This window comes from Xenorhabdus mauleonii, from assembly GCF_900113945.1.
GTDB classification, from domain to species: Bacteria; Pseudomonadota; Gammaproteobacteria; order Enterobacterales; family Enterobacteriaceae; genus Xenorhabdus; species Xenorhabdus mauleonii.
In genome coordinates this window covers 1-57671 of the sequence record NZ_FORG01000025.1, presented here as the reverse complement: position 1 = coordinate 57671, position 57671 = coordinate 1, and the positions used below count along the sequence as shown (strand labels likewise).

The 57671-nt window shown below is 45.1% G+C and carries 50 protein-coding genes and 1 tRNA gene (1 of these 51 running past the window's edge); 31 read left to right on the top strand and 20 right to left on the bottom strand.

Going from position 1 to position 57671, the window contains the following annotated elements; genetic code table 11:
• The 4 genes from BM100_RS18205 to BM100_RS18190 form a co-directional block, all read right to left on the bottom strand.
• Positions 1-355, bottom strand: the 5' end (the start) of a protein-coding gene (locus BM100_RS18205; RefSeq protein ID WP_092513553.1) for a solute:sodium symporter family transporter. 1340 nt of this gene lie to the left of the window's left edge; the window shows 355 of its 1695 coding nt (coding positions 1-355); it begins with the start codon at positions 353-355; its stop codon lies off the left edge, out of view.
• Positions 356-768: 413 nt separating this feature from the next.
• Positions 769-1755, bottom strand: coding sequence for an inositol 2-dehydrogenase (iolG, locus tag BM100_RS18200; protein WP_092513551.1), 987 nt, complete (start codon positions 1753-1755; stop codon positions 769-771).
• 345 nt (positions 1756-2100) lie between these two features.
• The gene (iolD, locus tag BM100_RS18195) at positions 2101-4035 is read right to left on the bottom strand and encodes a 3D-(3,5/4)-trihydroxycyclohexane-1,2-dione acylhydrolase (decyclizing) (RefSeq protein WP_211284518.1); all 1935 of its coding nucleotides are present in this window, start codon (positions 4033-4035) and stop codon (positions 2101-2103) included.
• A gap of 23 nt (positions 4036-4058) precedes the next feature.
• Entirely contained in the window at positions 4059-5570 is a 1512-nt protein-coding gene (locus tag BM100_RS18190; RefSeq protein ID WP_092513549.1) for a CoA-acylating methylmalonate-semialdehyde dehydrogenase, read from the bottom strand.
• A 253-nt stretch (positions 5571-5823) separates the two neighbouring features.
• Here BM100_RS18190 and BM100_RS18185 point away from each other — a divergent pair, with 253 nt between their 5' ends.
• Complete coding sequence (locus tag BM100_RS18185) at positions 5824-6651, top strand: MurR/RpiR family transcriptional regulator (RefSeq protein ID WP_092513565.1); 828 nt, start codon at positions 5824-5826, stop codon at positions 6649-6651.
• A 92-nt stretch (positions 6652-6743) separates the two neighbouring features.
• Here BM100_RS18185 and BM100_RS18180 read toward each other — a convergent pair whose 3' ends face one another.
• Both BM100_RS18180 and hpaR read right to left on the bottom strand, forming a co-directional pair.
• Complete coding sequence (locus tag BM100_RS18180) at positions 6744-7508, bottom strand: SDR family oxidoreductase (RefSeq protein ID WP_092513547.1); 765 nt, start codon at positions 7506-7508, stop codon at positions 6744-6746.
• Positions 7509-8032: 524 nt separating this feature from the next.
• Complete coding sequence (gene hpaR, locus BM100_RS18175; RefSeq protein ID WP_092513545.1) at positions 8033-8482, bottom strand: homoprotocatechuate degradation operon regulator HpaR; 450 nt, start codon at positions 8480-8482, stop codon at positions 8033-8035.
• Positions 8483-8867: 385 nt separating this feature from the next.
• On the opposite strand from hpaR, the gene BM100_RS18170 reads away from it, so the two are divergent.
• The 14 genes from BM100_RS18170 to dtpB all read left to right on the top strand — a co-directional run bounded on the left by BM100_RS18170 (position 8868) and on the right by dtpB (position 24577).
• The gene (locus tag BM100_RS18170; protein WP_092513543.1) at positions 8868-9500 is read left to right on the top strand and encodes a fumarylacetoacetate hydrolase family protein; all 633 of its coding nucleotides are present in this window, start codon (positions 8868-8870) and stop codon (positions 9498-9500) included.
• Complete coding sequence (locus BM100_RS18165) at positions 9497-10261, top strand: fumarylacetoacetate hydrolase family protein (RefSeq protein WP_092513541.1); 765 nt, start codon at positions 9497-9499, stop codon at positions 10259-10261. Before BM100_RS18170 ends, BM100_RS18165 begins: the two co-directional genes overlap by 4 nt.
• Complete coding sequence (gene hpaE / locus BM100_RS18160; protein ID WP_092513539.1) at positions 10258-11724, top strand: 5-carboxymethyl-2-hydroxymuconate semialdehyde dehydrogenase; 1467 nt, start codon at positions 10258-10260, stop codon at positions 11722-11724. The genes BM100_RS18165 and hpaE overlap by 4 nt, the downstream gene beginning before the upstream one ends.
• A gap of 77 nt (positions 11725-11801) precedes the next feature.
• Positions 11802-12677: a 3,4-dihydroxyphenylacetate 2,3-dioxygenase gene (gene hpaD / locus BM100_RS18155; protein WP_092513537.1), complete on the top strand. Its 876-nt coding sequence runs from the start codon at positions 11802-11804 to the stop codon at positions 12675-12677.
• A gap of 23 nt (positions 12678-12700) precedes the next feature.
• A complete protein-coding gene (locus tag BM100_RS18150; RefSeq protein WP_092513535.1) occupies positions 12701-13096 on the top strand; it encodes a 5-carboxymethyl-2-hydroxymuconate Delta-isomerase in 396 nt (131 codons plus the stop codon).
• Positions 13097-13153: 57 nt separating this feature from the next.
• The gene (locus BM100_RS18145) at positions 13154-14623 is read left to right on the top strand and encodes an NAD-dependent succinate-semialdehyde dehydrogenase (RefSeq protein WP_092513533.1); all 1470 of its coding nucleotides are present in this window, start codon (positions 13154-13156) and stop codon (positions 14621-14623) included.
• Positions 14624-14686: 63 nt separating this feature from the next.
• The gene (gene hpaH / locus BM100_RS18140; RefSeq protein WP_092513531.1) at positions 14687-15490 is read left to right on the top strand and encodes a 2-oxo-hept-4-ene-1,7-dioate hydratase; all 804 of its coding nucleotides are present in this window, start codon (positions 14687-14689) and stop codon (positions 15488-15490) included.
• 210 nt (positions 15491-15700) lie between these two features.
• Positions 15701-16504, top strand: coding sequence for a 4-hydroxy-2-oxoheptanedioate aldolase (gene hpaI / locus BM100_RS18135; RefSeq protein WP_092513529.1), 804 nt, complete (start codon positions 15701-15703; stop codon positions 16502-16504).
• 409 nt (positions 16505-16913) lie between these two features.
• Positions 16914-18302: a 4-hydroxyphenylacetate permease gene (gene hpaX / locus BM100_RS18130; RefSeq protein ID WP_244590724.1), complete on the top strand. Its 1389-nt coding sequence runs from the start codon at positions 16914-16916 to the stop codon at positions 18300-18302.
• Between the two features lie 49 nt (positions 18303-18351).
• Complete coding sequence (gene hpaA, locus BM100_RS18125; protein WP_092513527.1) at positions 18352-19257, top strand: 4-hydroxyphenylacetate catabolism regulatory protein HpaA; 906 nt, start codon at positions 18352-18354, stop codon at positions 19255-19257.
• 380 nt (positions 19258-19637) lie between these two features.
• Positions 19638-19925 (top strand): hypothetical protein, encoded by a 288-nt coding sequence (locus BM100_RS18120; protein ID WP_092513525.1) that lies wholly within the window; start codon positions 19638-19640, stop codon positions 19923-19925.
• 547 nt (positions 19926-20472) lie between these two features.
• On the top strand, positions 20473-22035 hold the full coding sequence (gene hpaB / locus BM100_RS18115; RefSeq protein ID WP_092513522.1) for a 4-hydroxyphenylacetate 3-monooxygenase, oxygenase component: 1563 nt from the start codon (positions 20473-20475) through the stop codon (positions 22033-22035).
• 21 nt (positions 22036-22056) lie between these two features.
• Entirely contained in the window at positions 22057-22575 is a 519-nt protein-coding gene (gene hpaC / locus BM100_RS18110) for a 4-hydroxyphenylacetate 3-monooxygenase, reductase component (RefSeq protein ID WP_092513518.1), read from the top strand.
• 535 nt (positions 22576-23110) lie between these two features.
• Entirely contained in the window at positions 23111-24577 is a 1467-nt protein-coding gene (gene dtpB / locus BM100_RS18105) for a dipeptide/tripeptide permease DtpB (protein WP_092513516.1), read from the top strand.
• A gap of 151 nt (positions 24578-24728) precedes the next feature.
• Here dtpB and fbaA read toward each other — a convergent pair whose 3' ends face one another.
• The 5 genes from fbaA to BM100_RS18080 form a co-directional block, all read right to left on the bottom strand.
• Entirely contained in the window at positions 24729-25805 is a 1077-nt protein-coding gene (fbaA, locus tag BM100_RS18100; protein WP_092513514.1) for a class II fructose-bisphosphate aldolase, read from the bottom strand.
• 106 nt (positions 25806-25911) lie between these two features.
• Entirely contained in the window at positions 25912-27078 is a 1167-nt protein-coding gene (gene pgk / locus BM100_RS18095) for a phosphoglycerate kinase (protein ID WP_092513512.1), read from the bottom strand.
• A 166-nt stretch (positions 27079-27244) separates the two neighbouring features.
• Complete coding sequence (epd, locus tag BM100_RS18090) at positions 27245-28264, bottom strand: erythrose-4-phosphate dehydrogenase (RefSeq protein ID WP_092513510.1); 1020 nt, start codon at positions 28262-28264, stop codon at positions 27245-27247.
• Positions 28265-28551: 287 nt separating this feature from the next.
• Positions 28552-30546, bottom strand: coding sequence for a transketolase (tkt, locus tag BM100_RS18085; protein WP_092513508.1), 1995 nt, complete (start codon positions 30544-30546; stop codon positions 28552-28554).
• 342 nt (positions 30547-30888) lie between these two features.
• Positions 30889-31410 (bottom strand): O-acetyl-ADP-ribose deacetylase, encoded by a 522-nt coding sequence (locus BM100_RS18080; protein ID WP_092513506.1) that lies wholly within the window; start codon positions 31408-31410, stop codon positions 30889-30891.
• A 103-nt stretch (positions 31411-31513) separates the two neighbouring features.
• Between BM100_RS18080 and BM100_RS18075 the strand changes: the two genes are divergently transcribed.
• The gene (locus BM100_RS18075; protein WP_092513504.1) at positions 31514-32059 is read left to right on the top strand and encodes a GNAT family N-acetyltransferase; all 546 of its coding nucleotides are present in this window, start codon (positions 31514-31516) and stop codon (positions 32057-32059) included.
• An 83-nt stretch (positions 32060-32142) separates the two neighbouring features.
• On the opposite strand, the gene BM100_RS18070 is transcribed toward BM100_RS18075, so the two are convergent.
• Positions 32143-32219 (bottom strand) — tRNA-Asp (locus BM100_RS18070).
• A gap of 197 nt (positions 32220-32416) precedes the next feature.
• Positions 32417-33166, bottom strand: coding sequence for a DNA polymerase III subunit epsilon (gene dnaQ / locus BM100_RS18065; RefSeq protein WP_092513502.1), 750 nt, complete (start codon positions 33164-33166; stop codon positions 32417-32419).
• 63 nt (positions 33167-33229) lie between these two features.
• Here dnaQ and rnhA point away from each other — a divergent pair, with 63 nt between their 5' ends.
• Entirely contained in the window at positions 33230-33700 is a 471-nt protein-coding gene (rnhA, locus tag BM100_RS18060; protein WP_092513500.1) for a ribonuclease HI, read from the top strand.
• Between the two features lie 79 nt (positions 33701-33779).
• On the opposite strand, the gene BM100_RS18055 is transcribed toward rnhA, so the two are convergent.
• Complete coding sequence (locus BM100_RS18055) at positions 33780-34502, bottom strand: methyltransferase domain-containing protein (RefSeq protein WP_092513498.1); 723 nt, start codon at positions 34500-34502, stop codon at positions 33780-33782.
• Between the two features lie 87 nt (positions 34503-34589).
• Between BM100_RS18055 and gloB the strand changes: the two genes are divergently transcribed.
• The 6 genes from gloB to BM100_RS18020 all read left to right on the top strand — a co-directional run bounded on the left by gloB (position 34590) and on the right by BM100_RS18020 (position 39176).
• Positions 34590-35345 carry a hydroxyacylglutathione hydrolase gene (gene gloB, locus BM100_RS18050; RefSeq protein ID WP_092513496.1) on the top strand — a complete coding sequence of 252 codons (756 nt, stop codon included), beginning with the start codon at positions 34590-34592 and terminating at the stop codon, positions 35343-35345.
• A gap of 72 nt (positions 35346-35417) precedes the next feature.
• Positions 35418-36749, top strand: a complete 1332-nt coding sequence (gene mltD / locus BM100_RS18045) for a murein transglycosylase D (RefSeq protein WP_092513494.1) — start codon at positions 35418-35420, stop codon at positions 36747-36749.
• Between the two features lie 454 nt (positions 36750-37203).
• Entirely contained in the window at positions 37204-37545 is a 342-nt protein-coding gene (locus BM100_RS18035) for a hypothetical protein (RefSeq protein ID WP_092513490.1), read from the top strand.
• 126 nt (positions 37546-37671) lie between these two features.
• Positions 37672-38226 carry a MepB family protein gene (locus tag BM100_RS18030; protein WP_211284517.1) on the top strand — a complete coding sequence of 185 codons (555 nt, stop codon included), beginning with the start codon at positions 37672-37674 and terminating at the stop codon, positions 38224-38226.
• A 181-nt stretch (positions 38227-38407) separates the two neighbouring features.
• Positions 38408-38698 (top strand): putative quinol monooxygenase, encoded by a 291-nt coding sequence (locus BM100_RS18025; protein WP_092513488.1) that lies wholly within the window; start codon positions 38408-38410, stop codon positions 38696-38698.
• Positions 38699-38795: 97 nt separating this feature from the next.
• Entirely contained in the window at positions 38796-39176 is a 381-nt protein-coding gene (locus BM100_RS18020) for a RidA family protein (protein ID WP_092513486.1), read from the top strand.
• Between the two features lie 19 nt (positions 39177-39195).
• Here the strand turns inward: BM100_RS18020 and ygfZ are convergent, their stop codons facing one another.
• From ygfZ to BM100_RS18000, 4 genes are all read right to left on the bottom strand, one after another.
• Entirely contained in the window at positions 39196-40197 is a 1002-nt protein-coding gene (gene ygfZ / locus BM100_RS18015) for a tRNA-modifying protein YgfZ (RefSeq protein WP_092513484.1), read from the bottom strand.
• Between the two features lie 103 nt (positions 40198-40300).
• Positions 40301-43402 carry a MexW/MexI family multidrug efflux RND transporter permease subunit gene (locus BM100_RS18010; RefSeq protein WP_092513482.1) on the bottom strand — a complete coding sequence of 1034 codons (3102 nt, stop codon included), beginning with the start codon at positions 43400-43402 and terminating at the stop codon, positions 40301-40303.
• Positions 43402-44514: an efflux RND transporter periplasmic adaptor subunit gene (locus BM100_RS18005; RefSeq protein ID WP_092513480.1), complete on the bottom strand. Its 1113-nt coding sequence runs from the start codon at positions 44512-44514 to the stop codon at positions 43402-43404. The genes BM100_RS18010 and BM100_RS18005 overlap by 1 nt, the downstream gene beginning before the upstream one ends.
• A 32-nt stretch (positions 44515-44546) precedes the next feature.
• On the bottom strand, positions 44547-44966 hold the full coding sequence (locus BM100_RS18000) for a DoxX family protein (RefSeq protein WP_420855343.1): 420 nt from the start codon (positions 44964-44966) through the stop codon (positions 44547-44549).
• Between the two features lie 135 nt (positions 44967-45101).
• Between BM100_RS18000 and soxR the strand changes: the two genes are divergently transcribed.
• The 3 genes from soxR to BM100_RS17985 all read left to right on the top strand — a co-directional run bounded on the left by soxR (position 45102) and on the right by BM100_RS17985 (position 47684).
• Positions 45102-45563: a redox-sensitive transcriptional activator SoxR gene (gene soxR / locus BM100_RS17995; protein ID WP_092513478.1), complete on the top strand. Its 462-nt coding sequence runs from the start codon at positions 45102-45104 to the stop codon at positions 45561-45563.
• A gap of 195 nt (positions 45564-45758) precedes the next feature.
• Positions 45759-46400, top strand: coding sequence for a GIN domain-containing protein (locus tag BM100_RS17990; protein WP_092513476.1), 642 nt, complete (start codon positions 45759-45761; stop codon positions 46398-46400).
• Positions 46401-46688: 288 nt separating this feature from the next.
• The gene (locus BM100_RS17985) at positions 46689-47684 is read left to right on the top strand and encodes an MBL fold metallo-hydrolase (protein ID WP_092513474.1); all 996 of its coding nucleotides are present in this window, start codon (positions 46689-46691) and stop codon (positions 47682-47684) included.
• 176 nt (positions 47685-47860) lie between these two features.
• Here BM100_RS17985 and BM100_RS23665 read toward each other — a convergent pair whose 3' ends face one another.
• Positions 47861-48457, bottom strand: a complete 597-nt coding sequence (locus BM100_RS23665) for a YcxB family protein (protein WP_244590723.1) — start codon at positions 48455-48457, stop codon at positions 47861-47863.
• A gap of 274 nt (positions 48458-48731) precedes the next feature.
• Between BM100_RS23665 and BM100_RS17975 the strand changes: the two genes are divergently transcribed.
• Positions 48732-49070, top strand: coding sequence for a DUF2834 domain-containing protein (locus BM100_RS17975; protein ID WP_092513472.1), 339 nt, complete (start codon positions 48732-48734; stop codon positions 49068-49070).
• A gap of 100 nt (positions 49071-49170) precedes the next feature.
• On the opposite strand, the gene BM100_RS17970 is transcribed toward BM100_RS17975, so the two are convergent.
• Complete coding sequence (locus BM100_RS17970; RefSeq protein WP_092513470.1) at positions 49171-49470, bottom strand: hypothetical protein; 300 nt, start codon at positions 49468-49470, stop codon at positions 49171-49173.
• A gap of 1193 nt (positions 49471-50663) precedes the next feature.
• On the opposite strand from BM100_RS17970, the gene BM100_RS17965 reads away from it, so the two are divergent.
• From BM100_RS17965 to BM100_RS17950, 4 genes are all read left to right on the top strand, one after another.
• The gene (locus BM100_RS17965; protein WP_175494978.1) at positions 50664-52613 is read left to right on the top strand and encodes a type VI secretion system Vgr family protein; all 1950 of its coding nucleotides are present in this window, start codon (positions 50664-50666) and stop codon (positions 52611-52613) included.
• A gap of 12 nt (positions 52614-52625) precedes the next feature.
• Positions 52626-53852: a DUF2169 family type VI secretion system accessory protein gene (locus BM100_RS17960; protein WP_092513466.1), complete on the top strand. Its 1227-nt coding sequence runs from the start codon at positions 52626-52628 to the stop codon at positions 53850-53852.
• Positions 53842-54198: a DUF4150 domain-containing protein gene (locus BM100_RS17955; RefSeq protein ID WP_092513464.1), complete on the top strand. Its 357-nt coding sequence runs from the start codon at positions 53842-53844 to the stop codon at positions 54196-54198. The genes BM100_RS17960 and BM100_RS17955 overlap by 11 nt, the downstream gene beginning before the upstream one ends.
• Before the next feature lie 12 nt (positions 54199-54210).
• Positions 54211-57671, top strand: a 3461-nt coding sequence (locus BM100_RS17950; protein ID WP_244896542.1) for a DUF6531 domain-containing protein, incomplete at its 3' end; no start/stop codon positions are given.

The window sequence follows — 57671 nt, the reverse complement described above, 5'->3', positions numbered from 1 at the left end:
TCAGTAAAGTATTTTTATCAAATCGGCGTTCAAGATATTCCGGGATCGTCGAAATACCCAATTTCAAATATTTAGGCAGGAAGTAAACAGCAAATAAGACTATTGTTAATGCCGCAATAACTTCCCAGGCCATAACAATAAACCCCGTTCTGAATGCCAAACCATTTAAGCCAACTAAATGTTCTGTGGACAGATTCATTAATAACATGGAGCTGCCGATATATATTCCAGTCAGGGAACGCCCGCCAAGGAAATAACCCTCGGTAGAATCACTTAGGTGTTTATTTCGTGTCTTGTAATAAGCAATCCCTGCCACCAATAGAGTAAAACCGATAAAAGAAAGAAAAGCTAACATGTAATCCTCCACCCTGATTAACGGTTTCAGGCAATAATGGGCTAACAGGAAAACTAATTTCTGAAAACCAATTCCTATTTACTGGTTTATAAAAACAGCCTTCCTATTCTTATTTGTGGAAATGACGAAACATTGATAAAAACTGTTTGCCATAGTTATGGTTGCCGGAACGGGCATGGTATTTTGATGAAATATACCGGTCATCTTTCAAAATGCAGCCAATGAAGCGACAATTTACAATCCTATGGATAGAGATGTTCCGGCTGTATTTTTCATAAAGACCGGTTATAAAAATTCGTTATGGTAATTTGTTATATACCAGTCGTCTTTCAAGTTGCCTCTTTGTTGGCCGGGCAAATTCGTTCCCGCCAAATTTGTTATTCTTTTGCCGCCACCAACTCGAAATCCATAGGTTATAGTTTTATTTCTTTACCTGAACGCAAAGATTCTAAAGCCTTATCTGCAAGGTAAAGTGCTTGTTCTCCATCAATGCCACCAGTTTCAGGAACAGCTCTGCCAGCCATGACATCGACAAAATGGTGCCATTCTGCAATATATGCTTCACGGTAACGTTGCAGGAAGAAGTGTTCTGGTTTCGCGGCAACGCAGCCATCCTCGCCCCAAAACTCAACGCTGTTTTCCTTGATATTACCGGCATTCAGCAAACCTTTTTCACCATGCAGCTCAAGGCGTTGATCATAGCCATAGCCTGAACGACGGCTGTTGGTAATGGTTGCCATTGCCCCCGATGGGAATTTCATGACAATAAACGCGGTATCAATATCTCCCGCCTGACCAATGACTGGGTCAACAAGGTTGCTTCCCTGGGCATAAATGGCACACGGCTCTTCACCAATAATAAAGCGAGCCATATCAAAATCATGAATGGTCATGTCCCTGAACATGCCGCCAGATACCCGAACATATTCAGCTGGAGGGGGGGAAGGATCACGGGAAGTAATGAGCAGAGACTCTGCTTTACCCACAGTACCGGCATTGAACAGGTTTTTCAGCCGACGAAATTGAGGATCGTAACGGCGGTTAAACCCGACAAAAAGAGGAACCTGATATTCTTCAACTGTCGCAAGACACTGGCGAACCCGCTCAAGATCAAGGTGAACCGGTTTTTCGCAGAAAATCATTTTGTTGTGTCGGGCGGCCAGCTCTATCAAATCCGCGTGGGTGTCTGTTGCTGATGCGATTAAAACAGCATGAACATGAGGATCTGCCATCGCTTCTTCGATGGTTTGTATTTTAGCCTGATATTTTTGTGCCAATGCTTCCGCATTTGCCTGATTGGGATCTACTACAGAATAAAGACACGTTTCTTTGTGGCCTGCTATGTTAACAGCGTGAACCTGCCCAATTCGCCCAGCGCCAAATAACGCAATATTGAACATGAATGCTCCTTGATACCTTGGTATCTGCTTTTGGTGTGGATAAAAATATAACAAACAAAATATTTATTTCAATTTTGTTTTATTTGAAAAATTTATTTTTTAGAGCCAGCTCATAGAACTACCATTTCGCAACCCTGCTTCCTGATCATTTTCTTTGTTACTTCAGATTGTTAGATTGCGGTACTTTTCGGGGCTTAATGCGGTAAGGAATAACGATCATGGAAAATAAAACCCGTGGCTAAATAAGCGGAATATGGGAAATTATTAACTTCCCCATATTCCGCTTAATTTATCCATAAAAAATGATTCCCGATGAATTTCGGGTTGCATCAAGGTAGCAAGGGGTTAATATTGGCGAACTTTTCCCTCAACATAGGTTTTGATTTTCTCCGCTGATGCAGTTATCGCCGGATTATCAGCGAGTTGTGCGGTTCCTATTCTCCACCACGATTCATAATCATGGGTCATCGTTTTCGGCAGGACTTTAATATCAATTAATGTGGCACATGATTGTGTCTTCGCATCCTGCAAAGCCGCTATCAATTGTTGCTCATTATGCACACGATAACTCTTGCAACCGTAGCTTTCTGCGTTCTTGGCGAAATCCACCCGCATCAATGCCCCATCCAAGCGCCCATTTTGTGGATTGCGATAACGGTTTTCTGTCGCGAAACTTCCCATCCCTTGGCTCATTTGTAAGTTATTGATGCAACCAAACCCGGCGTTATCGAACAGCAATACAGTAATCTTGATGTTTTCCTGAATGGCTGTTTGCAATTCACTGTTCAGCATCAGATAAGAGCCATCACCCACCATGGCATAAACCGGCTGTTCTGGGCAGGCAAGTTTTGCTCCCAATGATGCTGCAATTTCGTAGCCCATACAGGAATAACCATATTCAAGATGGTAAGTATCAGGTACCTTTGGCTGCCAAACACGCTGTAAATCTCCCGGCAGGGAACCTGCCGATCCAACAATGATAGCATCCGGCTCCAAGCATTGATCCATCAAGCCGAGTACTCGTGTTTGCGTTAAATCAGTCTGTAATACTTCGCTGTACTCCGCTAATGTATCATCGCAATGCCCCGCAATTTCGGGCCGGAAACCGGGCTGGTATTGAATAGAAAACAAGCGTTGTAATTCCTGCTGCCAAGCGGCTTTGGCCTCGGCAATTTCTTCCCGCCATCCCGAATGCCATGCCGTTTTTGCCAGCCCATCCGCAATGGCATTCAACCCTTCACGGGCATCCGCCAATACGCCCACTGCATCCAATTTACAAGCGTCAAATTCCGCGACATTAATGGTAAGAAATTCAACTTCTGAATGCTGAAACAACGATTTTGAGGCAGTTGTAAAATCTGAGAAGCGTGTCCCGACACCGATAATCAAGTCAGCCTCTTTTGCCAAAAGATTGGCAGCCAAACAGCCTGTTGTGCCAATGCCACCGCAATTCAGTGGATGTGCCGCCACAATCGCACTTTTTCCTGCCTGTGTTTCTGCAAATGGAATATTAAATGTTTCAGCAAACTGGCGAAAAGCGTCGTGGGCACCGGAATAACGCACGCCACCGCCACAGATCAGCAACGGTTTTTTCTTGCGTTGAAGAAGTGCCAGCGCATCTTGGATACGGGATTGGGAAGCTGGGCGGCGTTCAATTTGGTGAACCCGTTTCTGGAAAAAGTAGTCCGGATAATCCCAAACTTCCCCCTGTACATCTTGTGGAAGGCAAATAGTCACCGCACCAGTGTCAGCGGGATCGGTCAGTACCCGCATGGCATGGATCATCGCTGCCATCAGTTGCTCTGGTCTGGATATTCGATCCCAGTAACGGGATACCGGTCGAAAGCAATCGTTAGTGCTAATAGTGCCGTCGCCATATTGTTCCACTTGCTGTAAAACCGGATCAGGTTGGCGACATGCAAACGTATCTCCCGGCAGCAATAATAATGGGATCCGGTTAGCGGTTGCTGTGGCGGCGGCCGTAACCATGTTAGCCGCGCCCGGCCCTACCGAAGAAGTGACAGCGAATATTTGTTGGCGCTTTTTCTGTTTGGCAAACCCTGTCGCAATGTGTGCCATTCCTTGTTCATTACAGCCCTGATAAATGCGCAAATGACCCGGTTCCTGCTCTAATGCCTGCCCCAGCCCAACGACATTACCGTGACCAAATATCGTGAATACCCCTTGAATAAAGGGATATTCTTTTTCATCCACATGAATATATTGCTGGTTGAGGAATTTGACCAACGCCTGAGCCATTGTCATTTTTTGCGTATGCATTGATGTATTCGTCATGGCAATCATTACTCCATTGTTGGCATCACGAAATGGCTATCATGGTGTTCCAGACGTACGCTGGCAGGCCAACGGCTGGTTACTGTTTTCATGCGGGTGTAAAAGCGCACGCCATCATTGCCGTGAGTATTGAGTGGCCCGAAAATGGAACGTTTCCAGCCGCCAAAGCTGTGAAATGCCATTGGCACAGGAATGGGAATATTAATGCCCACCATGCCAGCCTGAACATCCTCACTGAATTGACGGGCTGTTTCACCGTCACGGGTGAAAATGGCCGCCCCATTGCCATATTCATGTTGATTGATCAAGGTTAGGGCGGTGTCATAATCCGGTACCCGAACAATGACAAGTACCGGGCCAAAAATCTCTTCTTTATAGATTTTCATGTCCGGCGTCACATAATCAAATAACGTCGGCCCCACGAAATAGCCATTTTCACAATCAGGCACCTGATATCCGCGCCCGTCAACCAGCAGCGTTGCCCCCTGCTCGACACCACTGCGAATATAATCACAAATTTTTGCTTTGTGCTGTTCAGTAATTACCGGCCCCATATCATTTTCTTTGCCTTCGGTAATGCCTGCGCCCACCGACATATGGGCAATTTGTTGCTGGAGTTTGCCTACTAATTCATCCGCTATTTCATCCCCAACAGCCAGAACAACAGACAAAGCCATACAGCGTTCCCCTGCTGCACCGAAAGCGGCCCCTATGATGGCATTTGCAGCCATGTCCATATCCGCATCCGGCATCAAAATACTGTGGTTCTTCGCGCCGCCCAATGCCTGACAACGTTTTCCGTGTGCCGAGGCAGTGGTATAAACATATTCCGCAATCGGTGTTGAACCGACAAAACTGACGGCCTGAACATGGGCGTCAGTCAGTAACACATCAACGGCTTCTTTATCTCCCTGCACAACATTAAATACCCCATCCGGCAAGCCTGCCTGTTGCAATAATTTCGCCAGTTCAATGGAAAGGGAGGGATCTTTTTCAGATGGTTTCAGAACAAAAGTATTCCCTGTGGCTAACGCTATCGGAAACATCCACATTGAAACCATCGCAGGAAAGTTAAATGGGGTGATACCAACACAAACCCCCAAGGGTTGCATCAGTGAATGGCTGTCAACGCCCGTGCCTACATTCGCTGAATGCTCTCCTTTTTGCAGGTGAGGAATGCCGCACGCAAATTCCACAACTTCCAGGCCACGGGTCAATTCCCCAACCGCATCAGAATAAATTTTCCCGTGTTCTTCTGAAATCAGGCGTGCCAGCCTGTCGCGGTTTTCTTCAATCAATGACTTGAATTTAAACATAATTCTGGCACGTTTTAGCGGGGAATTTTTTGACCATTTGTGAAAGGCCAGATGGGCAGATTCAATAGCTTGTTTCGTCTCATCAGCCGTACTTAAGGCAACCTGCCGGATCTTTTGCCCCGTAGCCGGATTGAAGATAGGTGAAGTACGATTACTTTTACTATCAATGAGTTGACCGCCAATAAAATTTTTAACCTGTTCCATTCTGAGCCTCTCTAAATACGATGACGATTAAGATCACTAAGATTTGAATCATGATGGCTACAGATATATGAAATATATATTTCATTTTCAATAAAAATTGAAACGCACTTTAATTAATGTGATCAACACGCTATTTTTACGCAATTACATTCATTACACCGTGGCAACTTGTGAGTATCTCCGCTGGTATCAAGCATAATTGCCTGATGGAGATGAATTATCTATTTCATTACAATTTTTTATTGGGGGGATTATGTCTACAGCATCTAACCTGAATGAACTGCAAGACCAAGTACGCTCACGTTATGGTGAGTTGAGTAAAAGATTACAACAAGTTGCAAGATATGTACTGGATAATACAAACAGTGTTGCATTCGACACTGTTGCCGTTATCGCCAAAGAAGCCGATGTCCCTCCTTCCACTTTAATCCGTTTTGCCAATGCCTTTAATTTTAGTGGGTTCAATGAAATGAAACAGCTGTTTCGCATGAATCTGGTGGAGGAAACAGCCAGCTATACCGATCGGGCTAGGCTGTTCAAAGAGTTGGACAAAGACCATTATATTCCGGAAGAGCCGCTGCATATTTTGCAGGAATTTGCCCATTCCAATGCTCAAGCGATGCAACAACTTGCTGCCCGCGCTTCAGCGGAAGATCTAAATGCGGCCGTCAATCTGCTGGCAACTGCACGCAACGTTTACATTATTGGACTGCGCCGCTCTTTTAGTGTGGCGTCATATTTTGCTTATGCTCTCAGTCACTTGGAATGCCGTCCTATGCTAATTGATGGTTTAGGGGGGATGTTCCGTGAGCAAATGAACATGATTGGTTCAAATGATGTCGTGGTTTCGATCAGTTTTACACCGTATGCAGAAGAAACGGTGATGGTGAGCGAGAGGGCAGCCAAGGCCGGTGCGAAACAAATCGTGATTACCGATAGCCAAATTAGTCCGTTGGCAAGTTTCAGTGATGTCTGTTTTGTGGTGAAAGAAGCACAAGTTGATGCATTTCGTTCTCAATCTGCAACCTTGTGTCTGGTGCAATCATTGGCAGTAGCGCTGGCATATCGGCAGGGAGAATAAAAACACACAATGCGTGGCAGTTAATTTAGTAACTGTCACGCCAGAATATTTTGCTATCAAGCAGAATTATTGCCGCCAGTGGCCTATCAGGGTTATTCAAAATCCTTAAAAGACGGGCCTTGGAAATAAACGGCTTTAATGTGGCAACTACGGGGTTGGGTAATAACAAACTTTAAGGTTTCCCACACTGAGCGGGCATTGAGCATTTGCTCCCCCATTTTTTGATTCTCATCCAATACTTCATCAAATCCGTTGGTTTGAAAATCAGGCGGATACAGACCTGTTACACGAATATTTTCTTTGCTCAAATGATGGGCCAAGTTCTGGCTAAAACCACTCATGGCATGCTTGGCAGCAAAGAAAGCCGGATGAGCGACAGAGTCATTAAATTGGGGAACTCCACAATTTGAGACCATTGCAACGATATCCGCTCCCCGTGATTGGCGCAGGCTCGGCAATAATGCTTTGGTCAGCAAGATAGAGCCGGTTATGCCTGAGTTGACGGTACTGACGATATCAGCATCACTGTCATTTTCCCCCAAATATCCTTCCAGCCACTGGGCCGCACTCAAGATCAAGATATCGATAGGCTGCTTGTCTTGCAGCAATTGATTGGCAAACTGACTAACCGATTGAGCATCATTCATATCACATTGATACCCCCGCGCCCTGCCACCTTCACGGTGAATAATTTCACATGTCGCTTCAGCACTGGATAATTGACGGGCACAAAGATCAACATGTGCGCCTTCACGCGCCAGCCAAACAGAAACCGCCTGCCCAAAATCTCGACCGCCACCCGTTACCACAACACGTTTACCTTTCAACTTGCTAAATTCATTGACTTTATTAAACATTATTTTGGCTTTCCTTATATCAGTGACAAAGCTGGATGAGGAATTTTTCTCTATCGGAAGAGAAGCCATCCTACTTAGAAATTTCTATTCTTTTTAGCTTATTGTGTCACTGTTACCGCATTGTAATTTATTCAATAATTAAATAATTTCCACTCCTTTATTTATATTAAAAATAGCATTGCACGCCAATTAATATTCATTATATGAATAAATAATATAAATTAATTCATGGTATAAATGATATATTAAGAAACACGGGTGATAACTAATCGATAACATTGCTATTCCATTAGTTTAAATAGCAAAAGATCTATGACAGTTTCTGTGCATCCTATAAATTAAAATACTTTAATTTTTTTACTAAAAATAAAGCCTAATGCGGGTTATTTTCATTCAGCTAATGTCAATAAATACAAAAAAACCACCGCAATATACTGCATAATATCTATATGCAATTCATTCCGGCGGTCTTTATTGTGTTATTTGAACAATGAGCTAATTAACACATTAATAAAACCATCAAGTTACAGTTCACTTTCTTCATCTAAGTCTTCTTGAGAATGGCTGCCAATAGCTATAAATTCATCCAATAGCTTCAAAAGTTGGTCTAATTTTTCTGGAGAAAAAGCCTCCTCAATTGCCCTGTAACCCTCTTCGACCTCCCCTTTTGCCTGTTCGTAAAGTTCTTGGCCTGTTGGTGTCAAAGATACATACAGCTTACGCTGATCATTCATGGGCTTAAGGCGGAATATAAGACCGTCGCGCTCCATGCGTGTCAAAATACCAGTCAAACTTGGACGCAAAATACAGGTAAGACAAGCCAGGTCGTGAAAATCAATCGAACGACTGCTCGCCAGTACACGAATAATACGCCATTGCTGTTCTGTTAAATTATAGCTCTTCAAAATAGGGCGGAAAAAACCCATTGCGGTTTCCCGCGCTTGAAGTAATGCAATTGTCAGGGATTCATGCATAAGTAAAAGTGACTCTTTAGTTAATTACCAGTCATTCTCTATAAGTTTAACGCACGCGCTACTTATTATAGACAACATAAACATCAAAAAGACTAACACGCTCATATTTATCCACAAAGGGAAAAGACTTCAACATTAACAAATAAATAAAATCATCGGGTAAAAAAAAGTTAAAAAAAGGTTAAATTCAAGGCCAAATGACCTTGAGTTAAATATAACAGCTTGATCTTTACTTGGTAAAAACAATCACAAACTGCGTGTTGTTACATAGATCACAATTAAAATTAACAATCAAATTAACATATTGAAGATTGCCGATTTATGATTTATTAATATGTTAACAAACAGTCTTGTGATACGTCGTACAGATATCAGGGAGTTATCAATGAAAGGTACTGTTTTTGCCGTAGCCCTCAATCATAACAGCCAGCTCGATTTCTGGCATGAGGCATTTCACGAAGCACCTTATAAGACCCCACCAAAAACTCCAATTTGGTTTATCAAACCACGCAATACCGTGATCGGTTCCGGAGATGTGATCCCTCATCCCATTGGTGAAACGGTACAAAGCGGTGCAACTCTGGCACTTTTCGTTGGCAAAACTTCACGCAAAATATCTGTGCAAGATGCCAATCAGTATATTGCCGGCTATGCATTGGCAAATGAAGTCAGCTTACCAGAAACATCATTTTACCGTCCGGCCATTAAAGCAAAATGTCGGGATGGTTTTTGCCCGATAGGTCAAATGATCAAAACCAGCTCGGTAGAATCACTTGATATCGTGACTGAGATCAATGGCTATGAAGTCGATCGCTGGTCAACCCGTGATCTTGTCCGTTCCGCACCGGAATTATTATCCGCATTGAGTGAGTTCGCTACCTTGAAAGCCGGCGATATCATTTTACTGGGCACCCCTCATCAACGCGTGACACTCCGCCCAACCGATAAGCTAACTGTTAAGGCTAAGGGTTTTCCCAATCTGGACAACATTGTTGTGTTAGCAGGAGGCCAGTCATGAAGCAGGCAAAGATTCATTATCAAGGCCAAGATTTGGACGTCACCATTGATGAGCAGGAAAATGTCATTCTGCCTGACGGAAGTACAATACACGGTGAACAGGTTGTATGGCTTCCCCCAGCCAACGGAACCCTGTTCGCGTTAGGGCTAAATTATGCCGACCACGCTACGGAGCTGGAATTCAAGCCGCCGGAAGAGCCTCTGGTGTTCATCAAGGCCACCAATAGCTTAACAGGCCATCGTCAGGTTTCCGTTCGTCCCGATAATGTGGAATACATGCATTATGAAGCAGAGCTGGTTGTCGTTATCGGCAAGCCCGCTTACAAAGTTTCCAAAGAAAATGCCATGGATTATGTTGCCGGTTATACCGTATGCAATGACTATGCTATCCGCGATTATCTGGAGAATTATTACCGACCCAATTTACGTGTAAAAAGCCGCGATACCCTGACTCCCATAGGCCCGTGGATCGTCGACAAAAACCAGATCCCCGATCCCCATGATCTTTGCTTGAAAACATGGGTGAATGGCGAACTTCGCCAGCAGGGTACAACTGCCGATTTGATCTTTGATATTCCTTTCCTGATAGCCTACCTCAGTGATTTTATGACGCTCCAGCCGGGAGATATGATCGCCACAGGCACGCCCAAAGGGCTGTCCGATGTTGTGCCGGGAGATGAAGTTATTGTGGAAGTTGAAGGTGTGGGGCGTTTGGTCAATCACATTGTCAGCCAGCAAGAATATGAGGAGAGTTTGTCATGAATACCATCAATCATTGGATAAACGGCAAAAACGTCGCCAGCAAAGACTATTTCGATACCATTAATCCCGCGACCGGCGAAGTGCTGGCCAGCGTTGCCTCTGGTGGGCAAGAAGAGATAGATCAAGCGGTCGCCGCCGCCAAAGACGCTTTTCCCAAATGGGCAAATACACCAATGAAGGAACGTGCGCGCTTGATGCGCCGTCTGGGGGAATTGATTGACCAAAATGTTCCTGATATTTCTGCGATGGAAACCAAGGATACCGGCCTGCCCATCCACCAGACACGAAATGTATTGATTCCCCGAGCTTCCCAGAACTTTGATTTTTTCGCTGAAGTTTGCCAGCAGATGAACGGGCGTACTTATCCCGTCGATGACAAGATGCTCAACTATACGTTGATCCAGCCGGTCGGGGTTTGTGCGCTTATCTCCCCTTGGAACGTGCCGTTCATGACCGCAACATGGAAAGTCGCTCCTTGTCTGGCACTGGGAAATACCGCCGTCCTGAAAATGTCTGAACTTTCGCCATTGAGCGCCAATCGCTTGGGAGAACTGGCGCTGGAAGCAGGTATTCCGGCCGGGGTACTGAATGTGGTGCAAGGGTATGGCAACACCGCAGGCGACGCACTGGTGAAACATCATGATGTGCGTGCCATCTCCTTTACGGGGGGAACGGCAACCGGCCGCCTGATTATGCAAAATGCCGGGCTGAAAAAATATTCTATGGAATTGGGTGGAAAATCCCCTGTCCTTATCTTTGAAGATGCGGATATCGAACGTGCTCTGGATGCCGCCTTGTTCACTATTTTCTCCCTCAATGGCGAACGCTGTACCGCAGGTTCCCGTATTTTCATTCAAGAAAGCATCTATCCCGAATTCGTCAAACGTTTTGCAGAGCGCGCCAATCGCCTGCGTGTCGGCGATCCACAAGATCCCAATACGCAGGTCGGTAGCCTTATCACTCGCCAGCACTGGGAAAAAGTCTCCAACTATATTCGCCTGGGGATCGAAGAAGGCGCAACGCTGCTGGCAGGTGGCCCCGATAAACCAGCCGATTTACCAGATCATTTAAAGAACGGCAATTTCTTGCGCCCTACTGTCTTGGCTGATGTGGGTAACCGCATGCGCGTAGCACAGGAAGAGATTTTCGGCCCTGTCGCCTGCCTGCTGCCATTCAAGAGTGAAGAAGACGGATTGCGAATGGCAAATGATGTGGAATATGGCCTTGCCTCCTATATCTGGACACAAGATGTCAGCAAGGTCCTGCGGTTGGCCCGTGGCATTGAAGCGGGCATGGTATTCGTCAACTCACAGAATGTCCGTGACCTGCGTCAGCCATTCGGTGGCATAAAAGCCTCCGGTGTTGGGCGCGAAGGTGGGGAATACAGCTTTGAAGTCTTTGCCGAAGTGAAGAATGTTTGCATTTCAATGGGAGAGCATCCTATTCCTCGTTGGGGAATTTAACTAATCAAAGTTCATCAGGAATACGGGCAATCTCAGCGTTAACCACCGTTCTCGACCCTGATATCAAGTGAGGATTTATGGGAAAGTTAGCGTTAGCAGCAAAAATTACTCATGTACCTTCTATGTATTTGTCTGAATTGCCCGGCAAGCATCATGGCTGCCGGCAAGGCGCAATTGACGGGCACAAAGAAATAAGCCGCCGTTGTCGTGAAATGGGCGTCGATACCATTATCGTGTTTGATACCCATTGGTTGGTTAACAGCGCTTACCACATTAACTGTTCCGACCATTTTTCCGGTATCTATACCAGCAATGAATTACCGCATTTCATCCGCGATATGACCTATGAATACGACGGCAACCCTGAACTGGGCAGAATGATTGCGGAAGAAGCCCGCCAGATGGGTGTTCGCGCTCAATCCCATGAAATCCCCAGCCTGACACTGGAATACGGCACGCTGGTTCCAATGCGCTACATGAACAGCGACCGCCATTTCAAGGTAATTTCGATTTCCGCCTTTTGTACTGTTCATGCTTTTGAAGATAGCCGCAAATTGGGTCAGGCGATTCTACGCGCCATTGAGAAATACGATGGTACCGTTGCCGTGCTGGCAAGCGGGTCGCTTTCACACAGTTTTATTGACGATCAGCGCGCCGAAGAAGGCATGAACAGCTATACCCGTGAATTTGATGAGCAAATGGATCGCCGGGTTGTACAGCTTTGGAAAGAAGGCAAGTTCAAAGAATTCTGCAAGATGCTGCCGGAATATGCGCAATATTGTCGGGGTGAAGGCAATATGCACGACACGGTCATGCTGCTCGGCCTGCTCGGCTGGGATAACTATGACGGTAAGGTGGAATTTTTGACGGAATTGTTTGCCAGTTCAGGCACCGGACAGGTTAATGCTGTTTTCCCGTTGCCAGACTATACTGCAAATGAACATCGCCCTTAACCCGCTTTTGACAGGAATAAACCATGCCACATTTTTATGCTGAATGTACTGAAAATATACGTGAAGTTGCAAAACTGCCGGCGTTGTTTGCCAAAGTAAATCAAGCGCTGACAGATACCGGAATTTTCCCAGTGGGCGGTATCCGCAGTCGTGCCATTTGGTTAGATACATGGCAAATGGCAGATGGCAAGCAAGACTATGCGTTTGTTCACATGACACTGAAAATTGGTGCCGGGCGCAGTCTTGAAGATCAGCAAAAAGTTGGGGAGATGTTATTCGCCTTAATTAAGGCGCATTTTGCGGATTTAATGGCACAGCGGTATCTTGGTCTATCCTTCAGCATGGAAGAACTCGATCCTGTGCTTAATTATAAATCCAATAACGTTCATAGCCTGTTTAAAGCAAAAGAACCGCAATAATAGGTGGCATAATTTGGCACACTAAAGTTCATTTTTTTGTAAGTTAAAGAGGAAACCATGACAAATCATCTGAAGACATCATTGCTGCGCCAACAGGCTTATATCAATGGTCAATGGGTTGATGCCGAGAGCAAAGCTACCTTTGAAGTGACCAATCCGGCCAATGGTGAAGTGATTGCCAATGTCAGTGATATGGGTGCCAAAGAGACTCAATGTGCCATTGACGCTGCCCAACATGCCCTGCCTGCTTGGCGGGCACTGACTGCAAGAAAACGCAGCCAAAAACTCATGCAGTGGTTCCACTTGATTATGGAAAACCAAAGTGCTTTGGCCACCATTTTAAGTGCAGAGCAAGGTAAATCCCATGCAGAAGCGATGGGGGAAATTGCTTACGGAGCCAACTTTATTGAGTGGTTTGCAGAAGAAGGCAAGCGTATCTATGGTGAAACACTGCCTTCTCCGATGCCGGGTCGCCGCCTTTCCACCATCAAACAACCGATTGGTGTTGTGGCTGCAATTACTCCGTGGAATTTTCCCAATGCAATGATCACCCGTAAAGTTGGCCCGGCGCTGGCTGCGGGTTGTACGGTTGTACTGAAACCTGCTGCGGAGACACCGCTTTCTGCCTTGGCACTGACGGCATTGGCAGAACAAGCCGGTATTCCTGCTGGTGTTTTGAATATCGTGACAGGAATGGATGCCAAAGCAATTGGCGGCGTAATGACGGCAAGCCCCATTGTACGCAAACTTTCGTTTACCGGTTCTACCCGCGTTGGCAAGTTATTGATGGCACAAAGTGCCGATACAGTAAAAAAACTTTCCCTCGAATTGGGTGGCAACGCACCTTTCATTGTGTTTGACGATGCCGATATTGATGCCGCAGTCGCAGGGGCAATGGCCGCTAAGTTCCGCAACAGTGGGCAAACCTGTGTTTGCGCCAACCGTATTCTGGTTCAGGAAGGTATTTACGACGCATTTGCCGAGCGTTTGGCAAACGCAGTGAAACAGCTTCACGTTGGCCCAGCCAGTGACAGAGCTTCACAGCAGGGGCCACTGATCAATCAGGCCGCAGTAGATAAAATACAAGCACACATCAGCGACGCTGTTTCCAACGGCGCCCGCATCCTGACGGGCGGAAAGTCTCATTCGCTGGGAGGGCTGTTCTTTGAGCCGACCGTGTTGGTAAATGTCACCGAAACGATGCAAGTCGCTCATGAGGAAACATTCGGCCCATTAGCGCCGTTGTTTAAATTCCGTGATGAAGATGAAGCCATCCGCATTGCCAACGACACTGAATTTGGTCTGGCCGCCTATTTCTACTCTCGTGACATTAGCCGGATTTACCGTGTGGCAGAAGCGCTGGAAAGCGGTATGGTAGGTATCAATGAAGGCTTAATTTCTAACGAAGTCGCACCATTTGGCGGTATAAAACAATCCGGGCTGGGACGCGAAGGTTCGCGTTACGGCATCGAAGATTACCTGGAAGTGAAATACCTCTGTATTGGCGGATTAGACACGATTGATTGATCAAACAATTTGGATTGATCAGACGCTTTTGGTTGATTAGTCACTAAAGGAGCTTAGGATTCTATGCTACAGCAAGAAGTCATATCACAGGTTGCACGCCGTTTACATCAGGCAGAAAAAAATCGTGAGCAAATCCGCCAAATCTCGTTGGATTATCCAGAGATAACATTTGAGGATGCTTACGCCATTCAAAGTGAATGGGTAAATTTGAAAATCATGGAAGGCCGAGTCCTCAAAGGGCACAAGATTGGATTGACGTCCAAGGCGATGCAGGCCAGTTCACAGATTAATGAACCTGATTATGGCTCCTTGCTGGATGATATGTTCTTTCAAGACGGAAGTGACATTCCTTGCGAGCGTTTTATCGTGCCGCGCATTGAGGTTGAGCTGGCGTTTGTGCTGGCAAAACCTCTGAGCGGCCCGAACTGTACGCTGTTTGATGTTTATAATGCGACAGATTACGTTATTCCGGCGCTGGAGCTGATTGATGCCCGTTGCCACAACATTGATCCTGAAACCCAGCGCCCGCGCAAAGTGTTTGACACGATTTCTGATAACGCCGCCAATGGCGGTGTCATTATGGGGGGCCGCCCAATAAAACCGGATGAGCTGGATTTGCGCTGGGTCAGCGCCCTGCTCTACCGCAATGGTGTGATTGAAGAATCCGGTGTCGCCGCCGCGGTTCTCAATCATCCCGCCAACGGGGTTGCATGGCTTGCCAATAAACTGGCACAACATGGTGTCCAACTTGAAGCAGGCCAAATCATTCTGTCCGGCTCTTTTACCCGACCTATTCCCGCCCGCAAGGGGGATACCTTTCATGTGGATTATGGTGTCCTTGGCGCAATTAGCTGCCATTTTGTTTAAAACATTTTTCAATTTTACTGTCAGTACCCTATGGATTTCGAGTTGTGCGGAGCGGCAAGGAAATAACTCTCCGGGAATATAAACAACCGTGTGTTTTTAAAAATATTATTTTACAAAACATTCAGTTATAGAAATAACAACCGGAATAAATGAGGAATGCCGCCAGCAAACAGGCGACTGGAAACACGACGAAAACGAAGAGAAAATCTCATGGATCAATTAACGAATAAATTTAAACAAGCACTAAAAGCCGGGCATCCTCAAATTGGTTTATGGCTTGGACTATGCAGTAGTTACAGTGCAGAAATTCTGGCTGGGACAGGATTTGACTGGCTATTGATTGATGGTGAGCATGCCCCCAACAATATTCCGACCATTCTTTCCCAGTTACAGAGCGTTGCCCCTTATCCAAGCCACCCTGTTGTTCGTCCGCCGTGGAATGATCCGGTAATAATCAAACAGTTATTGGATATTGGTGCGCAAACGCTACTGATACCGATGATCCAAAATGCAGAGCAGGCTCGCCAAGCTGTTCGGGCTACCCGCTATCCACCAGCCGGCATTCGCGGCGTAGGCAGTGGACTGGCACGGGCCGCACGTTGGAATCGCATTCCTGATTATCTCTCTCGCGCCAATGATGAAATGTGCGTGTTAGTTCAAGTAGAAACGCGTGAAGCATTAAACAATATAGCGGAAATAGCCGCCGTCGAAGGTGTTGATGGCGTATTTATCGGCCCTTCGGATCTTAGCGCAGACATGGGGCATATTAATAATCCCCAACATCCTGACGTTAAGTCAGCAATTGAACAAGCCATTACCCAGATTAAAAAGTCAGGTAAAGCAGCCGGTATTTTGATGACCAATATTGAGATAGCCAAACATTACCTTGATATGGGCGTACTGTTTATTGCCGTGGGGGTTGATACTACGTTGCTGGCAAGCGGGGCCACCGCTCTGGCAAAACATTTCGATAAGGCCAATCAAGGACAGAAGCCATCATCAGATACTTATTAATATCCAATACAAACAATGCTGTTGTTACTGCTGTGATTTTTCTATACCCAATGGATTTCAAGGTGCTGCAACAAAGCCGCAACTTGAAAGACGACAGAATATAAAAGGCGGGTGTTAATACGGCACCCGCCATTGCAATTGAAGTTCCTGATAATAGTTTTCCAAGCAGTATTTTCCATGCCCAATGGATTTCAAGTTGTATCGCGGTGGTAAGGGGAACGGCAAATTCGTCGGAAATAAATTTGTTCAGCCCAAGGCTGGCCTTAAGTGAAAAGCAAAAGACGTTCATGAAACCCCGTGTGCATAAATAGCCGTATGTTTCAAACCGGTAACAGGGAAAAATAAGCACCACCAACAAAGAAGCAACTTGAAAAACGCAGGGGATATAACAATAAAAAAGGAAACGACAATGAGCATTTCATCTGGCACCATTCCACAATCAGGATCAGGCAGTCCACCAGATTTAAACCATTCGCCCCATCAGCACCAAAAATTTACCGCCCAACAACAGCAAGTCATTAAAAAATTATTTCGCCGTCTGATCTTCTTTCTCTTCGTCCTGTTTGTCTTCTCTTTTCTCGATCGCATCAATATTGGCTTTGCCGGCTTAACAATGGGTAAAGATCTTGGCCTGACATCCACCATGTTTGGGCTGGCGGCTACCCTGTTTTATGCCACTTATGTGATCTTCGGTATTCCCAGCAATATCATGTTGGGTATTGTGGGCGCCCGCCGTTGGATTGCGATCATTATGGTGTTATGGGGAATTGCTTCAACGGCAACGATGTTTGCAACCGGCCCCACCAGCCTGTATATCCTGCGTATGCTGGTCGGCATTGCAGAAGCGGGCTTTTTGCCGGGCATTCTGGTTTACCTGACTTACTGGTTTCCTGCCTATTATCGCGCCCGCGCCAATGCCCTGTTTATGATAGCCATGCCTGTGACTATGGCATTCGGCTCGTTGATTTCCGGTTATATTCTGGAAATGGACGGCATCTGGAATCTGCATGGCTGGCAGTGGTTGTTTCTACTGGAAGGCTTTCCCTCTGTTTTGCTTGGCTTCGTTGTGTGGTTTTATCTGGTTGATTCTCCGGATAAAGCCAAATGGCTCACTCGTGAGGACAAACAATGCCTTCAGGAGATGATGGAAAACGACAGGCTTTCTCTGGCACAGAACAATGAACTTTCCGTGCCAAAAGTCAGTTTATGGCGTGAAGTTTTTACCCCAATTGTCCTGATGTATACCTTTGCTTATTTCTGCCTGACTAACACCCTGAGCGCCATTAACATCTGGACGCCCCAGATCATGCAAAGCTTCAATCAGGGCAGCAGCCACGTAGTCATCGGTATTCTTACGGCCATTCCGCAATTTTGCACCATCTTGGGCATGATTTACTGGAGTCGGCGCTCTGACCGCCTGCAAGAGCGCAAAATGCATACCGCCCTGCCCTACCTGTTTGCGGCCGCAGGCTGGATTTTAACTTCACTGACCGATAACAGCCTGATTCAACTGCTGGGGATCATCATGGCTTCAACCGGATCGTTTACAGCCATGGCCGTCTTTTGGACAACGCCGGATCAATCCATCAGTTTACGCGCCCGTGCAGTCGGGATCGCTGTGATTAATGCAACGGGAAATATCGGATCTGCCGTCAGCCCTCTGTTGATCGGCTGGCTGAAAGATCTGACCGGCAGCTTTAATGCAGGACTCTATTTTATCGCAGGATTGCTGATCATCGGGGCTTTAATGGTTTTAGCGATCCCCATGAAGCACTTAAGATCACAAACCACTCCGTAAACAAAGAGAAAATGCCGAATCATCAACAAAATATAAAAAGGAAAAATTGATGTCTGCATCCAATGTAATCAAACCCATTATCGCCAATATCGATATCAGCAAAGATTATGATGAAACGCAGGGTTCGGATGATGTTCACTACCAAACTTTCGGCCGCCTGGCAGCATTTTTTGGTCGTGATATGCAGGCACACCGACATGACAACTTTTTCCAATTGCATTATCTGGTGACAGGGCGGATTGAGCTGCAACTGGATGAACAACGTTATTCTGTTCAGGCACCGTTGTTTATCCTGACGCCGCCTTCCGTTCCCCATGCTTTTTTTACTCAAGAAGATACTGACGGCCATGTGCTGACTATTCGTCAAGAATTGATTACCCCATTACTCAGCTCACTTTATCCAACACATCGGGAATTAGTTGAAATCCCTGCCATCTGCCTTTCTGTGGCAGATAAACCCGATGAGCTGGAGGCGTTCAATCACTATTGGGCATTGATTGAACGTGAATCTGTGAACCAATTCGCAGGGCGTGAACAATCGCTGGCATTTCTGGCTCAATCCTTATTTACTTTTTTATTGCGCAGCATTCCTCTTGAAGATCATCGTGCTGGCGGGCTAAGAGGGGAATTAAAACTATTTCAGCGTTTTAACCAATTGGTTGATCAACATTTTCGCCTGCATCTTACTGTTCCGGATTATGCGGAACAATTAGGAATTACAGAATCACGCCTAAAAGATATGTGCCGACGGTTTGCCAATCGCCCGCCAAAACGGCTTATTTTCGATCGTCAATTACGGGAAGCAAAACGACTGCTGCTGTTTAGCGATAGCCCTGTGTTTGAAATAGCCTATCAACTTGGATTTAAAGATCCTGCTTATTTTGCCCGTTTTTTTAATCGATTGGTGGGAAGTTCTCCCAGTGTGTGGCGGGAAAAGTATATTGCCACAGAATAAAATATTGCCTTCAAATTTTGAATTGAAGGCAATATTAATAAATAAATTCATCATAAAATTAAGCTCAGCAAATCATATCATCCCTGAAAAAATTTAAACAAAGATGGGAAATACACCTCTTTTAAAAAAGAGCATTTAATTTATATCAAATACACTTATCATCTAAATAGAACCATTTAATATAGATTCCGATTTAAGCATCCTATAAGTTATCCTGAGTGATTTTTATTTTATCTATATCTTTATAAAACTTTCGTTAAAAAAAGTTAGAGGTTAAAAAATAAAACATGTCGTCATTATTATTTGTATCATGCCTATGACTCCTAAGATATTACATCATCTGATAGTAGTATAACTTTATTAAAAAATGAGGTGTTAAAATGGGTGTTCATTATTCCACTTACAATATTAAGTGTAGATTATCGGTTCCATTTGATTTGGTTAATACTAGATTTGACGTATTTATGTTAACTGTTAGTATTGAAGATGATATTAATAAAGTACATAAATCTACTGGATATTCCACAACGAGACTCATTGCCACTACATCTATTTTAGAAACATTAGAAGAGTTATATGGCAAAGTAAAAGATAGTAATTATTTCGACGAAATATATTTACCCATAATCAAAGAGGAAATTTTATCCTTTGAGAAGATATTAAGATAAAAAGTTAAAGTGATAGAGTATGTAATTCATGCTTTATCACTTAAAAATAAGTGATATTTCAAATATTAATCAAGTTCCAATACATTATAATTACTTGGCAACATATCAATGATCTATACGCGTCGTACTTCAAGGTGCATGTATTATCATCCCGCGACGCGGGATGATAATACGTTGCTTCCTGAAACTTGGAGTTAATAGGGTATAACCCTTATAAATAGAGAAATATTTTATTCTATTATGTTACATAACCCAAAAGAATTTATCACCATACCAACAGTTACCTAAAAATATAGACATCATTGATAATAAAATCAATTGGGTATTATTATTCATAGAATAATAACCATTAAAAAGAAATATAAATCACATTTAAAAGACAAATAATCAATTTTTAACGAAAAGTACTCGAAAACCTTCTAATCATCTCTTCAATTAAATTTATTTAATGCTTCAATCATTTAAGGTAAAGAAACATTAAATTAACATTTAATTCCCATATAAATAACAAGGTCAAATCGGGAATTATGTCAATAATGAGGTAGCCATGAAACTAGAAGATTTGCGTGCAGATTATAAACGTCCGTTTACCAGTAAAGAGTATCTGAGTTCACTTCAAGATGGCCGCGAAATTTACATCTATGGTGAAAGAGTCAAGGATGTCACGACGCATCCGGCGTTCCGTAATGCGGCGGCTTCAATCGGGCAATTGTATGATGCCCTTCATGCTCCGGAAACTCATGATGCACTCTGTTGGAATACCGATACCGGCAATGGTGGCTATACTCACAAATTTTTCCGTTTTGCCACCAGTTCGGATGAGATCCGTCAACAACGCGATGCCATCGCACAGTGGTCACGCCTGAATTATGGCTGGATGGGGCGCTCCCCCGACTACAAGGCCGCGTTTTGTTGTTCATTGGGAGCCTATCCTGAATATTATGGGCAATTTGCTGACAATGCCCGTCTCTGGTATAAACGTATCCAAGAAAGTTGTGTCTATTTTAATCATGCCATTGTTAATCCGCCCATTGATCGCCACAAACCCGCCGATCAGGTAAAAGATGTTTTTATCCAAATAGAAAAAGAGACAGATGCCGGCATTATTGTCAGTGGAGCCAAAGTTGTCGCAACCAATTCAGCACTGACTCACTATAATTTTATCGGTTTTGGCTCCGCGCAAGTGATGGGGGATAACCCCGATTTTGCCCTGATGTTTGTTGCTCCCATGGATGCCGATGGTGTGAAATTAATCTCCCGCGCGTCTTATGAACTCGTGGCTGGTGCGACCGGAGCACCTTTTGATTACCCCCTTTCCAGCCGATTCGATGAAAATGACGCCATTCTGGTGATGGATAAGGTATTAATTCCGTGGGAAAACGTGTTAATTTATCGCGATTTTGACCGCGCACGTAATTGGGCAGTTCAAAGTGGCTTTGCACGTCTGTTCCCGATGCAAGCCTGTGTACGCCTTGCCGTGAAGCTGGATTTCATTACCGCTTTGTTGCAAAAGAGCCTTGAATGTACCGGCGTGGTGGATTTTCGTGGCGTTCAGGCCGATTTGGGTGAAGTTGTCGCATGGCGCAACTTATTCTGGTCACTGACAGATGCCATGTGGGCAGAAGCCAAGCCTTGGGAAAATGGCGCTTATCTGCCAGATACTCAGGCGATACAAACTTATCGCGTCATGGCTCCGATGGCTTATACAAAAATTAAGAACATTATTGAAAGTAATGTCACCAGCGGTTTGATTTATTTGCCGTCCAGTGTGCGAGATATGCAAAATCCAGAAATTAACAAGTATCTGGAAAAATATGTTCGAGGCTCTAATGGCATTGACCATGTCGAGCGAATCAAAATTCTGAAATTAATGTGGGATGCTATTGGCAGTGAATTTGGCGGTCGCCATGAACTATATGAAATCAATTATGCAGGCAGTCAGGATGAAATCCGGTTGCAATGTCTGCGCCATGCCTATGGCTCCGGCAATATGAAAAAAATGATGGAATTAGTCGATAACTGCCTTTCGGACTATGATTTAAATGGTTGGACTCAGCCTCATCTACACAATAACCACGATATTAACCTGTTAGATAAGCTGCTGAAATAAATCGGCAGCAGGAGGACTACTATGTCTGTAGAAAATGAACGTAGCTTGCATTTCAGGAATGCGATGGCAAGCCTTTCCGCTGCGGTGAATATCATTACCACAGACGGCCCCGCCGGACGGAGTGGCATGACGGCAACAGCAGTGTGCTCTGTGACAGATACGCCTCCTACTTTAATGGTATGTATCAACCGCAAAAGTGCTATGAATCCCATCCTTCAGGACAACCGCCATCTGTGTGTCAATATCCTGAACCATGAACAGGAATTGATGGCTCGTCATTTCGCAGGCATGACTGGAGTCAGCATGGAAGACCGCTTTAAGTGGAATGTCTGGAATTCTGGGGCCTTGGGCCAGCCCCTGTTGAAAGAGACGCTTGCCAGCTTGGAAGGACGTATTGAACAAGTACAGGAAGTCGGCACTCACTATGTCTATCTAGTGGGAATATCTCAAATTATCGTTCGCGAAGAGGGCCACGGATTAATTTACTTTAAGCGTAATTTCCATCCAGTGATGGATAAAAGCATGGCAGACTGTGCTTAAAATAACGCTTCATTTAAGCCTTTTTAAAGCAGCAGTATATAAGACTCCGCATAAATAGCCCTTTCTGATATGAAGGTTCTTGAACCATAGGGCCTTCATAAAAAACCATTAATTACTGTTCTAATGTCAACAAAGCATCAGATTATAAATAACAAAAATTTAATATATATATCTTTTTTGATTTAATGCCATCTCCATTATTATTCTCTTGATTGCTTTTCAAGCAACAATAAACAGATCAGATTAAATATCATGCAAATTGATTTATTTGCGAACATATAGCTTTCACATTAATAATTTTTGATATTAATTTAGTGAATAATCTGTCAGATCTGGTATTACTTTTTTACATTAGTGTGATCAATCGTTGAGAAGATACCATTCCAGTATATTAACCTCCCTCGCTTCACGATCACCCTGAAAAAATAAACAAAATCACAACCCGTGCAATACAATACGTTACTAAAATGTTAACAGTAGTATAATCATCTGAAATGTATTGCCACTAGAATGACAGCTAACAGAGGCATTCACTATGAATAAAGCCGCTCCGGCCGGTTTAATGGATCAACCAAAACCCTTTTTCATGATCTTTTTTGTGGAATTATGGGAGCGTTTTGGTTTCTACGGCGTTCAAGGCATCCTTGCCGTTTATTTCGTAAAGCAACTTGGATTTTCAGAAACACAATCATTCATTACTTTTGGTGCATTTACTGCATTAGTTTACGGCCTCATTTCCATCGGCGGCTATGTTGGCGATCATTTATTGGGAACAAAGAGAACCATCGTCCTGGGTGCGATAGTCATGGCAATCGGCTATTTCATGATTGGTCTTTCCATCATGGAGCCTGAATTGATCTTTTATGCATTGGGAACCGTAGCCGTCGGTAATGGCCTTTTCAAAGCCAACCCTGCCAGCCTGTTGGCAAAATGCTACCAACCGCAAGATCCTCGTTTAGACGGCGCATTTACCCTCTTCTACATGTCCATTAACCTTGGTTCCTTAGTATCCCTCTCCATTGCCCCCATCATTGCAGAAAAGTACGGTTATGCCGTTACCTACAATATCTGTGGCATTGGCCTGATCATTGCTCTGCTGGTTTATTTAGCTTGCCGCCGTATGGTCAGCAATATTGGTTCAGATCCGGATCATGCCCCTCTTAACTTCATGATCTTGTTTTTAGTTCTAGTTGGTTCAGTGGCTATGATTGGCATTTGTGCTTGGTTGCTGCATAACATAAAAATTGCCAATATCGCGCTAGCCACAATTTCTGTCGTTGTTGTTGCCATCTTCTTCTGGCAGGCATTTAAGCAAGACAGAGCCGGCCGCAATAAAATGTTTGTGGCCTTTATTCTGATGCTTCAAGCTATTGTGTTCTATATCCTGTATAACCAGATGCCGACCTCCCTTAACTTCTTTGCCATCAACAACGTTCACCACCAGATTTTGGGATTCGATGTCAATCCCATCAGTTTTCAGGCCCTGAATCCTTTTTGGATCATTATTGTCAGCCCTATTCTGGCGCTGATCTACACCAAACTGGGGGCGAAAGGTAAAGATTTCTCCATGCCAACGAAATTCACTTTCGGCATGTTTCTGTGCTCCCTTGGCTTTCTGACTGCTGCGGCTTCCGGCTTATTTGCGGATGAAAATGGCATTACATCCCCGTGGTTTATTGTGCTGGTGTATTTGTTCCAGAGTGTTGGGGAATTAATGATTAGCGCGCTTGGGCTGGCAATGGTTGCCACATTTGTTCCCAGCTACCTGACTGGCTTTATTCTGGGTATGTGGTTCTTGTCACAAGCGGCCGCTTCAATTCTGGGAAGTTATGTCGCTACCTTTACTGCGGCACCAGAGGGCGTGACGAACCCGCTGCAAACCTTACCGCTGTATACCGGGGTGTTTGGTAAGATAGGATTGGCAACCCTGATAGTCACTATTATCATGGCCATCATGGTGCCTTGGCTGAATCGCATCATTAAAGGCGAAGTGAAAGCCTAATCAGGTCAGCTATTTTTAGTTAAAAATATTCTCGGTTAAAAAAAATTCTCCGCCTATTCCCAAATGGAATTGGCGGAGAATTTTTTTAGAATAGCCCGTCAGATACAGCTATAGAAAGAGCTATAAATCGAGCTATGAATCACGGTTTTATTTACAGCACATCAACCGCATTCAATTCTTTAAAGGCTTGCTCCAGACGAACCACCATGGAAGCCTGACCTGCACGCAGCCAAACACGTGGGTCATAGTATTTCTTGTTAGGTTTATCCGCGCCTTCTGGGTTACCTAACTGGCTTTGCAAGTAGCCTTCGTTCTTTTTGTAGTAATTCAGAATACCTTCCCACGTCGCCCACTGGGTATCAGTATCAATATTCATTTTAACTACACCATAGCTGACTGCTTCTTGAATCTCTTCTGCTGTAGAGCCAGAACCGCCGTGGAAAACGAAATCCAGGCTGTTGTGAGGCAGGTTGAATTTCTCAGAAACGTAATCCTGTGAGTTGCGCAGAATTTTTGGCGTCAGTTTAACATTACCTGGCTTGTATACACCGTGAACGTTACCGAAAGAGGCTGCGATGGTGAAACGTGGGCTGATAGCGTTAAGTTTCTCATAAGCATAAGCCACATCTTCTGGCTGAGTATACAGAGAAGAGCTATCCAGATGCGTGTTGTCAACACCGTCTTCTTCACCACCAGTACAGCCTAGCTCAATTTCCAGCGTCATGTCGATTTTCGCCATGCGTGCCAGATATTGGCTGCAAATTTCGATGTTTTCTTCCAGAGACTCTTCTGACAGATCGATCATGTGGGAGGAGAACAGTGGCTTGCCTGTTTGTGCGTAGTGTTTTTCACCCGCATCCAGCAGACCGTCGATCCATGGCAGCAATTTGCGTGCACAGTGGTCAGTATGCAGGATCACCGGTACGCCGTAATGTTCTGCCATTTGATGAACATGATGAGCGCCAGAAATGGAACCCAGAATTGCTGCTTGTTGACCTTCAGCTTTCAGTCCCTTGCCGGCAACGAAAGACGCACCGCCGTTAGAGAACTGGATAATGACCGGAGCACGTACTTTTGCCGCCGTTTCCAACACTGCGTTGATGGAATCAGTACCGACACAGTTAACAGCAGGTAACGCGAAGTTGTTTTCTTTAGCGACGGCAAAGACTTTTTGAACATCATCACCAGTGATGACACCCGGTTTTACGAAATCAAAAATTTTAGACATGTTACGTGGTCCTGTATTGACATTGAACAGGCAGCCATTGCTGCCTGTTATCACAAAGCTTGGTTGCTACAAAACTCAGTTACTGCAAAACTCATTTAATGCAAACTTAGTTACTGTTGGCGCGTTCTTCCAGCATCACAACGGCTGGCAGTTTCTTGCCTTCAACAAACTCAAGGAAGGCGCCGCCACCAGTAGAAATATATGAAATCTTGTCGGCAATTTCGAACAGGTCAATTGCAGCCAAAGTATCACCACCACCGGCAATAGAGAATGCATCACTTTCCGCAATCGCACGGGCGATAATTTCAGTTCCTTTACGGAAGTTAGGGAATTCAAACACACCGACCGGACCATTCCACAGAATGGTTTTGGCATCTTTCAGGATAGCAGCCAGACGTTCAGCAGACTCATCACCCAAATCAAGGATTTGTTCTTCATCTTTAATTTCACTGGTGGATTTCAGTGTCGCTTCAGCAGTTTCAGAGAATTCAGTCGCAACACGAACATCTGTCGGTACTGGGATATCACAGCATTCCAGCAGTTTTTTCGCTTCTGGGATCAAATCGTCTTCATAGAGGGAACGACCCACATTATGTCCTTCTGCGGCAACGAAAGTATTGGCGATGCCACCACCCACGATCAGCTGATCAGCAATTTTAGACAGTGAATCAAGCACAGTCAGTTTAGTCGAAACTTTAGATCCACCCACAATCGCCACCATTGGGCGAGCAGGACTGTGCAGCGCTTTACCCAGAGCGTCCAACTCACCGGACAACAGCGGGCCTGCGCAAGCAATCGGGGCAAATTTGGCAACACCGTGAGTTGATGCCTGTGCACGGTGAGCAGTACCAAAGGCATCCATCACATACACATCACATAACGCTGCATATTGCTTCGACAACGTTTCATCGTCTTTTTTCTCACCTTTGTTGAAGCGAACGTTTTCCAGTACAACCAATTCGCCTTCCGCTACTTCAACGCCATCCAGATAATTTTTTTCCAGACGAACAGGAGAAGAGACTGCCTCTTTCAGATAATCAACGACAGGTTGCAATGAAAACTCTTCGTTGTATTCTCCCTCTGTCGGGCGTCCCAGGTGAGAAGTAACCATGACTTTGGCTCCCTGACTCAACGCAGCCTCAATCGTCGGCAAGGATGCACGAATACGTGCATCTGAAGTAACTTTGCCATCTTTTACAGGCACATTCAGATCAGCACGTATCAGTACGCGTTTACCCGCCAGATCTAAATCAGTCATCTTAATTACAGACATGGTGAATCCTCTCATTGATTCTTCTATAAAATTACTCATTCTTCTGCTGTGTCTGTTTATCAATAACCCCGCCGTCTTTCAAGTTGTCTCTTTGTTAGCTGCGACGCATCTTGAAATTCATAAGGTATAACACTTGATACAACAGAAAATCTGACACAACAGATGATTAATTAAAGCCAGTTGCAGCCATTGCCAACGTCGTATCAATCATGCGGTTGGCAAAGCCCCACTCATTATCACACCATACAAGGGTTTTAATCAGGTGATGCCCGCTGACCCTCGTTTGAGTGCCATCCACAATAGCGCTATGGGGATCGTGGTTAAAATCCGTTGAAACTAACGGCAAATCAGTATAATCCACTATACCATGAAACTCTCTGGACGCTGATTTTCGCAGGAGTTGGTTCACATCTTCAACATTTACCGCAGCATGGACTGTCACACTCAAATCAATTGCTGTCACGTTGATGGTCGGAACCCGAACAGAAATTGCTTCAAACCTATCACTGAATTTGGGGAAGATACGCGTGATCCCCGCAGCCAGTTTTGTATCAACGGGAATAATGGATTGACTGGCTGCCCGGGTCCGGCGTAAATCACGGTGATAAGCATCAATCACTGGCTGATCATTCATGGATGCATGAATGGTTGTCACCGTACCAGATTCAATATTGAGCGCATCATCCAACACTTTAATGATGGGAATGATACAGTTTGTCGTACAGGATGCATTGGAAACGATACGATCTTCTGCAACCAATGAAAGGTGATTAACGCCATATACGATGGTTGCATCCAGATCATTTCCGCCCGGATGAGCAAACAAAACTTTTTTGGCACCACTGGCGAGATGGGCTTCCCCATCTGATCTCTCGCCATGTATACCCGTACAATCAAGCACGATATCAATGCCCAAATCTTTCCAGGGCAAAGCTGAAATATCCGGTTGATGAAACAATCGAATACTGTCATCTCCTACTTGCAATAAATCATTATTCAGGCGTACATCCCACGCAAAACGCCCATGACTGGAATCATATTTTAGTAAGTGAGCGATGCCTTCTGCACCCGCCAACTCATTAATAGCAATTACTGAAATTTCGGCTCGACGCCCGGATTCATAGAGTGCGCGCAAGACACTTCGCCCTATTCTCCCGAATCCGTTAATCGCTACTCTGATTGTCATGTTACTCCCTGAATTTCTCTGTAGTCATGCAACCGCTTAGGATAACTGAGCTGTAGCGCCTTGTACTGATGATTCATCAAAAAATTAACTATATTGTGACAGAGAAGACATTTTACGCATGGATTAACACATCTTACTGAAACGGTTCAGCCAGCCTGAAAGCAGATTACGAAAAAAAAAGTGGGATGGCAAGCCTCATCCATCACATCATGAAGTAAAAATTGAATAAAAAAAGAGCGCATTCGCTCAAAAATTGATACGAATGCGCTTATGATCTTGTTTGCCGATTATTTCAGCAGAGAAGTCGCTTTGGCTACTACGTTTTCAACAGTGAAACCAAACTCTTTGAACAGGGCATCAGCAGGTGCTGATTCACCGAAGGTATTCATACCCACGATCGCGCCGTTAATGCCAACGTATTTGAACCAGTAATCCGCGATACCTGCTTCTACAGCAACGCGGGCAGAAACTGCCGCAGGCAGTACCGCTTCACGGTATGCAGCATCCTGCTTATCGAAAGCATCGGTAGATGGCATGGAAACCACACGCACCTGACGGCCTTCGGCGCTCAGTTGTTCTGCCGCTTTCACAGCCAGTTCAACTTCAGAACCCGTTGCAATCAGGATCAACTCAGGTTGGCCTGCACAATCTTTCAGGACGTAAGCACCTTTCTCGATGCTCGCCAATTGTTCAGCGGTACGCTCCTGCTGAGCCAGGTTCTGGCGGGAGAAAATCAAAGCCGTCGGGCCATCTTTGCGCTCAATCGCATATTTCCACGCAACTGCGGATTCAACCTGATCACATGGACGCCATGTGCTCATGTTTGGTGTTACGCGCAGGCTGGCAATTTGTTCAACTGGCTGATGGGTCGGGCCATCTTCACCCAAACCGATTGAGTCATGGGTATAAACAAAGATGCTGCGAATTTTCATCAGTGCTGCCATGCGTACTGCGTTACGGGCATATTCCACAAACATCAGGAAGGTTGCGCCATAAGGTACAAAACCGCCATGCAACGCGATACCGTTCATGATCGCAGACATACCGAATTCACGCACACCGTAATGAATGTAGTTGCCGTCCTGCACTTCATTCAATGGCTTGGAGCCAGACCACATGGTCAGGTTACTTGGTGCCAAGTCAGCAGAGCCACCCATGAATTCAGGCAGAACTTTACCGAATGCTTCCAATGCGTTTTGTGATGCTTTACGGCTGGCAATGGAAGCCGGATTCTGTTGCAGGTTTTCGATGAATGCCTTAGATTCCGCTTCCCAGTTTGCTGGCAGTTCACCGCTGGTGCGACGGCTAAATTCAGCAGCCAGTTCCGGATGTGCTTTTGCATAAGCAGCAAATTTTTCATCCCACGCGCTTTCTTTAGTTTTGCCCGCTTCTTTCGCATTCCAGCCAGCATAAATATCCTGAGGAATCTCAAACGCAGGGTGTTCCCAGCCCAGAGCTTTACGCGTTGCTTCGATTTCTGCATCACCCAGAGGCGCGCCGTGACACTCTTCTTTGCCTGCTTTGTTTGGTGAACCAAAACCAATGATAGTTTTGCACATCAACAAAGATGGTTTGCCGGTTTCTTTACGTGCTGCTTCAATCGCTGCGGCAATAGCGTCAGAGTCATGGCCATCCACGCCACGGATAACATGCCAGCCGTATGCTTCGAAACGTGCTGCGGTGTCATCGGTGAACCAGCCTTCTACTTCACCATCAATGGAGATGCCATTGTCATCATAGAAAGCAATCAGTTTGCCCAGTTTCAGCGTACCGGCCAAAGAAGACACTTCGTGGGAGATACCTTCCATCATGCAGCCGTCACCCATGAACACATATGTGTAGTGATCGACAATATCATGACCCGGGCGGTTGAACTGCGCTGCCAGTGTACGCTCTGCGATCGCAAAACCGACCGCATTGGCGATACCCTGCCCCAGTGGGCCAGTCGTGGTTTCTACGCCAGGGGCATAGCCATATTCTGGATGACCGGGAGTTTTGGAATGCAGTTGACGGAAATTTTTCAAATCGTCAATGGAAACATCATAACCCGTGAGGTGCAGCAAGCTGTAAATCAGCATGGAGCCGTGGCCATTAGACAACACAAAGCGGTCACGATCAGCCCAGGCAGGATTGGAAGGGTTATGATTCAGATAGTTGCGCCACAGCACTTCAGCAATGTCAGCCATTCCCATCGGTGCGCCGGGATGCCCTGATTTTGCTTTCTGCACAGCATCCATGCTCAAGAAGCGGATAGCATTAGCAAGGGTTTTACGAGTGGTCATTCTTTACTCCAAGTCGGATAAAAGCGTTAGTGAACTAAGAACTAATTTTCGCAGCGCAGCATACAAACCGCAATCATTAATGCCAGATAAGGAAAACTATCTTAATTTCCATTTTGCATCAATTCTTTGATTTGCCCCGTTGTTTTTCTGAATTTTCAGGCCAGTACAAACAAGGGCTGGCTGACTTGCGCAATGAGAAATAGTTTCACATTACGATTTGCGCAATGGAAAGCCACGTATTAAACACGATACTCAATAGGTTAATCAAGATTAAAAATGCCAGTTACCCTATTCATTTAACATGATGATATAAAAGTAATAATAACGCTGATTCAAAAACAATTACTGATTAAGGGAACGGTAGATCCCATAATTTTCATCGTCAAAACAAACCAGATTCACTTGTAAGATATTTGGATTGAGGGACAAGCTCGAATGAATGGCAGCCAAAGCGATTTCAGCCGCCAATTTTTTCGGAAAACGGTAAATACCGGTACTGATATTAGGAAAAGAAACCGTCTCAATATCGTATTGTTCAACGATGTTGAAGCAGCTTAAATAAGATTTTTTCAGCAATTCCGGCTCATTGGAAGATCCGCCATTCCACCGTGGCCCGACGGTGTGGATCACATATTGGGCGGGCAGATTCCCAGCCCCGGTGATGACAGCATCACCGACGTCACACCCTCCCTGTTTTGCACGGATTTGCCTGCATTCTTCCAGAATGGATTTCCCACCGGCGCGATGAATGGCGCCATCGACCCCTCCGCCTCCTAACAACGAAGTATTGGCTGCATTGACAATGGCATCCACCTGAACAGTAGTGATATCACCTTGAATAATATTAATTCTATTCTGAGTCATTATGTTTTGCCCCTTTCATTTTTATATGCCTGACAGAGAATTGACTGTATGATATTTAATCATCCTCAATTTTCAGGTCAACATCGTTTCAGGATCAATATCAATGACAACATCCGACCTTACTCGAAGTTCAATATCCACCCCACTCCTCACACTATTAAATTCCATCCAAGCAAAACAAAATGAACTCATAGAATTACTGCACGATTGCGTCGAAAGTGATGCTTCTGTCGGCTTTATTGCACCGCTGGAAAACAACGAAGCAGCACAATACTGGCAAGCTGTCGAAGCAGATATCGCATCCGGCCACCGCCTTCTGCTGATTGCCTTGGTGAGTGGAAAAATAGCAGGTTCAGTGCAACTTTCCCTTTGTAAGAAAAAGAATGGGCTGCACCGCGCCGAAGTGGAAAAAATGATGGTTCACACCCGCTACCGCCAGCGAGGAATAGGCAAGATATTGATGAAAGAGTTAGAACGGTTGGCAAAGCAGCATCAACGCAGCTTGTTGGTATTGGATACTCGCACTAACGATCCGGCTTCAACGTTATATAAAAAATGTGGTTTTATTGAAGCAGGACGTATTCCGAATTTCGCCATTAACTCCGACGGAACACTCGCAGGAACAACTTATTTTTATAAGCTGATCTAAGATTTTTGGTTGGTGGCAGAGCGAAAAAAAGAAAAAAAACAAAAGAAAAAGCCCCGAGTCAAAAACTCAGGGCTTATATATTCTGGCGGTGCGGACGGGACTCGAACCCGCGACCCCCGGCGTGACAGGCCGGTATTCTAACCAACTGAACTACCGCACCGCATGGCGTTCTGGTTAAGAACGGGGTGGATAATACGGCCTTCATTACAAGACGTCAATCGCTTTTTATAAGAAAACCACACGCTTGAACAGTTTTTCACCTTTATGGTGAATTTTTCCTATCTTTGCTGCTATTTTGCACCAACAGCTATTATTCTCTCAATAATCCCGCTTTCTTCCGGTAAACCTGCTTGATGGTTAATTGGCCTGCTCAGGTTCCAGACGCCAGAGACAACTTCCTCCCTTTTTTTCCACCAGATCTAAACGGGACTCATGTTGGATTAATTCTTCATCAGAAGCATAAACAACTTTCAGCCCAGATTGGGGCCGAGCAACTTTCTGGATTTCTGAAACCAAAGAATTAGTTGAAGCCTCCCCTTCCATTGAAAATGCCAATGAAGTCTGGCCGCCTGTCATCGCCAAATAGACGTCGGACAAAATCTCGGCATCGAGCAATGCGCCGTGGAGAGTACGTTTTGAGTTATCTATATGATAACGGTCACACAATGCGTCGAGGTTATTGCGCTTACCCGGGAAAAGCTTTCTTGCCAACAGCAAGCTGTCTGTAATGGTACAAAAATCAGCCGTTGGCGGAATATCTCTATTTAACTTACTGAATTCATAATCCATGAAGCCGATATCAAACGCTGCGTTATGGATGATCAATTCAGCGCCACGAATAAACTCAATGAATTCATCCGCGATATCAGCAAATTTCGGCTTATCCTGCAAAAACTCATCACTGATCCCATGAACTTCAAACGCTTCCGGATCAACCAAACGGTCTGGTTTAATATAAATATGATAATTGCGCCCCGTCAGTCGACGGTTGATGACCTCTACGGCACCAATTTCAATAATGTTGTGTCCTTCATAGTGAACACCTAACTTATTCATACCGGTTGTTTCGGTATCGAGGACGATTTGACGGGTAATTGCAGTGCTCATAGTGTTTTTTTGTGTCAGACTTAGATTTTTGATTAAAGATGATATAGGAAGAGTCTACCAAAAATGAACAAACAGGTAGAAATTTTCACCGATGGTTCTTGCCTCGGCAATCCCGGCCCCGGCGGATACGGTATTTTACTCCGTTACCAGCAACACGAAAAAAAGCTGAGCGGTGGCTATTTCCGTACGACCAACAACCGCATGGAATTAATGGCTGCCATTGTCGGGCTGGAAACACTCAAGCGCCCTTGCACTGTGATTCTGACAACTGACAGCCAATATGTACGCCAAGGCATTACCCAGTGGATCCACAACTGGAAGAAACGCGGGTGGAAAAAAGCGGACAAATCCCCTGTCATCAATGTTGATCTCTGGCAGAGACTTGATAAGGCCATCTCACAGCATGACATTGACTGGCGCTGGGTAAGGGGGCATACCGGGCATCGGGAAAACGAAATATGCGATGAACTGGCCCGTACAGCCGCCGGCAACCCAACCCACGCCGATGAAGGCTATATCGAAAGTGAAAATTAATCACTGAATAACTTTCGTTGTTTATTATCTTTCGTTGCTTAATATTCTTCATTACTGGTTATGCCAAGCCAGAAAGAGATTAGCGCCGATGAAAATTTTTCACTGCGCCCAACGCTCGATTGAACTTCGGCCTCAACAAGGTTGCCCGCATAGGATTTAATGTCAAAGGTATTGTCCGCTTGCGGGCAATAATCACATTCAAGCAACCAAACATTGAGGTTGCCGGTTTAGAATCGCCATTTCCGTTGCTTCCACTTTGCCACGGTAACGTGTGAAAATTAGTATGGTAAAGCACTTCATAATTCAGAAGTCTGAGCCAATCCAATTGGCGAAACATGGAAAACATTTGAGCTTTGCAGGGTAGCTGGCGGTAGACAGGCGATATCACTTTTCTTAAACCCAATAAACTCATTGGATTAAAGCCGCTGATAATCAACCAGCCATCATCAATCAAAACTCTGTCTACCTCTCTCAATAACCAATGGGGATCAATGCTGTAAGTCAGCATATGCGACAGCAGGCAGGCATCAACAGATTTAGTGGCAAAAGGCAGGTAATGGGGATCGGTTATCACGTTCATATTTTCCCCTTGTAAACCGATGTTGACCTGATGTCTGATTAAGCAAGAGCGGCTATCAATTTCTGTACTTAAATGACCGATTTTCAATAAGTGCAAACCAAAAACTTTTGGCCACCACGGTTCCAATTGACGTTCCAAAGCGGCGCGGTAATATTCTCCCCACGGCAACTCAGCCCAAGACACCGGTGCTATTATTTGCTTGACTGAATGTTCTGCTCGCATGTCATCTTCCTTTCAACCTACGGTAAATTGATCACGAAAATGAAATCACTGACGAAAATAAAATCGGCTACCCAAATGAGGCATATAATGAATCTTATCAGGATCCCTGTACTTTCGGATAACTACATTTGGTTACTTTGTGATGAAAGCAAGCATTGTGTTATTGTCGATCCCGCTGAATCTCAACCTGTGCTTGATATTCTAGCAGCAAATCAGATTACCCCTGCGGCAATCCTGCTGACGCACCATCATCACGATCATGTGGGTGGCGTTGCCGGATTGCTCAATCAACATCCTGACTTACCAATCTATGGCCCTGAAGAGACCCGAACCAAGGGCGCAACTCATATTGTCCATGAAAATGACATTGTGAATGTGGAAAATTTCTCTTTTAAAGTCATAGAATTACCGGGTCACACACTGGGTCACATTGCATTCTATCAGGCACCTTACCTGTTTTGTGGTGACACATTATTCTCTGGCGGCTGTGGAAGATTATTTGAAGGTACGGCCGAACAGATGTTTTCTTCTCTCGAAAAAATTGCATCACTGCCCGATGACACATTGATCTGCTGTGCACACGAATATACTGCGGCGAATATGACTTTTGCAAAATCAATATTGCCCAATAATCAAACTATTCACGATTATTATCAAAAAATCATTGAGATGCGGGAAAACCAACAGGCAACCGTCCCTACTACTTTACAAAAAGAGAAAAAAATCAATGTCTTCTTAAATTGTCACGATATTGATTTACAAAAAAATATCGGTATCAAACCTAATTCAATACCACTTTCTTCTGTTTTTCAGCAATTAAGAGCTTATAAAGATCAATTTTGATTTTTCTGGGTTGTCTTCTGCGTGATAGGTCAGTATGATTGCTCACCTTTTAGACAAACATCAAAAGAGAACATGAAGACAAAAGCGATTTTGCTCGCTTCTGTTTTGCTTGCCGGATGCCAATCGAGTCTGCAAACAAAGACTCCGGCCTCGCAGCAAACACAGAAGATGTCTTCAACGAATCAGAAAACAGGCGGTATTGCAGGGCAAGGAAACTCTGCAAGCTGGCAGGAGACTCCGACAATCCAACAAGATTTATGGGGACATATTCGTGATGAGTTGAAGATGGACATTCCTGACAATAGCAGGGTTCTTAAGCAACAAAACTACTACCTGAAACACAAGAGCTATCTCCAAAATGTAACTTTACGGGCGGAACCGTATATCTATTGGATAGTTGAGCAGCTTGATAAACGCCATATGCCAATGGAATTGGTACTGCTGCCCATAGTGGAGAGTGCTTTTAATCCCCATGCCACCTCTTATGCCAAAGCAGCTGGTTTATGGCAGATTATCCCGAGCACGGGTCAGCATTATGGTCTGACGCAGGATAAGTGGTACGATGCCCGCCGTGATGTTGCTGCATCCACGACGGCTGCATTAGATATGCTTGAGCGTTTGAACAAACGATTCAATGGGGATTGGTTATTGACCATCGCCGCCTACAATAGCGGTGAAGGCCGTGTGATACGCGCAATCCGGGATAATGAGGCAAAGGGTAAGCCAACAGATTTCTGGTCATTGTCGTTGCCGCGGGAAACCATGAACTATGTGCCCAAGGTATTGGCATTGACTAATATTATCCGCAACAACGAAAAATTTAATTTTACCCTGCCAAAACCCAACGACCAAAAAGCACTGGCCAAAGTTGAAATCGGGCAGCCAATTATGTTGTCGCAAGCGGCTGAGTTATCGGGTTTATCGTTAACATCAATCAGGGCATATAACCCCGGTTATAAACAAGGCATGACTTCTCCTCATGGCCCGCATTACATCATGCTGCCAAAGAAGAATGTGCATCAGCTCAAGGCTTCACTGGCTGATGAGGGCGTATTGAAAGACATCCGTCTGTCTGTGGTAAATAATACCCGTAAATTACAGCAAAGAAGTCAGTACACCGTTCGTTCTGGGGATACATTGTCAGCCATTGCTAAACGCTTCAATACCACGCACAGAGAGTTGCAGCGGCTGAATGGCCTGAAAACGGCTGATCGCCTCAAGATTGGGCAAGTATTGAAAGTCGATACCAGTGGCCCTGTCACCTACCGGGTACGCAAAGGTGATTCCTTTACCAGCATCGCCAAACATCACGGCGTAAATCTCAAGGATTTAATAAGTTGGAATAAAAAGATCAACGTTAAAGGGATGAAACCAGGCATGGCCCTGACGCTTTATCTTAACTAACTACCTCAACTAAATACCTTAAGATTATTTGATACTTGCAAGCTCTCTATCCTATTGGGTAGAGAGCTTTTTTATTAAAATGAAATAGTCTCATTATGCATATAGTGACCATGGTTATATATTCCATTAAAAATATAAAGATCAGGAACTAACAAATGAAATGGGAAAAAGTATTTTTTCTGTTATTCAATGGCATAGAAGATAACATCTATTTCGCTGCGAATGAGGCCAGAAAACGGTATAGAGTGCCGCCAGCAAGATGTTACGCTTATCGGGGTGTAGAGCATTTCTGGCCTTTGCATAGCACACCACCTCCCTTTAGGAACTGTGATCTTGATTCAAAACTTCTTATTTTGCCCATGGCACCAGAGCCAATCCACGAGCGAACGAGGCTTCAGGCTGTTATATTGGCATAGATGCCGATGATTACCTTACTGGCAAAGGTTTAGCTGAAATGTTACACCGTTATGGGCTTAAAGAAGTCGGCTTAATTTCTTTAAAATCATGTCACAGCGCTAATCCGGAATTTGTAACCGATTTTCTCAATGCGTTAACTGAAAAAAAGGTCAAAGTGGGTTGGATTTTGGGATATAAAGGTACAATCAACACTACACCTCGCGGAAAACACGTATATATATCAAGAATTGATTCTATTGCTCACAGGTGGTTTAAGATTAAACTCCCAGATAGATATAGAGTACGTATTTTTGAAGGAAACACTCGAGTCATTAATCCCAATAGCCCAAGGTACAATCATTTTACCGGTATAAATTTAGCAGATTTTGATGATGATTAATTTTTAATATTCTCTATTGATGAGGTAAATTGTTCGCTAAAGAGCCATTTGTTTATTAGTTTTTCAGAGCTATTTTTCAAAATGACTTCTTACAGCAGGTGTTCAAAACAATAAAAGGAATATAATTTGTCATCATTAAAGTCAGATAACCATTCTGCATTACTAAATACAACTAGGCTACCCCGTATATTCACCGAAATACAAGAATACCTCTTACAGTCTTCCGGCCTACATTTAGACACCTCACCCTATTGTGAAGCAGAAAGCCGTGATTATAGCGCCATGCGATTTACATTAAATGGCAAATCGATAGTTTTTCGTCAGGCAAAAACCACACCCAATAAACTGGGGCAATTTGTTACGTTGTGGAAAAGGCCGACACCAGATTCAGAGATAATGCCTTTTGATCAAAGTGATAATATCGACTTCTGTTTGATCGCAACTTTTACAGAACATCAGAAAGGTATTTTTCTCTTTGATTCACGCATTTTGATGCAAAAAGGTATTTTTTCAACGCCGCCTAAAGAAGGAAAAAGAGCCATGCGTGTTTATCCGGCTTGGGTCTCCCCTGCTTCAAAACAAGCCATCCAAACACAAAAATGGCAATCTCTCTGTTTTATCAATCTCGATAACCCAGAAACAGCCACCCACCAATTTAAGAAAATGCTATTGATTCCTTGAAATAAACACTAAGGGCAATACATTAATTTACACCCAAAACATAAATAACATATTTAGAATAGTAGAGTTATTATCAATTGATGGAATAAAATATCTGACGTTATATTGACAGGCTTCATTTAATAAAAAGTGTTAAATATCTCCATCAAACACTTTATCAGGAATAACAAGGCTACACTTCATGTATAAAAATGGATATTTCGTCACAGCAGAAATTAAAGCAAAAGAGAAAGCAGATCTTGATGTTATTGTAAAAGAGCTTAAAAAACTGCAACAGAAAACATTGTTAGAGCCAGGGTGTGAAATTTTCTTCATCCAACAATCCAGAGAAAATCCCCGCTCATTTATTATGTGGGAAAAATTTATTGATAATGATTCACTCAAGCAACACTTTGAATATGAGCATACGAAATATTACATGTCGTTAGAATTAACCGATATCGTACAGGTTTTCACCACCGATACAATTTGATCGTATCGAAATTCATTCCCAATAAGTTTCAGATTTCAGGGCAAACAGCAATACTGCAATCTGAACAAGAAACGTATAAATCGTTAAGGAGTTAATTTTGGTTACTCGAATAAATTATGACAATTTACCTCAAATCAAAGGCCCTTACGTACATGCGACCAAACATCATGACCTGTTATATGTTTCAGGATTAACCGCCCTGGGTACAAATGCACAGCATCATGATGTTGAATCACAAACCAGTGCCATCCTTCAGCAAATTGATTTAATACTCGAACAAGAGAAACGGAATAAGTCCGATCTGGTTAAATTCACTATTTTTGTTAAAGATATCAGCCAACTTCCCCTTGTTCGCCCATTATTATTTGATTTTTATGGCAGTAATCTGCCGGCCTGCTCTCTGGTTGAAGTTTCAAATTTGATCCATCCCGATTTACAAATAGAAATTGAATTAATCATCGCCCTGCATAACCCATAAAATGGCCTGATGGGGAGCACTATTCATCTTCATCATCCAGCGGATAAGGCAGCATTTGAATAGCCAATGAATACCCCTCGTCATTAAGCAGGCGGAATACATTTTCTACATTCATGTCATTGCTCATGACGATCTGTATCCAAATCGTATCATCTGACATTCTCACCGCAGAAAGCACAATCCCGGTTCGGCGCCAGCTCCCCCCCAATTGCCATTCCAGTTCATCTCCGACAGAAGGGAGATGGCTGGCACTTCCGGCTAACCAATACATTGCCCGTTTGTTCACACCGCGATATTTAGTCCGCGCTACTGTCGCCAGCCCCATATACATCCCTTTTTCAAAGCTGATGCTTCCCTCAATCGCTTGAAGATTGGCCGCTTGTGGTGTAAACCGGGCACTGGTTTGAGTTTCAATCACGGGCAAACCAGCTTCCATCTCCAGCGCCAGCCACTGCTGGCTATCATTGAGAGGCGCTTCGAGTTTTTCCACCAGCTCTGTTGCCATCTCTGTATTTGTGACTAATAAAAACCGTTCTGTCGGCAATGGGAAATAGAGTAATGTCGTGGAACCCTCCTGCGTGACAGGATTATCCGTATCAGGGAGCATTGGGAAAAATGTTGCCAATGCATCACGCGCCCCTTTGCCGGCAACGCCCAATAGCAGGCTTTTTTTGTCTTCTGCCAACTCAACCTTGGAAAATACAGCATATTTCTTTAATTCATTGAGCTGCATTTCAAGCAGGCTGCGACGCAAAATATAAGCAAACCCTCCATTACGGTGAAACAGCCGTAAATTACTCAACATTTTCCCTTTAGCATCGCAGTGAGCAGCCAGCACATGTTGGTTATTACCAAGCAAATTGATATCTGCGGTTACCTGCCCCTGTAAATATTTTTTACTGTCAGCACCGATTGCAGTCACTATTCCCCAGTCATCCAAAGTCATTAACGTTAGCGGAAGCAAAGCAGAAGGAAGAGGTGGGGAGGGCAATAATGTTGCGAGCAGTTTTTGGTAATCCATGATATTCCCTCTATTGATAAATAAACTCAAAATTAATGCGTGGTGATTTATACAAGCGAAGAAAAAAGTTCCTATATATTAACCATATAGGAACTGTCATTTTTTACTTCAAATAACGCTCAATTGATTTGTTCATTACTCTGTCAGCCTCGATAAGATCTTGTTTTCGGGCTGTCACGGCAGAATGGTTTCTCGCCAGCAAGGTATATATGGTTGGCAAGACAAATAAAGTAAAGCATGTTCCGATCAACATACCGGAGACAATCACCAAGCCAATGCCAAAGCGGCTATTTGCACCTGCACCACTGGCAAACAATAGCGGTATCAATCCGATAACCATCGCTGATGTAGTCATCAATATCGGACGCAAACGAATTTTCGCTGCTTCTAATATTGCTGCTCGTTTACTTATTTTTTCCATCACCTGCAATTCATTGGCAAATTCCACCATCAAGATCCCATGCTTACTGATAAGACCAATCAGAGTAACTAAACCAATTTGGGTATAAATGTTTAATGTGATATGCCCCATTGCCAATGGGAGCAATGCACCACAAATCGAAAGCGGGACGGTAATCAAAATAATCAGGGGATCGACAAGACTTTCATATTGAGCCGCCAGCACCAAATAAATAATGATCAAGGCTGATAGGAAAGCAAAAACAAGCGTATTCCCTTCCTTTTTATACTGGCGTGAATCCGACTGCCAATCATAACTGAATCCCGCAGGTAAGCTCTCGGCCACATTTTCAAGGAAAGCTACGGCTTGCCCCAGTGTTACACCCGGCGCAGGAATGGCCTGAAAAATTGCCGCATTTTGCTGATTAAATTGAGTCAACTTATTAGGCTCAACTTTCGTTGAAACAGAAACCACGGTAGACAGTGGGATCATGCTTTGGTTTTCAGCCCTGACAAAGTGCCGCGCCAAAGCCTCCGGTGTTAAACGCTGGCTGCGTATACTTTGTGGAATGACGTCATAGGAACGGCCTTCCATACCAAACCTGTTGATATAGTTTTCCCCCACCAGAAATGTCAGCGATTCCCCGATATCCTGCATGCGGATCCCCAGACTATTCGCCTTGGCGCGATCAATGCGTATTTGTACCACTGGATTGTTATAGTCGAGGTCACTGTCTACAACAGCAAATAATCCGCTTTCACGTGCCTGCTGCTTAATGCCTTCCATCGTCTGGTACAAAACGGAATAATCCTGCGAACTGCGCAACACCATCTGGATAGGAAGCCCGCCGGTAGATCCGGGTAATGGCGGAAGCTGGAACACAAAAATACTGCTTCCTTCAACATCCCCCACCGCAGCTTGTAATTCAGCCTGGATTTCTGACGCAGAACGCTCACGATCTCCCCATGCCGTCAAGTTGATCCCACTAAAACTCGAAGAAGGGCCATCAGTTCCATTAATTATCCACGAGCTTTGCTTTTCAGGAATGGTGCTGAACACGCTATCCAGCTTGTAGCCAAATCGTTCCGCATAATCCAGATTGGCGTGCTGTGGCGATTTCATTACTGCCAGTAAGTTTGCCTGATCTTCTACCGGCGCCAGCTCTTGTTTCGCTTGCTGATAGAGGAAAGGCAAACTGATAAACACCAGCAAAGCAATGCTTCCGGTAACCCATCTATGATGCAGAGATAAATCTAGGGCACGGGAGTAGTAATGTGACAACCCATCAAAGAATGCCTCTGCCTTTCGTGCCACAAACCCCTCGTTTTGCTTTGGTTGCAACAAAAAGGAACTCATCACTGGCGATAAGGTTAAGGCGACAATACCGGATATCACCACCGCCCCAGCCAATGTCAGAGCAAACTCTTTAAACAGCGCCCCTGTCAGGCCAGACATCAAACCAATCGGCGCATAAACAGCCACAAGAGTGATATCCATAACAATGACGGGCACAGCGACTTCCCTTGCCCCGATGAGCGCCGCGGCAACCGGCGATTTCCCTTCTTCAATATGACGGTGTACGTTTTCCACAACAACAATGGCATCATCAACAACCAGACCAATCGCCAATACCATCGCCAGCAACGTTAACAAATTAATGCTGAACCCAAATGCCAGCATCAATCCCGATGCGCCAAGTATCGATAAGGGAATGGCAACAATGGGAATCAATACACTGCGAAACGATCCTAAACACAGATAAATCACCACAATAACAATGATCAGGGCTTCTATCAGTGTGCTGACCACTTCATCAATGGAGGCTTGAATAAAGTGAGCCGTTTCAAAGGCCAGTTCAGTTTTCACGCCCGGAGGAAGCGTTTTTTGAATGTCCGGCAACTGGTTTTTGATACCATCGACAATCACCAGCGGGTTACCGGTTGGCGTTGAAAAAACACCTAAATGAACCGCAACCTTACCATCCATCAAACCGCTGGTTTCGGTTGATGCGGCACCCAACTCGACTGTTCCTACATCTTTCAGGCGAACCAATCCATTGCCGTCATTACGAATAACCAGATCACGAAACTCTTCTACGTTAGTAAGATCGGTATTGACATGTATATTTGAAACAACAAACTCACCTTTAACTTTTCCCGGTGCCGCCTGATAGTTATTTTGCCTGACGGCAGCGGCAACATCAGCCGCAGTCAAGCCACGTCCTGCCAAGCGATCAGCGTCCAGCCAAAGACGCATCGATAATTGTTGTCCGCCAAATACCTGTACTTTTGATACTCCCTCTATTGAGGAAAACATCGGCTCAACCACTCTCGATAAATAATCCGTGACTGATGAGATAGGCAAGGTATCACTGGAGAATCCCACATATGCGACCGCCGTCGATTCTCCGGACGACAACTCAATCACGGGGTCATAGGCTTCTTTCGGCAACTTGTAGCGGACTTGATTCACCTTCGTCATTACCTGCGTCAATGCCTGAGTTGAATCACGGTTCAGCTCCATACGAATGGTCACACTACTTCTGCCCTGTACCGATGAAGAGAACAGATAATCAATACCTTCAACAGAAGAAACGGCCTGTGAAATAGGCTGTGTGACAAATCCTTGGATTAAATCTGAAGATGCCCCCGGATATTGTGTTGTAACAGTAATTGTTGAGCTTTCCAGCTGCGGATATTGGCGAATGGGTAATTTACTAAAAGCAAACGCCCCCAATAATACAATTAATGCACTGACAACTAATGCAAGTACCGGACGACGGACAAAAAGATCAGTAAAGGTCATTATTTTGCCTCCACGGTGGAGGCCTTGGTTACTTTCAACGTATCATCCGCGATCGCCTCCACAGGTGTTCCGTCATTCAATTTCAATTGACCAGAAGTAACAACCAAATCTCCCTGACTTACACCTGTCTTAATTTCGACCATCCCCTGCCAACGCTGGCCGACTTCAACGGAAACACGCTTGGCAATCATGGACTTGCTGTCAGGTACAGCTTGTGCCACGAACACAGTATCGCCGTAAGCGGTATAGGTCACAGCAGTTTCTGGGATCGTTAATACTGGCGCATTATCTGCGCGCTTCACCTGAATATTGGCGAACATCCCCGCTTTTAGCTGATTATCACTATTATTTAACAGCGCCTGAACCGATACCATGCGCGATTTGCCAACTAAGGGATCGATGGCACTTATCTTCGCGGTAAAAATTTGTTTTGGATAAGCATCCACCGAGACATTGACGTCTTGGCCAATATGCAATTCAGGGCTTTCCTGTTCATCCAAGGAAAAATTGAGCTTGAGATGCTTGGCGTCAACCAAACTGACGATGGGATCGCCCGCTCGCAGATATTGCCCGTCATGGATCTGACGAATGCCTATGGTGCCGGAGAATGGCGCCCGAATTGTTTTCTGGGCAATTTGCGCTTGTACCTGACGGATAGAGGCTTGTGCCATATCTCGTTCTGCCTGAACATTATCGAGCTGTGCTGCGGAAATAACTTTACTGGCAAATAGTTTATTGGTGCGGTGATATAGCCTGTCCGCATTTTTCCACTGCGCCTGTAAACGATTCAATTCGGCCTGTTCAACCGCATCATTTAGTTGCACCAATAATTGACCCGCTTCAACATGCTGCCCAGATTCAAATGCAATTCTCTTTATTATCCCACCCGTTTCTGATGCAACATGAACCTGTTTTGCTGCCTCAAGTTCTCCCACTCCATGCAAAATTCTTGGAATATGCGCTTCTTCTACATCTGCCAATGCAACTTTAACTGGCGGATATGCTGAATGTTCCGGCTTATCCGGCGTTGAACCATTCACGTTATAAATTGAGAGTCCGATAACAGCCACCAATAAGGCAGTTCCCAAGCCAATAAGAATTTTTTTTCTCATAATTCACTTCTACCTTTTTTACTGTGGAATATTTAATTATTTTTTGCTTTTTTTCTGAAATGGCTGACCATTGCGGCAGCCAGCAGACCTCCAATAACAGCGATATGTTCAAGCGCAAAATAGAGGGCGGATTTGAATTCTTCTCCTGAAAATAACCAGAAGGTATGTATAACAACGACGGTCAAAATAAGAAAAACAGAAAGTATTCCGGCACCGAGCCAAACAAGCCGGTCGAATAAGATCAATAAAGACCCAGTAAGTAAAACAATCACAGTGGCGATATTAAAGAACCAATCCGGGTGCAATCCGGACTCACGCATTTCTGCCAAACCACCGTCAAAATCAATGAGTTTTGCAAGCCCAGAACCAATAAACATCACCAGAAGAAGCAGGCGGACAATCAACCACAACCACTTACTCTCTAATGCATTTTCGATAAAACGTTGCATCATCTATTTTCCTGATAAGTAAATAAAAAAATAACCCTGCTTTTTCTTCACTATCAAACAGCCGGATAAATTTTTTTTAATTGACAGACGTAACAGTGATGCACTATAAAACCTCAAGTTAACTTGAGGTCAATAGACATGGCAAAAGATAAAGGCATTGATTTAAATAGGGCTTTAACTATTGGTGAAGTCTCAAAACGCAGCGGAATTGCGGTTTCAGCCATTCATTTTTATGAATCTAAAGGGCTTATTACGAGTGCTCGCAGCCACGGTAATCAACGCCGTTTTCCTTCCGTCGTCCTGCGCTATCTTGCCATTATCAAAGTTGCCCAAAGTGCTGGGATCCCACTTAAAGAAATTCAGGAAGTTTTATGCCAATTCCCGCCCAACAGTAACCTAACGGCGGAACAGTGGCAGGTAATCTCTTCTCAATGGCGGGATACGTTGAATAATCGTATCAATATGCTGACCAAACTGCGTAATCATTTGAATAGTTGCATCGGTTGTGGTTGCCTATCGCTTACTGATTGCCCTTTACGCAATCCAAACGATATTTTGGGAGAAAAAGGAACGGGGGCAATTATTTTAAAAGGCGTTTAAAACGTCAGATATATCTTATATTAGGATTCGATCCTCATTAGTTTCACCTTACTCTATGAGAATCATGATATTTTTCATATCTTATACCTGTTGGATAATTTTGTTCGCTGCATTTTTAAATCCAATGGTTCAAGAAAAAAACAAATCAATAGGTATAGAACACAAAAAATTAACCCTACATTATGAAGGTATTTCATGAAAAAGATTACTATTGTAGCCGCATTACTCTCAGGAGCCGTATTTAATCCCGCTCTGGCAGCAGAAAAAACCGTTGAACTTCAGAGCTTCACCGCCATTAATGCACAGAAAGGAATTAATCTCACCATCAAATGTGCTGAAAAAACTTCATTAAAAGTTAAAGGAACACAATCTGCGATAGATAAACTCAATATCAATTACGATGACAATAAACTTAACTTATTGAATGAATACGACAACATACTTTCTAAAGCTGTTGATATTACCTTGTATACTAATAACCCGCTGAATAATCTGTCCACTATGGCTGGCGTAAAAATGAAAGTGGATACTTGTGCCGTTGACAGCGAAAATTTGGCAGTTTCCGGTATGATGGGAAGTTCAATAAATATTGCAGGCAAGACAAAACATCTGGATCTTAATTTAGAAGCAGGAGCTGATTTTAATCAAACATCAACACAATTCAGTGCTGATACCGCTAACATCAAGTTAAGTATGGGAGCACAAGCCGCTCTTTGCCATATCCCTCAAATCACTGGCAATTTAACAGCAGGAACTAGCATTGAAGTCAGCAAAAATGCAAATGTTAAGATAACAAATAATTTTGCCAGCGAAATTTCTAGAGACAACTGCCCCTAAACCGGCCTTGCACTTAATTTAAAAATAATTCATCCCATATAAGATGATTGAATAGTTCATCTATGGGATGAATTATAAATCATCCTATATAAATGCCATCAATGTTTTTTAGTCATCAGTTTTTAAAATATAAAGTTGCTATTTTTTATATAATTATTAACCATCAAGGCATCATATTAATATCCAAAGAACATTTTCAAAGTTAGATAAAAACATAAAGAAAACATTTACCCGCATCTTAAATAAAGACAGTTGCATTATTTATCTCTAATCTATCAGGAGTAATTAATGAAAAAATTTTTGAAAGCCTCTCATATTGCCTTGGCACTCGCATTAACTGCCTCAACTTCAATAATACCCACCGCTTTTTCCAAATCCTCAGACCAACAAAAAATTAATCAAGCGCCTGGGTATTATCACCAGATGGTCGGAAATATTATGGTCACAGCGCTTTATGATGGCTATATCAATCTCCCCTCTTCATTATTACAAGGGATCACGAAAAAAGATATTCAAACACTATTTTCACGCATGTTTATCGTTGAAGGAAAAGAGGGGGTCCAAACAGCGATAAATGCCTATCTTGCCCATACAAAAGAGGGTTTGATATTAGTTGATGCAGGTAGTGCCAAATGTTTTGGGCCGACTATGGGCAATATCGTCAGTAATATCCATGCCGCAGGCTACACACCTGAAGACGTAAAAGCCGTATTGCTGACACATTTGCACCCAGACCATGTTTGCGGTCTAAAATCAGATGATGGAACAGCCGCATTTCCTAATGCAACTGTCTATACGGCTGAAGAAGAAGAAAATTACTGGCTCAACCCTGCGAACCGTGGCGCTATCTCTGAAAAAAACCTCCCTTCCTTAAAAATGGTACAAGAAGCTCTCGCTCCCTATATTGCCAAGCATGCATTCCGTACTTTCAAGAAAGGAGAGAATATCGTCACGGGTATCAAAGCTATGCCTACTTTTGGCCACACTCCGGGACATACATCATTCAAAATACATTCTGACGGCAGCAACATGTTAATTTTGGGTGATATTGTCCACTCTCATGCCGTGCAATTTATACGTCCGGAAGTTTCTATCGATTTTGATATCGATAATGCTAAAGCGATCGAAGCACGCAAAAACGTTTTCAAAATAGCGTCACAGGATAAATGGTTAATTGGTGCCGCCCATTTACCTTTCCCAGGAATCGGGCATGTTCGTAAAGAACAAAAAGGGTATGCTTGGGTGCCTGTGGAATATTCACCTTTAATTAAAACAAAAAATTAATATGATCTAATTCACGGAAAAAACATCTAAAAAACCATCCCGTTTTTATGAATATAAAATATCTTGAATTATTTATAAAAATCGGGATAGCTGTCTAGCTTCTTTAATTCAGTCATCAGGGCGTTCGTTCATATCGACACAGTACTCACCCACTGATAACATCATACATGGAAATATTATTTTTTCCTTTGAGCATGATACTCAATCTGACTTTGGATAAATGTATACAATTGCTGAATTTCTTCTTCTGATGGCAAAACTCTATTTGGAATAACAATGTATTCATTATTATGAGATTGTATAAAAATAAACTCATTCTTTCGAGATGTTTTTTTTATAAACGTCCAAAAAATTTTTGAACTCCCATCTTTGTGTGCATTTTCAATATAAAATCGATTTAATTTTAAATTATTTAAACGATTTTGATCGTCACGCTCCTTGTTATCATTTTTTTTCATGACGAATTTTTCTAGCTCATCCACACTGATTAATATCAAGAATGAAGCACCTAATAAAATGAAAACGATGTATCCCATGTTCTTCATCCGAATGAGAATATCACTGCCTTCGTCTATTTTCACAGTAAGATCGAAGATAATCAAAAGTGCAAAAAAACAGGCAAAACCAAATCCAATCAAACATAGCTTCCTAAACCAACTAAAAACACCATATGGTTTAATAACCTCATTTTTACTATATTCTTTTATTACCTTATGAGCTTTAGCTATTTCTAAAACTGAAAGAGAATAACTTAGTTTATAACGATTTTTCATAAAAACTCACTTACTGGAAAATGGATATCAAAACTACTATACCATGATATTTCATCTATTAATCAAAGAAATAAGACGTAAACCAAAGCCTTCCATTAAAATAAAAACTATAGAAATAATCAACTATGATATTATTTTTACTTGCCGCCTGATATAAATATGGTGATTACATACATCTCTCAGAGAAAAAAGGAGCATTCCTTATACCTTGCTATGATAAAAATAATTTAAGTTTATACTGTAAGTAATTTTACATATATTCAGGAGTTAAATTATGAAAAAATTTTACTTTATCCTCACCATCTTAGGTGCATTAGTCCCTTGGTATTATTTCTTGTGTTTTTGGGTCGAAAATGGGTTCGACATCATCTTATTTGTTAATCAATTAAATTCAAATGACATCACGCGTTTCTTTGTCGCTGACGTCATTATTTCCGCCCTGGTTTTAATTCCCTTTGTTGTTCATGAAAGCAAGCGCCTGAAAATACCAAATGGTATTTTCACATTATTAGGCTTGTGCATTGGGGTGTCATTTGCGTTGCCACTATTCCTTTATATGAGAGAGAGACATATAGACAATAATACTAATTCTGCTAACTTCAATACGAAATGACATCAATTTTAAGCGGCATTAATAGGTTATGCCGCTTAAATTAACATATTGAATATGCCAGTTTAGCAAAAAAATCAAACCATAGCTGCATTATACGAATTTAAATATCGTAATTATTGATAATTTCTATTTTTTTAGCATCGTTTTTATACTTATCCTTCAGTTTATTCTGTAAATCTTTTGCTTTAGTGCAATATTCGTCAATACCATTCATTATTTCATTCATGCGCTCATCAGTTAAGCCACTATCCATTTCACCTGCAAAATGCTCACAATTTTCAGCATTGTCTATATATTCTTGCAAATCTTTTGGAATATCACTTACTGATGCCAGTGAAGCACTACTAAATAAGAAAGATATAATGCACGACGCTGCTAGTTTTTTTATGTTATTTGCCATCTTTAAACCAATGCTCCCTACCCTTTAGTATCATAATTAACTTTATCACTATGTGAATGTCACCTGATTAACATACTTTTTTGTTCATTCCACTGCTTGGCAACGACTTCAATGATATAGGCTTTCTTTGTTCAATTTTAAACTGATAAATTGTTTATCCAATTTATCGATACGTCAATCGCTCACCAAGCACAAAGATCACAATTTGACATTCATTAACATTCCAGAACACAGATAATTCTCTGCATAAACAGACTCAGCGCAATTTTAATAACCAGTGCCTTATAGCCCAGTTCAATTCGCGGTTTGTGATCATTCATAACAACCACACCTAGAAGTATCGCCTGCAACCTTTAGAGTTGCGCTCATTGTAAAATTTACTTTCATTTTAATTAATAGATGGAATTTATATATTGGCGAAAAAATATAATTTATTGTTACGTTTCTTTCAATCAAATAGAAAAGATATAAAATAAAAAATCTGTTTTCCAAAGACAGTTTTTTGTGATCGAATTCATAAAGTAAAAATGATCATAACTTTGTCGAAGTCATCACCTGTTTTTTTATTTTTACCTCATAACGTTATGAAAAAAACACCATTTATGGATAATCATTATTTGGTTTTATACACTAATAAAACACAGCATATTAGAATATTGTTTCTCAACGGCAATTATTTTAAATTTTTATACTACCATTATTAGATGTCATTTTTTATTTCACTTAATTTAATTTTGTCTTTACTCTTTCGTTATCTATTATTACCCCATTTTATTCAATACGAATCAGCCGATATATTCGGATAAAAAAGCCCCTGCAAATTATTACAAAACAACGTGCTTCTTTCCTAATTGACAAATTTGTCAGAGGCAAAGTGAATTAAATTTAAATCTTGTGCCTGTATGTTATGGCCTGCGTTGTTATCAGGCTGAATGGCCTATTTCATCACGAACCATCATCTCAGGGAGACAGAATATATGTCCGTGAAAAAGCCCCTCACCCATTTGAAGAAAGGAAAAGCGCTGTTGGAACAAGGACAGCAAACGATGCAGACGGTAAAACAAGCCAAAGACCTATTGGCGGGTGCTGCCGGTCTCGGTGCCGGTAGCGTGATCAGCGGTATGGGCGGTGGCTTTGTCGGTGAGCAGGGGCAAAAAGCCGGGCTGGCGACCCAAGTCGCTGCGGGCGATTCCATGGCCGGCAAGATGTTGCAGCAAATCGGCCAGACATTGGGACTCGGTGGCGGTGCTGATCCCAGCGGCCTGTTGTTCACCCTGACGGCAGGTACATTACCGGCACAGACCTTCGTCGTCACTGACTTCAGCCTGAACGAACATTTCTCATCCCCCTTTGTCCTGGAAGTCGGGTTGGCAAGCGCCGATGCCGCCATTGACTTCCCGCTGGTACTTGACCGCACCGCTACACTGACCATTCTGCAAAACGGTATCGAACAGCGCAGTGTCACCGGCATCGTTACCCGCTTTGAGCAAGGCAATACCGGCCTGCACCAAACCACTTACCGGATGCGCATTCGCCCGGACTTGTGGCGTACCACGCTGAGGCGGAACTCCCGCATTTTCCAGCAACTCAACATTGCCGCCATCATCACCGAAATTCTCAAGGAGCACAGTATCCGCGATGTGGTGTTCAATCTGCGCCACCCACATCCGGAGCGAGAATTCTGCGTGCAATATCAGGAAAGCGATTTCGATTTCCTGCAACGTCTGGCGGCGGAGGAAGGCATTTTCTACTTCTTTGAATGCAGTAACGGGCGTAACACGCTGGTCTTTGCCGATGACTGCGGCGCAGTGCCGCCGGGTATCCACCTGCCCTATCAGCCGGATGAGAGTAATACACTGGGGGAGCCAACTGTCACCAGCCTGACCAGCAGTGCACAAGTGCGCCCCGCGCAGGTGCAACTGAAGGATTACACCTTCAAAAACCCCGCCTGGCCGGCGGAATTTCAACAGCAGATGCGGGATGAGAACCTGCAACAACTGTATTACGAACACTACGACTATCCCGGCCGTTTCAAGGACGAGGCGCATGGCAAGGATTTTACCCGCTACCGACTGGAAGCCCTGCGCAACGATGCGATGACCGGACAAGGCAGCGGCCATGCGATAGCCCTGCAACCGGGCAAACTGTTTATCCTGACTAACCACCCGCGGGCAGACCTGAATCAATCATGGCAGACCGTGAGTGCAAGTCACAGTGGCAGCCAGCCGCAGGCACTGGAAACCGCCGCCTCAGGCTCCGGTACCACCCTGCACAGCCATTTCAGCTTTATCCGTCAGAACCAGAATTGGCGACCGACCCCGCTGCACAAGCCGGTGATTGACGGCCCGCAAATTGCCAAAGTCGTCGGCCCGGCAGGGGAGGAAATTTTCTGTGACCAGTACGGCCGCGTACGCCTGCAATTCCCGTGGGACCGCTACGGTAAATCCGACGACCACAGCTCCTGCTGGATACGGGTGACGCAACCGTGGGCCGGGCAGGGCTGGGGCATGCTCGCCATCCCGCGTATCGGCCAGGAAGTGGTGGTGGATTTCCTGCACGGCGACCCGGATCAGCCGATCATCACCGGCCGCACCTACCATGCCAGCAACATTCCCCCGGGTACCCTGCCGGGCAGCAAAACCCAAATGGCTTTTCGTTCCAAAACCCACAAAGGGGAAGGGTATAACGAGCTGCTGTTTGAGGATGCCAAGGGGAGTGAGCAGTTATCCCTGCATGCGCAGAAAGACATGAACACCAAGGTGCTCAATAACCGGGATACCAAGGTGCTGGCCAATCACACCGAAACCGTGGACAAAGACCAGACCATGAAAATCAAGGGGCATCAGGTAGCCACGGTGAATCTCACCCGCACCGATACCGTCGGCCTCGCCTACGCCCTGACCGTCGGTGGTGCCATGAACACCGCCGTGGTACTCAACCAAAGCGAACAGGTGGGCGCCCACAAATCCGTGACCGTCAAGAATACCCTGTCCATCACGGCCGGGGATGTGATTGAACTGAAATGCGGCGCCAGCACCCTGCGCATGGACAGCAGTGGCAAAATCACCATCAAAGGCACGGAATTCAAGTTCGAGGCCAGTGGCCCGGTGCAAATCACCGGCAAAGACATTGACCTGAACTGAGGAGCGACGTTGATGGAATTTCGTAACCTGACCCCGTTTGCGGTGATGAACTATTCGATGCTCGATGTGGAGGATGTCGAGCACCATGTCGCCGTCATGAAAATCGGTTATCAATTGCTGCCGGACAGTACCGGCCATTGCATCGCGGAATTACTGCCGGCACCGCCCCTGTGTTTGCAGGATGAATTCCGTGGGCAGATGAATGCTTCGCAGGTCTTGCAGGAGAGTGACCTTGCCCCGTTTAAACCGCGCTGTGACGTGATTGTCAACGGCACGGCTTATGCGCCGGATAACCACCCAGCGGCTGAATTTCCGATACGGCTACAGGTCAGGAACAAGCAGGGCCAGCCCCTGCTCGACAAAACCCTGACGGTGACCGGCGAACGGGAATTTATCCGTGCTGCCAACGGAGAGTGGCAACTGACCGCCCCGAAACCCTTTACCTCCCTGCCGCTGGATTACTGCTATGCCTTTGGCGGGGAATGCAAAATTCCGGCAGGCGACACCGCGAGTGAGCACCTCAAGGAACATGACCGCCTGACAGCAGAACAGCGCCAGCAACACCCGGACGGGGAAAATGCGCCGCTGGCGCACGCCGTCTGTGAAACCAATCCGCTGGGATTGGGGTTTATCACCCCGTGGTATGCCAACGCCAAGCAACTCAATCGTTACCCAGCGCCGCGTATCACCCGGCCGGATGCGGCGTTCACCGCCCAACATTTTACCGCACAACTGGCGGGCACACTGCCTGCCGATACCCCCGCCTGCCAACCGCAGGGACTGGGCTTTATCGGCCGTCCGTGGCTGCCCCGCCGCCAGTTCGCCGGCACGTACGATGCCGACTGGCTGGAGCATCGCCATCCTTATCTGCCGAAAGACTTCGATTTTCGTTATTGGAACGGTGCCCCGACTGACCAGCAAATTGACTGGCCGGATACCGACATTTCACTGAGCCTGCAGGGCATGACACCCGGCGGCCACCTGCACGTCACCCTGCCGGGGCATCGCCCGTTTATTCTGCTGCGCATGGAAAACGGTGCGCTATTCCCCGTACCAATGCGCCTCGATACGTTGATCCTTGACAGTGAGGCCATGACGCTGCACATCACCGGCCGGTTGAATTTTAAAACCAACCTGCCGGTACGGGTGGCGGAAGCCCGGTTTGAAATCGACCCCGATGCCCCGTTACTCAAGCTCGCGCCCCCTGAACCTGAAAAGGAGACTGTCCATGGCGGATAACTACCTTGCCCGCACCGCAGGCGAATGGCTGATAGTCGGCATGTTGCCGGACGTGTGCAAAACCCCGATGGGGTCGTCAACCCCGCCGATCCCCTATCCGGTTATCGCCAAGCTGGCGGGCAGCGATGCCCCCGTAAAATCCGTGCGTGCCAATGGGCAGCCGGTAGTGGTCTTCGCCCAGAGTTTTGTACCACAGACTATCGGGGATCAACCCGGTGTCGCCAACGGAGTGAAAAGCGGTACCGTGGGCGCAAAGTGCCACCCGAAAGTGCATACCAACACGGTCCGAGCCGGCAACAAATTGGTGCTGCGCCACGGGGATGAATTCTGGATGAACGGGGCATAAAGAGGGATACACATGTCAGACAAAATGATTGTCACACCGGATAGCCCCGCGGTGAAAGCTGAAAACTATTGTAAGGAATTCAATATCCGCACTCAGGCTGAGGCAGAGAAAGCACTCAGCAATGTGGATTCGTTATACCGGCAAAGCTCGCGTTTTTACGGGGATTACGGAAACGACCCAGAATTGGACGTTTACTACAATCAGCTCGATGCCGATTTTGCTGCACAGGAATTTAAGCAAACCGCGCAAAATGCCGTTGAAAAATTCAAAAGCGGTGAGTTTCCCAAGCCAGAATGGGATGAAGAAAAAGAGGAAGAAGACAATCACCCCCAACCCAATGACGCCCTGCCGGTCAAAGCCCGCGATGACAGCCCAAGCGGGACGGGTAACACGCTCGGCAAAATCGTCGGACAGGCGCCACAGGGAGCAAATCCGCCGCATGAGGCGAATGCCGCCGTAATCCCGGAAACCGCGCAAGAAAAGGGCATATGGAATGGGCTTAAAAAGATGGCGGGTGAGCTGGGAGATGCTGCCGTAGACAAAGCCAAACAAACCGGCCAAGACCTGGCAACCCCAGAAGGTTGGGATCAGGTAGAACAGGCTAAAGGGGTTGGTAAAGCCGCCAGTAATGCCGGCGTCGGCATGGCCGAAATGGCGATCAAGGGCGGTATGCTGAACTCCAGCCGTGAGGCGGAGGAATCGGCGCGTGCATTGGATTTTTGGGGGAAAGTCTTTGGCAATAAAGAAGCCGAAAAGCACGCGGAAGTGATAGGCGAAATAGCGGATGCCGGCCGCACAAATGCCAACGCATTCAATCTGGATGAATACAAGATGACGTTGGATACGCCGGGGCAACGTCTGGGGGACCTTGTCTTTGAGATTGGCACATTTTTTAGCCCGAAAAGCGTTGCCAGTGCGATGGGAGCCATGTCTAAGACCAGTACAGTGACGAAAATGGCAGAAGCTGGTGCTATCGGTGCCGTGGCGAAAAAAACCACCAGTGCGACGAAAGCTGCGGAAACCGGTGGTGCCGGTGCCAAAGTCAAAGGCAAATCTACAGACACACCGGAGGCCAAGCCCCAAAAAGAGCCGGTTAAAGATGACGCCACTCCGTCCAACAAAAAAGACGGCAATGACAATGGATTGTCTACCAAAGAAGGTGATCCGGTTGATATGGCGACCGGCGATTTCCTGCAAGTTTGGCCAGTGTTGGCGATACCGGGATTATTGCCACTCAACCTCAACCGAACCTACCGTTCTACCGCAAATTTACACGGCCTGTTCGGCCCCAAATGGGCGGATGACTGGTCACTGCAATTAGTTATCGCACAAGGGGAGGTACACTACACCCATACCGACGGCGTCGTCTATGACTTCGCCACGCCGGATAATAAAGTCTTGTCCCGTAACCGCCACCTTCCCCACTGCCTGCTGACCGGTGAACTGACGGGCGAGCTGTACCTGACTGACCGCCGTAGCCAGTTGACATACCATTTCAGCGAAGCCTCAGGCAGTACACGGAAACTGTCCGCCATCACCGACCGCCGCCAGAACCGGATTGATTTTATCTATGATAAACACGCCCGACTGATTAAGGTCGAACGCCATGACAGCTTGCGGTTGATCCTGCATTATCATCAAAACGGGCAACTCCACACGCTCGATATGCAGGAAATCCGCGATGACCAGACCATAGAGCAACGCCTGCTGACCTGCCAGTACGACTCGCACGGCTATCTGAGTGAGTGTGACGCCTTCCAGCACAACCACCTGTGGCATGAGTACGACCAACAAGGGCGAATGACCCGTTGGCATGACACTGACCAGACCGACCTGACGATAACCTACGACGAACGCGGTCGGGTACTCAGCACCACTTCCCCCAGCGGTTACTGGCATGACCGCTTCCGCTACGATGACCATGCCCGCATCACCACCTATCTGGACGGTGAAGGAGGAGAAACCCGCTATCACTACGATCCGAACGGGCTGGTGATACGGGAAGTGGATCCACTGGGCCGCATTACCCGCCGCCAGTGGCGGGGCAGCCTGCTGATGTGGGAAAGCGACCCTTTAGGGCAGATGACCGCTTTTGAGTACAACCCTGACGGTGCGCTGACCGAAGTAAAACTGCCGACGGGCGATACTTTCGCCTATGACTATGATGAACACGGGCAACTGACCGAAAGCACCCTCCCCACGGGTGAACGCTGGCAATGGCATTATGATGAACAGGGCAACCTGACGGCGCTGACCAATCCATTGGGACACAAAGAAGAATACCAGTACGGTCTCCACGGCGAATTGCGCCAGCGCCTGCTACCGGATGGACGTCAATGGCACTATGCTTATGACGAGCACCAGCGCCTCGCGGCTGTGATGACACCGGATGGCGAAACCACCGGACTGGAACTGGATGCGCTGGGTCGCCTGCGTCGTTTTACTGATGCACTGAAACAGGAAACCCGCTACCAGTACAGCCCTGACCACGCCAGTCTCATTAATGGCAGTCTGAATGAAATCACCCTTGCCGATGGCGTCACCCAAAAACTGGAGTATGACAGCGAGCATCGCATCGCGACGGTCACCGATGGCGAAGGCCGTACGACCCGCTACACTTACGGTGCCTTTGACTTGTTGACCCAAGTCACCCGTCCGGACGGCACCACCCTGCGCTTTGGCTATGACCGGCTCACCCGATTGAATTCGGTCATCGCCTCCACCGGAGAAACTTACCGTTATGAACGGGATGCCGCCGGTCAGATTATCCGCGAAACCGATTTTACCGGACGGACGCTGACCTATCAGTACGATAAACTGGGGCGTCGGACACACACGCTATATCCCGATGGTCAGCAACTTCGCTGGCACTATTCCGCTGCAGGGTTGTTGCTCAAACAGGAAAGCTGGCAACCGGCAGAAAACCAGTTGGTGCTTAAAGACACCACCACGTACGCATACAACCAACGGTATCAATTGGTGAAAGCCACCAATGCTGATGCCATCGTCGAATATGAGTACGACAAAACCACGGGGCTGTCCACCTGTGAGCGTATTAATGGACGGGAAATTATTCGCGAATGGGATACCCTGACCGGGCGTCCGGTCAGCGAAAGTGTGGATGGCAACACCCTGCACTTTGGTTATAACCCAATGGGGGCGCTAAACCATTTTCAGCTCAACCAGCATGCCCCGCTGACCTTTCAGCATGATGTGCTGGGGCGGGAAACAGTACGCGAAAGTGCCAACGGGTTTATCCTTGCCAGCCGCTACACCGCAACCGGATTGCTCGCGCATCAGTCGGCAGGACAGGCCACCCAGTTTTTCAGGGAAACGCTGGCACAAAATGACCCGTATTTCCCGCCACAGGCCACTGCCGTCAACCGCAGCTGGCAATATGACCGGGCGCATAATGTGCGCGTGATTGACGACAGTCGCTGGGGGCAAACCCGTTACCGTTACAATGCCAACGA

Bases quoted from the DNA above. Each gene is read 5' to 3' on its own strand.
- rnhA (WP_092513500.1), top strand. From the start codon at position 33,230: ATGAACAAACAGGTAGAAATTTTCACCGATGGTTCTTGCCTCGGCAAT.
- BM100_RS18025 (WP_092513488.1), top strand. From the start codon at position 38,408: ATGTATAAAAATGGATATTTCGTCACAGCAGAAATTAAAGCAAAAGAG.
- BM100_RS18190 (WP_092513549.1), bottom strand. From the start codon at position 5,570: ATGGAACAGGTTAAAAATTTTATTGGCGGTCAACTCATTGATAGTAAA.
- ygfZ (WP_092513484.1), bottom strand. From the start codon at position 40,197: ATGGATTACCAAAAACTGCTCGCAACATTATTGCCCTCCCCACCTCTT.
- BM100_RS18000 (WP_420855343.1), bottom strand. From the start codon at position 44,966: ATGATGCAACGTTTTATCGAAAATGCATTAGAGAGTAAGTGGTTGTGG.
- BM100_RS18180 (WP_092513547.1), bottom strand. From the start codon at position 7,508: ATGTTTAATAAAGTCAATGAATTTAGCAAGTTGAAAGGTAAACGTGTT.
- hpaC (WP_092513518.1), top strand. From the start codon at position 22,057: ATGTCTGTAGAAAATGAACGTAGCTTGCATTTCAGGAATGCGATGGCA.
- BM100_RS18165 (WP_092513541.1), top strand. From the start codon at position 9,497: ATGAAGCAGGCAAAGATTCATTATCAAGGCCAAGATTTGGACGTCACC.
- dtpB (WP_092513516.1), top strand. From the start codon at position 23,111: ATGAATAAAGCCGCTCCGGCCGGTTTAATGGATCAACCAAAACCCTTT.
- soxR (WP_092513478.1), top strand. From the start codon at position 45,102: ATGGCAAAAGATAAAGGCATTGATTTAAATAGGGCTTTAACTATTGGT.
- mltD (WP_092513494.1), top strand. From the start codon at position 35,418: ATGAAGACAAAAGCGATTTTGCTCGCTTCTGTTTTGCTTGCCGGATGC.
- gloB (WP_092513496.1), top strand. From the start codon at position 34,590: ATGAATCTTATCAGGATCCCTGTACTTTCGGATAACTACATTTGGTTA.
- hpaH (WP_092513531.1), top strand. From the start codon at position 14,687: ATGCTACAGCAAGAAGTCATATCACAGGTTGCACGCCGTTTACATCAG.
- BM100_RS17965 (WP_175494978.1), top strand. From the start codon at position 50,664: ATGGCCGGCAAGATGTTGCAGCAAATCGGCCAGACATTGGGACTCGGT.
- BM100_RS18170 (WP_092513543.1), top strand. From the start codon at position 8,868: ATGAAAGGTACTGTTTTTGCCGTAGCCCTCAATCATAACAGCCAGCTC.
- BM100_RS18055 (WP_092513498.1), bottom strand. From the start codon at position 34,502: ATGCGAGCAGAACATTCAGTCAAGCAAATAATAGCACCGGTGTCTTGG.
- dnaQ (WP_092513502.1), bottom strand. From the start codon at position 33,166: ATGAGCACTGCAATTACCCGTCAAATCGTCCTCGATACCGAAACAACC.
- BM100_RS18005 (WP_092513480.1), bottom strand. From the start codon at position 44,514: ATGAGAAAAAAAATTCTTATTGGCTTGGGAACTGCCTTATTGGTGGCT.
- BM100_RS17990 (WP_092513476.1), top strand. From the start codon at position 45,759: ATGAAAAAGATTACTATTGTAGCCGCATTACTCTCAGGAGCCGTATTT.
- BM100_RS18035 (WP_092513490.1), top strand. From the start codon at position 37,204: ATGTTACACCGTTATGGGCTTAAAGAAGTCGGCTTAATTTCTTTAAAA.
- tkt (WP_092513508.1), bottom strand. From the start codon at position 30,546: ATGACCACTCGTAAAACCCTTGCTAATGCTATCCGCTTCTTGAGCATG.
- BM100_RS17970 (WP_092513470.1), bottom strand. From the start codon at position 49,470: ATGGCAAATAACATAAAAAAACTAGCAGCGTCGTGCATTATATCTTTC.
- hpaA (WP_092513527.1), top strand. From the start codon at position 18,352: ATGTCTGCATCCAATGTAATCAAACCCATTATCGCCAATATCGATATC.
- BM100_RS17985 (WP_092513474.1), top strand. From the start codon at position 46,689: ATGAAAAAATTTTTGAAAGCCTCTCATATTGCCTTGGCACTCGCATTA.
- fbaA (WP_092513514.1), bottom strand. From the start codon at position 25,805: ATGTCTAAAATTTTTGATTTCGTAAAACCGGGTGTCATCACTGGTGAT.
- BM100_RS18145 (WP_092513533.1), top strand. From the start codon at position 13,154: ATGACAAATCATCTGAAGACATCATTGCTGCGCCAACAGGCTTATATC.
- hpaE (WP_092513539.1), top strand. From the start codon at position 10,258: ATGAATACCATCAATCATTGGATAAACGGCAAAAACGTCGCCAGCAAA.
- BM100_RS18075 (WP_092513504.1), top strand. From the start codon at position 31,514: ATGACAACATCCGACCTTACTCGAAGTTCAATATCCACCCCACTCCTC.
- BM100_RS18150 (WP_092513535.1), top strand. From the start codon at position 12,701: ATGCCACATTTTTATGCTGAATGTACTGAAAATATACGTGAAGTTGCA.
- hpaR (WP_092513545.1), bottom strand. From the start codon at position 8,482: ATGCATGAATCCCTGACAATTGCATTACTTCAAGCGCGGGAAACCGCA.
- hpaD (WP_092513537.1), top strand. From the start codon at position 11,802: ATGGGAAAGTTAGCGTTAGCAGCAAAAATTACTCATGTACCTTCTATG.
- hpaX (WP_244590724.1), top strand. From the start codon at position 16,914: ATGAGCATTTCATCTGGCACCATTCCACAATCAGGATCAGGCAGTCCA.
- BM100_RS23665 (WP_244590723.1), bottom strand. From the start codon at position 48,457: ATGAAAAATCGTTATAAACTAAGTTATTCTCTTTCAGTTTTAGAAATA.
- BM100_RS17955 (WP_092513464.1), top strand. From the start codon at position 53,842: ATGGCGGATAACTACCTTGCCCGCACCGCAGGCGAATGGCTGATAGTC.
- BM100_RS18080 (WP_092513506.1), bottom strand. From the start codon at position 31,410: ATGACTCAGAATAGAATTAATATTATTCAAGGTGATATCACTACTGTT.
- BM100_RS17975 (WP_092513472.1), top strand. From the start codon at position 48,732: ATGAAAAAATTTTACTTTATCCTCACCATCTTAGGTGCATTAGTCCCT.
- BM100_RS18120 (WP_092513525.1), top strand. From the start codon at position 19,638: ATGGGTGTTCATTATTCCACTTACAATATTAAGTGTAGATTATCGGTT.
- hpaI (WP_092513529.1), top strand. From the start codon at position 15,701: ATGGATCAATTAACGAATAAATTTAAACAAGCACTAAAAGCCGGGCAT.
- iolD (WP_211284518.1), bottom strand. From the start codon at position 4,035: ATGCATACGCAAAAAATGACAATGGCTCAGGCGTTGGTCAAATTCCTC.
- BM100_RS17960 (WP_092513466.1), top strand. From the start codon at position 52,626: ATGGAATTTCGTAACCTGACCCCGTTTGCGGTGATGAACTATTCGATG.
- iolG (WP_092513551.1), bottom strand. From the start codon at position 1,755: ATGTTCAATATTGCGTTATTTGGCGCTGGGCGAATTGGGCAGGTTCAC.
- hpaB (WP_092513522.1), top strand. From the start codon at position 20,473: ATGAAACTAGAAGATTTGCGTGCAGATTATAAACGTCCGTTTACCAGT.
- BM100_RS18010 (WP_092513482.1), bottom strand. From the start codon at position 43,402: ATGACCTTTACTGATCTTTTTGTCCGTCGTCCGGTACTTGCATTAGTT.
- pgk (WP_092513512.1), bottom strand. From the start codon at position 27,078: ATGTCTGTAATTAAGATGACTGATTTAGATCTGGCGGGTAAACGCGTA.
- epd (WP_092513510.1), bottom strand. From the start codon at position 28,264: ATGACAATCAGAGTAGCGATTAACGGATTCGGGAGAATAGGGCGAAGT.
- BM100_RS18185 (WP_092513565.1), top strand. From the start codon at position 5,824: ATGTCTACAGCATCTAACCTGAATGAACTGCAAGACCAAGTACGCTCA.